At 67.3% G+C, this 55,885-nt stretch carries 54 protein-coding genes and 2 tRNA genes (2 of these 56 only partly in view); 30 read left to right on the forward strand and 26 right to left on the reverse strand.

The window, feature by feature from the left end:
• The 3 genes in view from DWV11_RS17865 to DWV11_RS17875 are tightly spaced (at most 2 nt apart) and all read right to left on the reverse strand, a layout consistent with a single transcriptional unit that may run on beyond the window.
• On the reverse strand, positions 1-308 hold the 5' portion of the coding sequence (locus tag DWV11_RS17865; RefSeq protein ID WP_425452078.1) for an APC family permease. It extends 1,198 nt beyond the left edge of the window; the window shows 308 of its 1,506 coding nt (coding positions 1-308); its start codon is at positions 306-308; its stop codon lies off the left edge, out of view.
• Positions 305-1,510, reverse strand: coding sequence for a glutathionylspermidine synthase family protein (locus tag DWV11_RS17870; RefSeq protein WP_115790268.1), 1,206 nt, complete (start codon positions 1,508-1,510; stop codon positions 305-307). The genes DWV11_RS17865 and DWV11_RS17870 overlap by 4 nt, the downstream gene beginning before the upstream one ends.
• A 2-nt stretch (positions 1,511-1,512) precedes the next feature.
• The gene (locus tag DWV11_RS17875; RefSeq protein ID WP_115790269.1) at positions 1,513-2,163 is read right to left on the reverse strand and encodes a Tat pathway signal protein; all 651 of its coding nucleotides are present in this window, start codon (positions 2,161-2,163) and stop codon (positions 1,513-1,515) included.
• A 91-nt stretch (positions 2,164-2,254) separates the two neighbouring features.
• Between DWV11_RS17875 and DWV11_RS17880 the strand changes: the two genes are divergently transcribed.
• From DWV11_RS17880 to DWV11_RS17915, 8 genes are all read left to right on the forward strand, one after another.
• On the forward strand, positions 2,255-3,775 hold the full coding sequence (locus DWV11_RS17880) for a sensor histidine kinase (RefSeq protein ID WP_115790270.1): 1,521 nt from the start codon (positions 2,255-2,257) through the stop codon (positions 3,773-3,775).
• Positions 3,772-4,446, forward strand: a complete 675-nt coding sequence (locus DWV11_RS17885) for a response regulator (RefSeq protein ID WP_115790271.1) — start codon at positions 3,772-3,774, stop codon at positions 4,444-4,446. Before DWV11_RS17880 ends, DWV11_RS17885 begins: the two co-directional genes overlap by 4 nt.
• Positions 4,447-4,469: 23 nt before the next feature.
• The gene (locus DWV11_RS17890) at positions 4,470-5,132 is read left to right on the forward strand and encodes an MOSC domain-containing protein (RefSeq protein WP_115790272.1); all 663 of its coding nucleotides are present in this window, start codon (positions 4,470-4,472) and stop codon (positions 5,130-5,132) included.
• A 402-nt stretch (positions 5,133-5,534) separates the two neighbouring features.
• The gene (locus tag DWV11_RS17895) at positions 5,535-7,631 is read left to right on the forward strand and encodes a DEAD/DEAH box helicase (RefSeq protein WP_115790273.1); all 2,097 of its coding nucleotides are present in this window, start codon (positions 5,535-5,537) and stop codon (positions 7,629-7,631) included.
• A gap of 255 nt (positions 7,632-7,886) precedes the next feature.
• Positions 7,887-7,958 (forward strand) — tRNA-Thr (locus tag DWV11_RS17900).
• Between the two features lie 60 nt (positions 7,959-8,018).
• Positions 8,019-8,092, forward strand: a tRNA-Met gene (locus tag DWV11_RS17905).
• 65 nt (positions 8,093-8,157) lie between these two features.
• Positions 8,158-8,817: an SDR family oxidoreductase gene (locus tag DWV11_RS17910; RefSeq protein ID WP_115790274.1), complete on the forward strand. Its 660-nt coding sequence runs from the start codon at positions 8,158-8,160 to the stop codon at positions 8,815-8,817.
• 3 nt (positions 8,818-8,820) lie between these two features.
• A complete protein-coding gene (locus DWV11_RS17915) occupies positions 8,821-10,389 on the forward strand; it encodes a Na+/H+ antiporter (protein ID WP_115790275.1) in 1,569 nt (522 codons plus the stop codon).
• 17 nt (positions 10,390-10,406) lie between these two features.
• Here DWV11_RS17915 and DWV11_RS17920 read toward each other — a convergent pair whose 3' ends face one another.
• Positions 10,407-11,627, reverse strand: coding sequence for an ROK family protein (locus DWV11_RS17920; RefSeq protein WP_115790276.1), 1,221 nt, complete (start codon positions 11,625-11,627; stop codon positions 10,407-10,409).
• 217 nt (positions 11,628-11,844) lie between these two features.
• On the opposite strand from DWV11_RS17920, the gene DWV11_RS17925 reads away from it, so the two are divergent.
• From DWV11_RS17925 to DWV11_RS17950, 6 genes are all read left to right on the forward strand, one after another.
• The gene (locus DWV11_RS17925) at positions 11,845-13,161 is read left to right on the forward strand and encodes an ABC transporter substrate-binding protein (RefSeq protein WP_115790277.1); all 1,317 of its coding nucleotides are present in this window, start codon (positions 11,845-11,847) and stop codon (positions 13,159-13,161) included.
• A 4-nt stretch (positions 13,162-13,165) separates the two neighbouring features.
• Positions 13,166-14,110 (forward strand): carbohydrate ABC transporter permease, encoded by a 945-nt coding sequence (locus DWV11_RS17930; protein ID WP_115790278.1) that lies wholly within the window; start codon positions 13,166-13,168, stop codon positions 14,108-14,110.
• Positions 14,107-14,985, forward strand: coding sequence for a carbohydrate ABC transporter permease (locus DWV11_RS17935; RefSeq protein ID WP_115790279.1), 879 nt, complete (start codon positions 14,107-14,109; stop codon positions 14,983-14,985). The genes DWV11_RS17930 and DWV11_RS17935 overlap by 4 nt, the downstream gene beginning before the upstream one ends.
• Before the next feature lie 281 nt (positions 14,986-15,266).
• Positions 15,267-16,997: a glycoside hydrolase family 13 protein gene (locus DWV11_RS17940; RefSeq protein ID WP_115790280.1), complete on the forward strand. Its 1,731-nt coding sequence runs from the start codon at positions 15,267-15,269 to the stop codon at positions 16,995-16,997.
• A 90-nt stretch (positions 16,998-17,087) separates the two neighbouring features.
• Positions 17,088-18,059 (forward strand): aldo/keto reductase, encoded by a 972-nt coding sequence (locus DWV11_RS17945; protein ID WP_115790281.1) that lies wholly within the window; start codon positions 17,088-17,090, stop codon positions 18,057-18,059.
• Between the two features lie 93 nt (positions 18,060-18,152).
• Positions 18,153-18,734 carry a dihydrofolate reductase family protein gene (locus DWV11_RS17950; protein WP_115790282.1) on the forward strand — a complete coding sequence of 194 codons (582 nt, stop codon included), beginning with the start codon at positions 18,153-18,155 and terminating at the stop codon, positions 18,732-18,734.
• Between the two features lie 118 nt (positions 18,735-18,852).
• Here DWV11_RS17950 and DWV11_RS17955 read toward each other — a convergent pair whose 3' ends face one another.
• Genes DWV11_RS17955 through DWV11_RS17970 form a run of 4 tightly spaced genes read right to left on the reverse strand, consistent with a single transcriptional unit; the run spans position 18,853 to position 22,699 of the window.
• The gene (locus DWV11_RS17955) at positions 18,853-19,773 is read right to left on the reverse strand and encodes a TauD/TfdA dioxygenase family protein (RefSeq protein WP_115790283.1); all 921 of its coding nucleotides are present in this window, start codon (positions 19,771-19,773) and stop codon (positions 18,853-18,855) included.
• Positions 19,774-19,824: 51 nt separating this feature from the next.
• Positions 19,825-20,736: an ABC transporter permease gene (locus DWV11_RS17960; protein ID WP_115790284.1), complete on the reverse strand. Its 912-nt coding sequence runs from the start codon at positions 20,734-20,736 to the stop codon at positions 19,825-19,827.
• Positions 20,736-21,668, reverse strand: a complete 933-nt coding sequence (locus DWV11_RS17965) for an ABC transporter ATP-binding protein (RefSeq protein WP_245953773.1) — start codon at positions 21,666-21,668, stop codon at positions 20,736-20,738. The genes DWV11_RS17960 and DWV11_RS17965 overlap by 1 nt, the downstream gene beginning before the upstream one ends.
• Positions 21,668-22,699 (reverse strand): ABC transporter substrate-binding protein, encoded by a 1,032-nt coding sequence (locus DWV11_RS17970; RefSeq protein WP_115790285.1) that lies wholly within the window; start codon positions 22,697-22,699, stop codon positions 21,668-21,670. The genes DWV11_RS17965 and DWV11_RS17970 overlap by 1 nt, the downstream gene beginning before the upstream one ends.
• Before the next feature lie 441 nt (positions 22,700-23,140).
• Between DWV11_RS17970 and DWV11_RS17975 the strand changes: the two genes are divergently transcribed.
• From DWV11_RS17975 to DWV11_RS17990, 4 genes are all read left to right on the forward strand, one after another.
• The gene (locus DWV11_RS17975; protein WP_115790286.1) at positions 23,141-26,032 is read left to right on the forward strand and encodes a hypothetical protein; all 2,892 of its coding nucleotides are present in this window, start codon (positions 23,141-23,143) and stop codon (positions 26,030-26,032) included.
• 101 nt (positions 26,033-26,133) lie between these two features.
• Positions 26,134-26,997: an HpcH/HpaI aldolase/citrate lyase family protein gene (locus tag DWV11_RS17980; RefSeq protein WP_115790287.1), complete on the forward strand. Its 864-nt coding sequence runs from the start codon at positions 26,134-26,136 to the stop codon at positions 26,995-26,997.
• 2 nt (positions 26,998-26,999) lie between these two features.
• Positions 27,000-27,926 carry a DUF2797 domain-containing protein gene (locus tag DWV11_RS17985; protein ID WP_115790288.1) on the forward strand — a complete coding sequence of 309 codons (927 nt, stop codon included), beginning with the start codon at positions 27,000-27,002 and terminating at the stop codon, positions 27,924-27,926.
• A gap of 82 nt (positions 27,927-28,008) precedes the next feature.
• Complete coding sequence (locus DWV11_RS17990) at positions 28,009-28,233, forward strand: DUF3188 domain-containing protein (protein ID WP_074591343.1); 225 nt, start codon at positions 28,009-28,011, stop codon at positions 28,231-28,233.
• Between the two features lie 5 nt (positions 28,234-28,238).
• Here DWV11_RS17990 and DWV11_RS17995 read toward each other — a convergent pair whose 3' ends face one another.
• Together DWV11_RS17995 and DWV11_RS18000 are read right to left on the reverse strand one after the other, a co-directional pair.
• Positions 28,239-29,894 carry a SulP family inorganic anion transporter gene (locus DWV11_RS17995; protein WP_115790289.1) on the reverse strand — a complete coding sequence of 552 codons (1,656 nt, stop codon included), beginning with the start codon at positions 29,892-29,894 and terminating at the stop codon, positions 28,239-28,241.
• Positions 29,891-30,271, reverse strand: coding sequence for an ArsR/SmtB family transcription factor (locus DWV11_RS18000; RefSeq protein ID WP_115790290.1), 381 nt, complete (start codon positions 30,269-30,271; stop codon positions 29,891-29,893). Before DWV11_RS18000 ends, DWV11_RS17995 begins: the two co-directional genes overlap by 4 nt.
• 114 nt (positions 30,272-30,385) lie before the next feature.
• On the opposite strand from DWV11_RS18000, the gene DWV11_RS18005 reads away from it, so the two are divergent.
• The 4 genes from DWV11_RS18005 to DWV11_RS18020 all read left to right on the forward strand — a co-directional run bounded on the left by DWV11_RS18005 (position 30,386) and on the right by DWV11_RS18020 (position 33,686).
• The gene (locus DWV11_RS18005) at positions 30,386-30,847 is read left to right on the forward strand and encodes an FAS1-like dehydratase domain-containing protein (protein ID WP_115790291.1); all 462 of its coding nucleotides are present in this window, start codon (positions 30,386-30,388) and stop codon (positions 30,845-30,847) included.
• Between the two features lie 2 nt (positions 30,848-30,849).
• Entirely contained in the window at positions 30,850-31,287 is a 438-nt protein-coding gene (locus tag DWV11_RS18010) for a MaoC family dehydratase (protein WP_115790292.1), read from the forward strand.
• A gap of 65 nt (positions 31,288-31,352) precedes the next feature.
• On the forward strand, positions 31,353-32,609 hold the full coding sequence (locus DWV11_RS18015; protein ID WP_115790470.1) for an MFS transporter: 1,257 nt from the start codon (positions 31,353-31,355) through the stop codon (positions 32,607-32,609).
• 9 nt (positions 32,610-32,618) lie between these two features.
• Positions 32,619-33,686, forward strand: a complete 1,068-nt coding sequence (locus DWV11_RS18020; RefSeq protein WP_115790471.1) for a UDP-N-acetylmuramate dehydrogenase — start codon at positions 32,619-32,621, stop codon at positions 33,684-33,686.
• Between the two features lie 2 nt (positions 33,687-33,688).
• Here DWV11_RS18020 and DWV11_RS18025 read toward each other — a convergent pair whose 3' ends face one another.
• Positions 33,689-34,147: a hypothetical protein gene (locus DWV11_RS18025; protein ID WP_115790293.1), complete on the reverse strand. Its 459-nt coding sequence runs from the start codon at positions 34,145-34,147 to the stop codon at positions 33,689-33,691.
• A gap of 71 nt (positions 34,148-34,218) precedes the next feature.
• Between DWV11_RS18025 and DWV11_RS18030 the strand changes: the two genes are divergently transcribed.
• Positions 34,219-35,355, forward strand: coding sequence for a winged helix DNA-binding domain-containing protein (locus DWV11_RS18030; RefSeq protein WP_115790294.1), 1,137 nt, complete (start codon positions 34,219-34,221; stop codon positions 35,353-35,355).
• Positions 35,356-35,425: 70 nt separating this feature from the next.
• Here the strand turns inward: DWV11_RS18030 and asd are convergent, their stop codons facing one another.
• The 10 genes from asd to DWV11_RS18075 form a co-directional block, all read right to left on the reverse strand.
• Positions 35,426-36,556 carry an aspartate-semialdehyde dehydrogenase gene (gene asd, locus DWV11_RS18035; protein WP_115790295.1) on the reverse strand — a complete coding sequence of 377 codons (1,131 nt, stop codon included), beginning with the start codon at positions 36,554-36,556 and terminating at the stop codon, positions 35,426-35,428.
• An 89-nt stretch (positions 36,557-36,645) separates the two neighbouring features.
• Positions 36,646-36,867 (reverse strand): NF038396 family protein, encoded by a 222-nt coding sequence (locus tag DWV11_RS18040; RefSeq protein ID WP_115790296.1) that lies wholly within the window; start codon positions 36,865-36,867, stop codon positions 36,646-36,648.
• A gap of 3 nt (positions 36,868-36,870) precedes the next feature.
• Entirely contained in the window at positions 36,871-37,449 is a 579-nt protein-coding gene (locus DWV11_RS18045; RefSeq protein ID WP_115790297.1) for a dihydrofolate reductase, read from the reverse strand.
• Positions 37,446-38,249 (reverse strand): thymidylate synthase, encoded by an 804-nt coding sequence (locus tag DWV11_RS18050; RefSeq protein ID WP_115790298.1) that lies wholly within the window; start codon positions 38,247-38,249, stop codon positions 37,446-37,448. The genes DWV11_RS18045 and DWV11_RS18050 overlap by 4 nt, the downstream gene beginning before the upstream one ends.
• 9 nt (positions 38,250-38,258) lie before the next feature.
• Complete coding sequence (locus tag DWV11_RS20440) at positions 38,259-38,615, reverse strand: GntR family transcriptional regulator (RefSeq protein WP_245953775.1); 357 nt, start codon at positions 38,613-38,615, stop codon at positions 38,259-38,261.
• Complete coding sequence (locus tag DWV11_RS20445) at positions 38,612-40,237, reverse strand: hypothetical protein (protein WP_245953777.1); 1,626 nt, start codon at positions 40,235-40,237, stop codon at positions 38,612-38,614. The genes DWV11_RS20440 and DWV11_RS20445 overlap by 4 nt, the downstream gene beginning before the upstream one ends.
• 93 nt (positions 40,238-40,330) lie before the next feature.
• Positions 40,331-41,314, reverse strand: a complete 984-nt coding sequence (locus DWV11_RS18060) for an NUDIX hydrolase (RefSeq protein WP_115790299.1) — start codon at positions 41,312-41,314, stop codon at positions 40,331-40,333.
• 9 nt (positions 41,315-41,323) lie between these two features.
• Positions 41,324-43,573, reverse strand: a complete 2,250-nt coding sequence (locus tag DWV11_RS18065; RefSeq protein WP_115790300.1) for an RNA degradosome polyphosphate kinase — start codon at positions 43,571-43,573, stop codon at positions 41,324-41,326.
• A 103-nt stretch (positions 43,574-43,676) separates the two neighbouring features.
• The gene (gene mshD, locus DWV11_RS18070) at positions 43,677-44,648 is read right to left on the reverse strand and encodes a mycothiol synthase (protein ID WP_115790301.1); all 972 of its coding nucleotides are present in this window, start codon (positions 44,646-44,648) and stop codon (positions 43,677-43,679) included.
• 255 nt (positions 44,649-44,903) lie between these two features.
• On the reverse strand, positions 44,904-45,602 hold the full coding sequence (locus tag DWV11_RS18075; RefSeq protein ID WP_115790302.1) for a winged helix-turn-helix transcriptional regulator: 699 nt from the start codon (positions 45,600-45,602) through the stop codon (positions 44,904-44,906).
• Between the two features lie 291 nt (positions 45,603-45,893).
• Between DWV11_RS18075 and DWV11_RS18080 the strand changes: the two genes are divergently transcribed.
• The 6 genes from DWV11_RS18080 (at position 45,894) to DWV11_RS18105 (ending at position 51,523) form a co-directional block, all read left to right on the forward strand.
• Positions 45,894-46,628 (forward strand): permease, encoded by a 735-nt coding sequence (locus DWV11_RS18080; RefSeq protein ID WP_115790303.1) that lies wholly within the window; start codon positions 45,894-45,896, stop codon positions 46,626-46,628.
• 165 nt (positions 46,629-46,793) lie between these two features.
• Positions 46,794-47,393 (forward strand): nitrobindin family protein, encoded by a 600-nt coding sequence (locus tag DWV11_RS18085; RefSeq protein WP_115790304.1) that lies wholly within the window; start codon positions 46,794-46,796, stop codon positions 47,391-47,393.
• 120 nt (positions 47,394-47,513) lie between these two features.
• Positions 47,514-48,236: a flavodoxin family protein gene (locus DWV11_RS18090; protein WP_115790305.1), complete on the forward strand. Its 723-nt coding sequence runs from the start codon at positions 47,514-47,516 to the stop codon at positions 48,234-48,236.
• A 22-nt stretch (positions 48,237-48,258) separates the two neighbouring features.
• A complete protein-coding gene (gene ygfZ / locus DWV11_RS18095; RefSeq protein WP_115790306.1) occupies positions 48,259-49,344 on the forward strand; it encodes a CAF17-like 4Fe-4S cluster assembly/insertion protein YgfZ in 1,086 nt (361 codons plus the stop codon).
• A complete protein-coding gene (locus DWV11_RS18100; RefSeq protein WP_115790307.1) occupies positions 49,341-49,742 on the forward strand; it encodes an ankyrin repeat domain-containing protein in 402 nt (133 codons plus the stop codon). Before ygfZ ends, DWV11_RS18100 begins: the two co-directional genes overlap by 4 nt.
• A gap of 233 nt (positions 49,743-49,975) precedes the next feature.
• Positions 49,976-51,523 (forward strand): DHA2 family efflux MFS transporter permease subunit, encoded by a 1,548-nt coding sequence (locus tag DWV11_RS18105; RefSeq protein ID WP_115790308.1) that lies wholly within the window; start codon positions 49,976-49,978, stop codon positions 51,521-51,523.
• Here the strand turns inward: DWV11_RS18105 and DWV11_RS18110 are convergent.
• The 5 genes from DWV11_RS18110 to DWV11_RS18130 all read right to left on the reverse strand — a co-directional run bounded on the left by DWV11_RS18110 (position 51,520) and on the right by DWV11_RS18130 (position 55,540).
• Complete coding sequence (locus DWV11_RS18110) at positions 51,520-52,251, reverse strand: GNAT family N-acetyltransferase (RefSeq protein WP_115790309.1); 732 nt, start codon at positions 52,249-52,251, stop codon at positions 51,520-51,522. The two genes, DWV11_RS18105 and DWV11_RS18110, sit on opposite strands and share 4 nt — an antisense overlap.
• A 95-nt stretch (positions 52,252-52,346) precedes the next feature.
• Positions 52,347-53,372 (reverse strand): 6-phosphofructokinase, encoded by a 1,026-nt coding sequence (locus tag DWV11_RS18115; RefSeq protein WP_115790310.1) that lies wholly within the window; start codon positions 53,370-53,372, stop codon positions 52,347-52,349.
• Between the two features lie 144 nt (positions 53,373-53,516).
• Entirely contained in the window at positions 53,517-53,774 is a 258-nt protein-coding gene (locus tag DWV11_RS18120; RefSeq protein WP_115790311.1) for a PspC domain-containing protein, read from the reverse strand.
• 91 nt (positions 53,775-53,865) lie between these two features.
• Entirely contained in the window at positions 53,866-54,159 is a 294-nt protein-coding gene (locus tag DWV11_RS18125; protein WP_115790312.1) for a hypothetical protein, read from the reverse strand.
• 1 nt (position 54,160) lies between these two features.
• Positions 54,161-55,540, reverse strand: a complete 1,380-nt coding sequence (locus DWV11_RS18130; RefSeq protein WP_115790313.1) for a PspC domain-containing protein — start codon at positions 55,538-55,540, stop codon at positions 54,161-54,163.
• A gap of 126 nt (positions 55,541-55,666) precedes the next feature.
• Here DWV11_RS18130 and DWV11_RS18135 point away from each other — a divergent pair, with 126 nt between their 5' ends.
• Positions 55,667-55,885 carry the 5' end (the start) of an ATP-binding protein gene (locus DWV11_RS18135; protein ID WP_115790314.1) on the forward strand. It continues 1,092 nt past the right edge of the window, so the window shows 219 of its 1,311 coding nt (coding positions 1-219); its start codon is at positions 55,667-55,669; its stop codon lies off the right edge, out of view.

The following is a 55,885-nucleotide window of genomic DNA, read 5'->3' on the forward strand; positions in this document are numbered from 1 at the left end:
GGGCCGAAGGCCCTCCGGGCCCACACGAAGGTGGTGCCGCAGTCCGGCAGGGCGCTGTTCAGTTCCCGGAAGGCGTAGGCGATGAAGAGCACCGGGATGAAGCCCAGCAGCAGGATCAGGGGAGTGTAGTCCCCGTTGACGGCGACGATCAGGCCCAGGGTCGCCGCAAGCGAGTAGACCGGCGCGGTCGACGCCAGGCCCAGCATTACCGAGTCGCCGAGGTCCAGAATCCCGGCGCGCAGTCCCTTGCCCGGGACGGCGCCGCCGGGCTGGGGGCGGCCGGACGACGTCGAGGTTTCCATGCTCACAGGGCGGCTCCGTTGGAAGCGGCGGACGCGATGGTCGGCGCCGGTGCGTCGATGGTATTGGGCACAAAGCGGCAGAAGTAGTCGGTGACCGGGCCGTCCGATTCGCGGATGCCGCAGCCCACCGATTCCCCGTCCACCACCCACAGGCCCAGAACGGGGTGGTTGCCGCCGAAGTCGGGAAGCTGCTGGTACTGCTGGAAACACCAGCCTTCCCGTCCGTACTTCCCGGGCTGGTCGATCTCGACGCCGGGGGCGTGGATCCGGATGTTGTCGCCTTCGCGTCCGTGCAGCGGCTTGGCCACCCATTCCGTCAGCGGCCCGGGGTCGCCAAGGTAGGCGGGCAGCAGATTCCCGTGGCCGGGGTAGAGGTGCCACAGGGCCGCGAGCAGGGCCTTGTTGGAGAGCAGCATCTTCCACGCCGGCTCCACCCAGCGCGGGTTGTGGGCCCGCTGCAGCAGGCGGTGGCCGAAGGGCTCCTTCATCATCAGTTCCCACGGGTACAGCTTGAACATGGTGCTGATCATGAAGTTGTCCAGGTCCACGAAACGGTTCAGGTTCGGGTCCCAGCCGATGTCCGACATGTTGATGCCGATGGTGGTCCAGCCGCCCTGGCCGGCCACGTCCCGCATGTAGGCCGCCGTCATCCAGTCCTCGCCGGACTCTTCGGCTTCCGAATGCGCCACGTGCAGGGTGCTCATCCCCGTGCGGTACCGCAGCTTCTTCCACTGCCGGATGAGGGCTTCATGGATGCCGTTCCACTGGTCCTTGTCCGGGAAGACGTCCTGCAGCCAGAACCATTGCGCCACGGACGCCTCGATCAGGCCGGTGGGGGTGTCGGCGTTGTACTCGAGCATCTTCGCGGGCCCTCCGGCGCCGTCATAGATGAAGTCGAAGCGGCCGTAGACGTCCATGTCCCCGGCCTGCAGCGATTCGGCCGCGAGTTCCAGGGCCTGCTGGCCGATGCCGATCCCGCCCATCGCCCCGGTGGCCAGGAACCTGGCCGCCTCCAGGCACATGAGGTGCATGTCTTCGGCGGTTTTCTCGAGCGTTTCCACCTCGTCCATGGTGAATTCGTAGTACGCCGACTCGTTCCAGTACTCGATCTTCCGGCCGTCAGGCATGGTGGTGGTGGAAAACACCAGGCCCTGTTCCTCGATCTTCTGTTTCCAGTCCGGACGTGGCGCAACCGTCAGTCTCTCCATCCTCAGCCGCCCGTGCTTCCGCCGCCCTTGGAGCTTCCGCCGAAGCCTCCGCGGCTCACTGTTCCGCCCTTGGTGCTGTACCCGGTGGACGCCTTCGCGCCGCTGGGCATGGTCCGGGTGTAGTTCGGGTAGGTACTGCGGTTCTGGCCCACGGCCGGGACACTGGAGCCGCGCGAGTAGAAGTACCAGGCGTAGAAGCCCGAGCCGCGGCCCTCGGAGCTGCCGCAGTTGACGTCGTCCACGCGCTCGCCGGTCTGATCGTTGAAGCACACCTGGGCGTAGTCGGCGTCGTTCTCCTGGCTTGCCACGATCGCGGTGATCGTTCCGGCGAGCAGCGCCGTGACCCCCAGACCGACGGCGACGGTCCGCCGCTGCGAGCGCTTCTTCCGGTGGGCGGCCTCCGCGGCCCGTTTCGCGCGCTCCCGTTCAAAGGGGTCGACGACGGCGGGCGGCTCGTGCGGCGATCCGTCCCGCCCGGCGTCGGGCTGCTGCAGCTCCGGCCGCAGTTCCGGCTGCGGCACCTGCCAGGGCGGCGGTTGGGGCCGCCCACCGTCGCGGCCGCCGACCTGGTCCTTGTCAACGCCCCCGTCCCGGGCCCTGCCGGAACCCTCGTCCGGGCCGCCGGCGTCCGCCGGATTGCTGTTCGGATCCATGCTTCCTTGTCCCCCGGAGTCTGATTGCTGAGGAAAGCCTACCCCTGCGCTCCGGCCGCGGCATGGGCGGGGAAATGCCAGAATTGGGGGCATGGCCGCATCTGACGTGAACGGAGCCGACCCGGGAAAGGGCATAGCGCTCCCGGCGCAGCCCGGCGTCCCGGGCATCGGCCGCGGCCGGATCGCGGCCGGCCTCGCGCTCGCCGTCGTGTTGCCGCCCGCCGTCGAACTGCTCGTGACGGCGGTGGGTTACCGCAACTTCGCCATGATCATGCTCCTGCAACTCGCGGTGGCCGCTGCCGTGGCTGCCGTCGGCGGCCTGTGGCCGGCCGTTGTGGCCGCTGTCCTGGGCAGTTCGCTGCTCAACTATTTCTCGGCCGAACCCGTAGGCTCCTTCTCGATCGCCGATCCCTCCACCCTCTTCATCCTCGTGGTGTTCCTCGCGGTGGCCTGCGGCATCGGCCTGGCGGTGGGCCTGGCCACCCGACGGGCCCAGGAAGCCGCGCACGCCGGGGCCGAGGCACGGGCGCTGAACGAACTTGCCCTCAGGATCCTCCGTTCGGACGGCAGCCTGGAATCGTTCCTCGACAAGATCCGAGCCAAGCTCGGGATGGAGGCCGTCACCCTGCTGGAGGCCGCTCCGCCCGACGGCCCGGCAAGCGCTCCTGCCACGGCCCGGCGGGCGGAACCACGCTGGCACGTGCTGGCCACCTCGGGCCCGCAGCCGCCGGTGGGCCACGCCGCAGCGGACCACGCCGCCGTCATCGACGCCAACTACACCCTCCTGCTGCGCGGCGGACCGCTGTCCGGCCAGCACAAGCGCATGCTCGCGGCGTTCGGCGCCTATGTGGTGGCCGTGCGGGAACGCCAGCAACTGGTGCGGAGCCGGCAGGACAACCTCCGCCTCACGGAGGGCAACACCATGCGCACCTCCATCCTGCGGGCGGTGTCGCACGACCTGCGCACGCCGCTGGCGGGGATCAAGCTGGCCGTCAGCAGCCTCCGCCAAGAGGAGGTCAGCTTCAGCCCGGAGGACGAACGCGAACTGCTGGCTACGATCGAGGACTACACGGACCGGCTGGGCCACCTCGTGGACAACCTGCTGGACATGTCCCGCATCACCGCCGACGCCGTGACGCCACACCTGCGGGGGCTGGCCTGGGAACAGGTCCTGCCGGACGCCCTGCGCGGGGTTCCCGAGGATCGCATCCGTAATGAAATCGCCTCCAACCTGCCCGCCGTCGAGGCCGACGCCGGGATGCTGGAACGCGTGGTGGCCAATCTGGTGGAGAATGCGGTGAAGTACGCGCCCGGGTCCGACGTGGTGCTGCGGGCACGCACCGCGGGGGTCGCCGTCGGCGGCCGGCCGGGCAGCGAACTGCGGGTGACGGACCACGGCGGGGGAGTGCCGCCGTCGGACATTTTGGCCCTGTTCCTGCCGTTCCAGAGGCTCGACGACGCCGGCTCCGCACGCAGCGGGATCGGCCTGGGGCTCGCCGTCGCGAAGGGCTTCACCGAAGCGATGGGCGGCACCCTGACAGCGGAGCCGACGCCGGGCGGCGGGCTGACCATGGTGGTCACCCTGCCGCTGTGGGAAGGGGAGCAACTGTGAACCTGGTGCTGATTGTCGAGGACGAGGCGCAGATCGCGCGGGCCATGCAGATCAACCTGCACGCCCACGGCTACCAGGCGCTGACCGTCGGTAACGGAGCCGATGCCCTCAAGGCCGCAGCCCGCCAGCCGGTGGACATCGTGGTGCTGGACCTTGGGCTGCCGGACATGGACGGCGTGGACGTGATCCGTGGAATCCGCGGCTGGAGCAACATGCCCATCATTGTGCTGTCCGCCCGGCATGGCTCCGAAGACAAAGTCGAAGCGCTCGACGCCGGCGCGGACGACTACGTGACCAAACCGTTCGGCCTCGACGAACTGCTCGCCCGGTTGCGGGCCGCCTCCCGCCGGGCCGGACCGCGGGACGAGGTGGCCACGCTGGAAACCGCCGACTTCGTGGTGGACCTGGCCGGCAAGAAGATCGTCAAGGACGGCGGGGAGGTCCGGCTGACCCCGACGGAATGGAACATCCTCGAACTGCTGGTCCGCAACGCCGGCAGACTGGTCAGCCAGCAGCAGATCCTCACCCAGGTGTGGGGCCAGGCCTACGCCAAGGAAACCCAGTACCTTCGCGTGTACATCGCCCAGCTCCGCCGGAAGCTCGAACGCGACCCCTCAGCGCCAAGGCACCTCCATACCGAGGCGGGCATGGGCTACCGCTTTGACCCCTAGCGGTGGGGACTAGGCTTGTTGCCATGGACACCGCAACGTTGATCGCAGTCTGCCGGGTGCACCAGCTTCTGGCCGACCCGGAAGGCAGTGTTGGCGTCACCGCCATCGACAAACGCCCCGTGGAAGGACCCGTCAAGGTCCACAAGCTCGGCGTGCACGGCGACGTCCAGGCCAGCCGGGTGCACCACGGCGGGGAGGACCAGGCCCTCTACGCCTACTCGCAGGAGGACGCCGATTTCTGGGTTGCCCGGCTCGAACGCGAACTGCCGCCGGGCATCTTCGGCGAGAACCTGCGCGTGCGCGGCATCGACACCACGGGCGCAGTGATCGGCGAACGCTGGAAGATCGGCCTGGACGTGGAGGTCGAAGTGACCTCGCCGCGCGTTCCCTGTGCCACGTTCCAGCGCGTCATGGACGAGCCGCAGTGGGTCAAGCGCTTCACCGAGGCCGGGAAGGTCGGCTGCTACTTGCGTGTGGTGAAGACGGGGAGCATCTCCGCGGGCGACCACATCCACCGCCTCTTCGTGCCGAAGCACGGCATCACGGTGGGGAAGTGGTTCAGCGATCCCACCGTGGAGGACGTCCAGACCCTCCTTGATGCCGAGGCAGACGGGGAGATCCGGCTGCAGCCCGAGTACCACGACGAGTTCGAGAAGGTCCTGCGCCGGGCCGGCGTCACTGGCTGACACGGCCCGCCCGAACCGCCTTGTGGCCGGCTTTGTGGGCAAGGTCACCGCCGCCGTCGACCCCTGTGTCCGCGGCGCATTGCGTTGTGCCCTACAATTGAACTATCCCCCACTCCGGAAATCCCTTTTTCCTGCCCAATTTTTGAGGCAGGACTGGTCAGTGTTGGGGCCCGCGGAATTGATGCGGGCATTTTCATAGGGAGAGCCGGGCGAAGAAAACGCTGTACAGACTGCTGGGATAGCAGCCAAGAGATACAGCGCGAAGTCCTGCCATGGGGTTGCGAAGCGCCGGACTTCTTTGCGTACGGCCGGGCCCAGGTTCAGCCGTGTGCGACGAGTACTGCGGCCAAGCCCAACCGGGCCGCGCCGACTGGCCACCTATGGATGAGGAAATCTTCCCCAATGCCCGAAAACCCGAACGAAACGCTCGACGTCGAAACCGCGGAGACTGCAGCAACCGCGCCTGAGGCTCCCGCCGCGGAAGCAGCCGAAGCTGCCGAGGCACCTGCGGAATCCGCCGCTTCCGCCTCGGCCCCCGCCCCCGCGGAGGACGAAGACGAAGGCGTCCGCTTCACCGACCTTGGCCTTGACGGCCGTGTGCTCGCCGCCCTGCAGGACGTCGGCTACGAGAAGCCGTCCCCCATCCAGGCGGCCACCATTCCGCTGCTGCTCGAGGGCCGCGACGTCGTGGGCCTCGCCCAGACCGGTACCGGCAAGACCGCCGCGTTCGCCGTGCCGGCCCTGTCCCGCCTGGCCGAACTGCACGACCTCAATGGCCCCTCCCGCAAGACCCAGGCGCTGGTCCTCGCTCCGACCCGTGAGCTGGCCCTGCAGGTCGCCGAGGCTTTCACCTCCTACGCCAAGCACATGGAAGACTTCACCGTCCTCCCCGTCTACGGCGGTTCCGCCTACGGCCCGCAGCTTGCCGGTTTGCGCCGCGGTGCCCAGGTCGTCGTCGGTACGCCCGGCCGTGTGATCGACCACATCGCCAAGGGTTCCCTGGACCTCTCCGAACTCCAGTACCTGGTGCTGGACGAAGCCGACGAGATGCTGCGCATGGGCTTCGCGGACGACGTCGAGCAGATCTTCCAGGAGACCCCGGAATCCCGCCAGGTTGCCCTGTTCTCGGCCACCATGCCGAGCCAGATCCGCCGTATGTCCAAGCAGTACCTGAACAACCCGGCCGAGATCTCCGTGAAGTCCAAGACCTCCACGGGCACCAACATCCGCCAGCGCTACGTGCAGGTCATGGGCCCGCACAAGCTCGATGCCATGACCCGCATCCTCGAGGTGGAAGAGTTCGACGGCGTCATCGCCTTCGTACGCACCAAGATGGCCACCGAGGACCTCGCGGACAAGCTGAAGGCCCGCGGCTTCCAGGCCGCCGCCATCAACGGCGACATCCCGCAGCAGCAGCGTGAACGCACTGTTGACGCGCTGAAGGAAGGCCGCATCGACATCCTGGTGGCCACCGACGTCGCCGCCCGCGGCCTCGACGTGGAGCGCATCAGCCACGTGGTCAACTACGACATCCCGCACGACACCGAGTCCTACGTGCACCGTATCGGCCGCACCGGCCGTGCAGGCCGTACCGGTGACGCGATCCTGTTCATGACCCCGCGTGAGAAGTACCTGCTGCGCGCCATCGAGAAGGCCACCCGCCAGAGCGTGGAGCAGATGCACCTGCCCACCGCGGAGACCGTCAACTCGCTGCGCCTGGGCAAGTTCGCCGAACGCATCACCGAAACCCTCGAGTCCGAGGACGTGGCACTGTTCCGCGACCTCATCGCCTCCTACGAGGAAGAGCACAACGTTCCGGCCGCGGAGATCGCCGCAGCACTGGCCGTCATGGCCCAGGGCGGGCAGCCGCTCCTGGTCAAGGAACTGCCGGCCGCACCGGAATTCCAGAAGCGCGAGCGCTCCAAGGACGGCTTCGGCTCCCGTGGCCCGACCCGCCCGCTGACCGAAGGCAACGCCACGTACCGGATCGCCGTCGGACGCCGCCAGCGCGTCATGCCGGGTTCCATCGTGGGTGCCATCGCCAACGAGGGCGGCATCTCCTCCGCACAGATCGGCGGTATCGACATCCGCTCGGACCACTCCCTCGTGGAGCTCCCGGCGAACCTGAGCCCCGAGCAGCTGCGCGCCCTGTCCCGCACCCGGATCGGCGGCGAGCTGATCCACCTTGAGCTGGACAACGGCCGCCGGCCGTCCGGTGACCGCGGCGGTTACCAGGGCAACCGTGGCGGCGGCGACCGTGGAGGCAACTTTAAGGGCAACGGCGGCTTCAAGAAGGAGTTCCGCAAGAACGACGGCGAGCGTTCCTCCGCGGACCGCGGCGGCCGTTCCTACAGCGAGCGTTCCGAGCGCAGCTACGGTGACCGCGACCGCGGCCAGGCCAGCGACTCCCGCTTCGGCGGCCACGGCAACGGCGCCCGCAAGCCCCGCCACGGCGGCGAAGGCGGACACCGTGATTTCAACCGCAAGGGCAAGTGGTAAAGACCACTGCTACCCGCACCCCGAAGGGCCGGCTTTTGCCGGCCCTTCGGCCGTTTAACGGCAGGGACAGAGGCGCCGGACTTTGCGTGTCGAACCGCCCCGCGAAGGCTGCCCGACGGCGGCGCTTCCGCACCGTTTCCGGGGCCTGCGGAACACCGTCCGGAGCGCTTCGCAAATTGTGTCGGGGCCGGTATTTGCCCCCTTCAGCGCCGATTTGGTGTCAGGGGCGAACCTCCGGTAGAGTACTTACTCGTTGCCCCCTTAGCTCAGTGGTAGAGCGCGTTCTTGGTAAGAACGAGGTCGCCGGATCGATTCCGGCAGGGGGCTCTGAATGAGAGCCTGTGTCAAGGCGGTTTTGACCGGCTTGGCACAGGTTTTCTCATTCGTGGCGGTGTAGCTCAGTTGGTTAGAGCGCACGACTCATAATCGTGAGGTCGGGAGATCGAGCCTCCCCACCGCTACAGGGCAAGACCCCGCAGATTACGGTCTGCGGGGTCTTTTGTTTTGCACCTGCTTGAATGGGTAAATGCCACGGATCACGATCATCGGCGGCCACGGCAAAGTGGCCCTTCACCTTGCCCGCATCCTCAGCGACGAAGGCCATGCCGTCACGTCCCTCATCCGAAACCCCGGCCACGCCGCCGACGTCACCGCGAGCGGAGCCTCTCCGGTGATCCTCGACGTCGAGCATTCCACGACGGCGGAGATCGCCGCCGCGCTTGCTGGCAGCGACGCCGTGGTCTGGTCGGCCGGGGCCGGCGGCGGCAATCCGGCACGCACCTACGCCGTGGACCGCGACGCCGCCATCCGCTCGATGGACGCTGCGGCGCGGGCCGGGGTGAAACGCTACGTGATGGTGTCCTACTTCGGCGCAGGGCCGGGCCACGGCATTCCGGAGAACCACAGCTTCTTCCCCTACGCCGAGGCCAAGGCGGCGGCCGACGAGTACCTGCGCGGCAGCAAGCTCGACTGGACCATCCTGGGCCCGGGCACCCTGAACAACGAGCCCGCCACGGGCCTGATCGACGTCAACCCGGCGGATCCCTCCACCGGCACCGGAACGTCACGGTCCAACACCGCCCTGGTGGCTGCTGCCGTGCTGGAACTGCCGGAGACCATCGGACGGACCATCGAGTTCCGTGACGGAGCCAGGGACGTCGTGGAGGCCCTGACGGGGGACAACTGACGCATGGACCAGCTCGCACTCATCATCGGACTGCTGCTCGCCACAGTGGCGGCCGTGGGCCTGGGGGACAGGCTGCGCCTGCCGTACCCAGTCCTGATGCTGCTGATCGCGGTGGCCCTGACCTTCATCCCGGGCTTCCCCGAGCTTGAGATCGATCCCGAACTGATCCTGCCGATCTTCCTGCCGCCCCTGCTGTTCGCGACAGCCCAGAAGAGCTCCTGGGCGGTCTTCAGGGTTCGCTGGCGGACGCTGCTGCTCATGGCAGTGGCCCTGGTAGTGGTCTCGACGGCGGTCGTCGCCGGGGCTGCCTGGCTCATGATCCCGGGCATCGGCATCCCCGCCGCGATCGCCCTGGGCGCCATGGTGGCGCCGCCGGACCCGGTGGCGGTGGAGTCCGTGGCGGGACGGGTGCACATGCCCCGCCGGCTCATCACCGTGCTGCAGAGCGAAGGCCTCTTCAACGATGCCGCTGCCATCGTGATCTTCCAGGCCGCGGTGGCTGCCACCGTCGCCGGGACGCGCCTTGGCCCCAATATCGTGTTCGAGTTCGTCCTCGGCGCTGCCCTGGCAGTTCTTGTGGGCATTGCCATGGGCTGCTTCGGCAAGCTCATCAACAAACTCGTCACTTCGATGGTGGCCCGCAGCGCCATCACCTTGGTGATTCCCTTTGCCGCCTACATCCTCGCCGAAGAGGTGCACGCCTCCGGTGTGATCGCCGTCGTCGTCACCGCCCTGGAAACCCAGCGCCACGCCCGCCCGCAGGATGCCGCCGAACGGGTCACCCGCACGGCCTTCTGGGACGTGGTGGAGCTGCTGGCCACCGGCCTCGCCTTCGGCCTGGTGGGCCTGGAGATCCGGCATGTGATCCGGGACGAAGGGACGGCGGTGTTTGGCATGGTCGGCATGGCCGCCATGGTCTGCGTCCTGGTGTTCGCGGTGCGCTTCGGCTGGCTCGGCCTGCTGGCGCTCTCCGCACGCCGCAAAGGCGCGCTCCAGCCCACCTCATTCAAGGAGGTGTTGATTCTCACCTGGTGCGGCATGCGTGGCCTGGCCACCCTGGCCCTCGCCCTGGCGCTCCCGCTGACGATCTCAGACGGCGCCGACTTCCCGGCCCGCCACGAAATCCTCGTGATCGCCTGCGCGGTGCTGCTGGCCACCCTGGTGCTGCCGGGCCTGACCCTTCCGTGGCTCATGCGCGTGCTCAAGGCGGCCGAGGACGGATCGCACGAGGAGCATGCCGCCAAGCTGCTGGCCAGCCGCGCACAGAAGGCCGCCATCGCCGCGCTCAAGGACCACGAACTCATGAAGGAGCTCCCGGCGGACAAGGTGGCGCTCGTGAAGCAGAAGATGGCCCGGCTGCACGCCGAACTGCTGGACGGCACCCTCAAGAACGAGAGCCTGGCGGAGAAGCGCCGGCGCGGACGGGAGCTGGCCATCACCGTCCAGACGATCGCGCTCGACGCCGCCCGGCAGGAAGTGGTCACCGCGCGCGGCGAGCCGGGCACCGACCCCGAGGTCGCCGACCGTGTGCTGCGGCAGCTGGACCTGCGCACCATGGCGATGCCGGAGTAGGAACTGCAACCGGCCCGTCAGGAGGCGTCGCTGTGCGTCGGCAGCGACGCCGGATAGACGTCCAGGGCGTTTTCCTCGACATAGTCCAGGGCGTGCCGGACGGCGCCGATGGACACGATCCCGTCGCCCAGGGAAGAGGTTTCAAGCCGGGGCGGCGTGTGGGTGAAGTCCGGCAGCTCCTTGTTGATGGCCGGGATGAGCGCGCGGGCGGATTCCGCCACGGCCCCCGCGAGCACCACGAGTTCGGGATTCACCAGGGTGCTCAGGGAGCCGATCACCCGGGCCATCCGGTGCGCAAGGCGTTCGAGAACCTCCTTGGCGGGCTTGTCGCCGTCCGCCGCCGCCGCGAAGACCATCTCTGCCGTGAGCGCAGACGGAACGCCGCCACAGAGCTTGTGCAGCCGGGACCGTGGATGGGCCGCAAGGGCCTCCTGCCCCCACTGCGCAGCGTAATGCGCAATGCCGCGGGTGTCGCCGACGCCGGAAACGTTGTCCAAGTACCCGAGCTCGCCGAAGCCGCCCAGCTGGCCGTGGAGCAGGCGGCCGGATTCGAGGACCCCGGAACCAAGGCGGTCGCCCGCAAGCATGACGACGAGGTTGTCAACGCCGCGGGCTGTGCCCTGCCAGCGCTCGGCGAGGGTGGCGAGGTTGGCATCGTTCTCCAGAAGTACGTGCCAGCCGTGCCGCTCGGAGACCGTCCGGCGGACATCGAAGGATCGCCAGAATTCCTGTGCGGTGAGGACTTCGCCGTCGCGGCTGACCGGCGCGGCGACTCCCACGGAGACTGCGAGGACCGAGTCCGCTGAAATGCCGGCCTGTTCCAAGGCCTCCGCCGCGATCCGGTCCAGGGCATCGGCCCGCTCGGCGGCGGGCACGATATACGCCCGGAACGGCAGGGTGACCTGGGACAAGGCAGTACCGACCATATCGGCCACGATGGCGGTGACTTTGTTGGCGCCGATGTCGATGCCGAGCACGCTGGCCGCGCGGTCGTCGAACATGAACCGCCGCGCCGGCCTGCCCTTGACGTAATCTCCGGCCCCCCGCTGGTTTTCCAGCTCCTGCAGCCAGCCGAGCCGGACGAGCTCATCGCAGATGGAGATGACCGTGGCGCGGGATAGCCCGGTGGCGGCCATGAGGTCGGTGCCGGTCACGATACCTGCCCCGCGCATTGCCTTGAGCATCGCGCTCGCATTCACCCTGCGCACCAGCTGTGTCGACGGTGCAGTTTCAACCATCGCCAAACCTCCCCAATCCTCCAGGACCGTCCTCCGAAACGACAGGCCGCCCTCTCTAAATTTAGTTCATAAATTTAGTTTTGGACATATTTGCCATAGGTCCTTGACTGTGTGGCGCAGCTCACCGCAGACTATCGATGGGTTATAAATTTAACTCCTATCTAAACTTCGGCGGGGACCATCGCCGGTCCCCGCTTTGCTGAAAGGAACGACGTCGATGTCTGACTCCCTCTTCTCCCGTCCGGTTGACCGCCGGGCAGTTTTGCGCACCGGCATCTTCGGTGCCCTGGGCTTGGCTGCCGCGCCGGCCCTCGCGGCGTGCGGCGGTGGATCCGGTTCCGGCGGACCCTCCGGCGGCGGCAGCGTGACATGGGGAGCCTGGGCAAACCCGGGCGAGGGGGAGCGCTACAAGAAGTTCGCCGAGGAACTGTCCAAGAAGATCAGCGCGAAGGTCAATTTCCAGGCGGTCGTCGGCGACTACGAAGCGAAGCTGCTTTCCCAGCTTTCCGGCGGGGCCGCTCCCGACGCGTTCTACGTCGGTGACGGCATGATGGCCAAGTTCATCCAGGCGAAGCAGATCGCGGATCTGAGCGACTACATCGGCAGCGACAAGTCTCCGGTGACGCTCAAGGAGTTCCCTGAGGGCCTCTACCAGTGGTGCAAGGCAGCCGACGGCACAGGCCTCTACGGCCTCCCGGTGGACTGCAACCCCTCAGTCCTGTGGTTCAACAAGGACGTGCTTTCCTCGGCAGGCCTTTCCCAGGATCCGTCCCAGCTCTTCGACGCAGGGTCGTGGGACTTCGACGCGCTCACCGCTGTGCTGGAGAAAGTCAGGGCTTCGGGGAAGAAGGGCCTGATCCTGGCCAACTGGTGGTTCAACTGGGTGTGGTCCATCACCGCGTTCGGCGGCAAGCTCCAGGACGAAGCGGGCAAAATTGTGTTCGCCGACGACCCGAAGGCACAAGAGGGCCTGGGTTGGCTGCTGGAGCAGTTCAAGTCCGGCAACATCACCTATGCGGGTTCGCTGCCGAAGGGCCAGAGCGGGGATGCCCTGTTCCTCGCCGGGCAGCTCGCGTTCAACAATGTTGGCCGCTGGGCGCTGCCGACCCTGAAGTCCGTGAAGTTCGGCTATGACATCGCCCCGCTGCCCTCGCCCACGGGCAAGGACATCATGCCAGTGCCCGTGGCGACGGCTGCGATCGCCCTGAACGCCAAAGCCAAGAACCGCGAGAAGGCGCTGGAACTGATCGGCAACTACGTTTCCAAGGACGGGCAGAAGTTCCGGCTGTCCGGCGGCGGCAACGCCGTCCCGTCGATCACGGGCCTTGACGAGATCGCCACCGAAGGCGGTGTCCCTGCGCACGCCAAGTGGTTCAATGACGCCGTCGCCAAGGGGTACGCCATCCCGAACGCCTTCGTTTCGAACCCTAAGACGGCCACCGACCTCCCGGTCCTCGTGGACAAGCTTTTCAAGGACCCCTCGACGACGGCGGCGTCGTTCAGCCAGGCCGTCACCAAATTGGTGAACGGCTAGCACCATGGCAATCGACACACAGGTCAGGCCCAGTGCCCGCACGGCGCCAAGCCGGCCGTGGCGCAAGGTATCCCGGCGCCGCCGCAAGGACACCATCGCCGCCGTCATCTTCCTTTCGCCCCAGCTTTTCGGGCTGATCGTTTTCATGCTGGGCCCGCTGGGCTTCGCCCTGTACCTCGCGTTCAGCCACTGGGACGGCTTCGGAACCGCGACCTTCGCTGGCCTCTCCAACTTCACCGAGCTTTTCGACAATCCGCGCATCCAGCGCTCGGCCATCAACACCGTGTGGTTCACTGTCCTGCAGGTACCGGGCGTCATGGTCACCGCGTTCCTTTTCGCCCTGTTCATGCAGAAGGCCGGGAAGATGACGTCGGTGTACCGGCTGGGCTTCGTTGCCCCGGTGGTGACCTCCTCGGTGGCGGTCGCCACCATCTGGCTCTACCTGTTCAACCCGGACATTAGCCCTGTGAACACCGCCCTCAAGGCCATCGGACTTCCGGCGCCCAACTGGCTTCAGGATCCTTCCTTCATCATCCCTTCCTTCGCGATTGTGGGGATCTGGCAAGGCCTGGGGTATCAGTTGGTCATGTTCATGGCCGGTCTGCAGAGCATCGGTGCCTCCTACCTGGAGGCTGCGGAGCTGGACGGATGCTCGGCATGGCAGAAACTCCGGCACGTGACCGTGCCGCTGCTCTCGCCCACCATCCTGTTCCTCTCCATCACCTCGATCATCGGTTCCTTCCAGGTGTTCGACTACATCTACGTCTTCATGGACACCAACGCGCCCGACGAAGCCCGCACCATCGTCTACGAGATCGTCCAGATGGCATTCCGCGAATTCAACTTCGGAGCCGCGTCCGCCCTGGCCTTCCTCCTGTTCCTGGTGCTCCTCGGCGTCACCGGACTCCAGATGGCCGCCCAGAAGAGATGGGTTCACTACGCAGAATGAGCGCCTTCACCGATACCGCCACCCGTTCCCCGGAAACTCAGCTGCGTCGCCGCCCGGTTCGTCCCGCGAAGCTCGCATTGCACTTCGCCTTGGTCGTGTGCGCCGTGCTGATGGCGCTGCCGTTCCTGTGGATGATGTTCTCGTCATTCAAACCGCTCGATGAGATTTTCCGTCAGCCTCCTGCTTTGTTGCCGGAGAACTGGACCACCGAGGGCTACCAAAAGGCCTTCGAGGGTGCGGACTTCGTCCGCGGATTCTGGAACAGCACCTACATCGCGGTCACCGTTACCGCCCTGTCCCTGCTGACCAGCGCCATGGCTGCCTACGCTTTTGCCAGGATCGACTTCCGGGGCAGCAGGACCTTGTTCATGGTGTTCCTGGCCACCATGATGGTCCCCGGCCAGCTGACCATCATTCCGCTCTACATCATCATGGGATGGCTTGGCTGGATCGATACGCCGCTTTCCCTGATCATTCCGTCGTCCCTGTTCAGTGCCTTCGGCGTGTTCCTCATGCGCCAATACATCAAGGGCATTCCACGCGAGCTTGAAGAGGCAGCCGAACTGGACGGTGCCAGCAAGTTCCGGATCTTCACCACGATGATCCTGCCGCTGCTGCGTACTCCGCTCACGGCCCTCGGCATCTTCACGTTCCTTGGCCAGTGGAACAACTTCTTCGGCCCGTTGATCTTCCTTAACAGCGATGCAAACTTCACGCTGCCGCTGCTGGTGAACCAGTTCAAAGGACAGTACGGCGCCGACTGGACCGCCCTGATGTCCGCCACCACGCTCGTCGCGGCGCCGTTGCTGATCATCTTTGCCGTGGCCCAACGCCAGATCGTGGACGGAATCGCCCTGTCCGGCTCAAAGTCCTAGACCGGCTCAAAGTCCTAGACCGGTTCGAAGTCCTAGTCCGGCTCCAAGCCCCAACAGTCCCCGCTTCAACAGGAAGGACGACGGCGGGTTCCCGCCGCCGTCGTCCTTCCCGCCGGCCCCAACCGGTGGTGAATTCGGGGGATGTTTCGTGGCGCAAAAGCCTGCCGCCCGGCGGCTTCCTGCCCGCTGCGCTGAAATCCCCGCACCCCTGTTGACCTCCGGACGGATGAGGTCACATACTGGATGGGGAGATAATTTAGATTCTAAATAAAAGGAGTGTTGTGAGCACCATCGCCACCAAGGCAAACCGTACCGACGCCGAACGCATGGCCGACCCCAACTGGTGGCGCCAGGCTTCCGTCTACCAGATCTACCCCCGGAGCTTCTCCGACTCCAACGGTGACGGCCTGGGCGACATCAAGGGCATCACCAGCAAGGTGCCGTACCTGAAGGCCCTGGGCATCGAGGCCGTCTGGCTGAGCCCGTTTTACCCCTCGGCCCTGGCGGACGGCGGCTACGACGTGGACGACTACCGCAACGTGGACCCCCGGCTCGGCACCCTCGAGGACTTCGACGCCATGGCCGCCGCCCTGCACGACGCCGGCATCAAGCTGATCGTGGACATCGTGCCCAACCACTCCTCGGACCGCCACGAATGGTTCAAGGAAGCCCTGGCGTCCCCGAAGGGCTCCGCCGCCCGCGAACGCTACATCTTCCGCGACGGCCTGGGCGAGAACGGCGAGATCCCTCCGTCGGACTGGGACTCCGTGTTCGGCGGCCCGGCCTGGGAACGCATCACCGAACCCGATGGCACCCCCGGCCAGTGGTACATGCACATCTTCGCCAAGGAACAGCCGGACTTTAACTGGGACAACCCGGAAGTCCGCGAGGACTTCCTGAAGACCCTGCGCTTCTGGTCCGACCGCGGCGTAGACGGCTTCCGCATCGACGTGGCCCACGCCCTGACGAAGAACCTTGAGGGAACCCTGCCCACCAAGGCCGACCTCAAGGCCAGGGCCCACGGCAGCGACGGTTTCGTCGACGGCTCCCACCCGTACTGGGACCGCGACGAGGTCCACGAGATCTACGCCGAGTGGCGCAAGGTCTTCAACGAGTACAACCCGCCGCGCACCGCTGTCGCCGAGGCCTGGGTGCACGCGGACCGCCGTGCCCGCTACGCCAGCCCGGAAGGACTGGGCCAGGCCTTCAACTTCGACCTCCTGCAGGCCGATTTCGACGCCGCCCAGTTCCGGAAGATCGTCACCAAGAACCTGGCCGAGGCGGCCGCTTCCGGTGCGTCCTCCACCTGGGTCTTCTCGAACCACGACGTCGTCCGCCACGCCACCCGTTACGGCCTTCCGGCCAGCGCGCCCGCCGAGGGTGACGAGGAAGAGATCATGGCCGGCCAGGCCGGCAAGAAGTGGCTGCTCGAGGGCGGCCGGCAGGAAGACGTGGACGTGGAGCTCGGCCTGCGCCGTGCCCGCGCCGCGTCGCTGCTGATGTTCGCCCTGCCCGGTTCGGCGTACCTGTACCAAGGCGAGGAACTCGGCCTGCAGGAAGTGGGCAACGAGATCCCGGACTCCGAGCGCCAGGACCCCTCCTTCTTCCGGAACAAGGGCGTGGAGATCGGCCGCGACGGCTGCCGCGTGCCGCTGCCTTGGACCGCCGAGGGCCCGTCCTTCGGCTTCGGCGAAGCCGGTTCCCATCTGCCCCAGCCCGAATGGTTCGCCGCGTTCGCCGCGGACGTGCAGGACGGCGTCGAGGGTTCCACCTTGGAGCTGTACCGCAAGGCGCTCGCCCTGCGCTCGGACCTGCAGTCCGAAGAACGCCTCGAGTGGATCCCCAACGCCAATCCCGAGGTGCTGCATTTCCGCCGCCCCAACGGCTGGCAGTCGGTGACCAATTTCGGCACGGAGGCCGTGGAGCTCCCGGAAGGGACCGTGGTCGTCAGCAGCTCGGCACTGGAAGGCGGCAAGCTTCCGGGCGCCACCACCGCGTGGCTGTTCGGCTAGCCTCCTGTCTTGATTACGACGGCGCCCCGCACCTTCCGCGTGCGGGGCGCCGTTTCTTTGTGAATAGATTCAGCGTGAAAGGGTTGCAGAATGACTGCACAGAGTGACGGCCGCACGGGTAACAACCGCCTCATCTACGGCTGCATGGGGCTGGGCGGGGACTGGGACAGCCCGGACTACAGCCCGGCGGACGTGGACAAGGCCGCCGCGGCGATCGAGGCCGCCCGCGGCATCGGCATCACCTTGTTTGACCACGCCGATATCTACACCCGCGGGAAGGCCGAAGCCGTCTTCGGCGAGGTGCTCGCCGCGAGCCCCGGGCTGCGCGAACAGATCCAGCTGCAGGGAAAGTGCGGGATCAGCCTGGCCGAAGGCGGGGTGCCGGGGCACTACGACCTCAGCCGCGAAGCCATCCTGGAACGCGTCACCGCCAGCCTGCGGCGGCTGCGTACCGACTACCTGGACATCCTGCTCCTGCACCGCCCCGATCCGCTGCTGGAACCGTCCGAGGTGGCGGCCGCCGTCGGGCAGCTCATGGCCGAAGGCAAGGTGCGGGCGCTTGGCGTGTCCAACATGGCCGCGGCCCAGATCGACTACCTGCAGGACGCGCTGGAGACGCCGATCATGGCAAACCAGCTGGAAATGAGCCTGCACAAGGCCGCCTGGCTGGAAAGCTCGGTGCTGGTAAACCGGCAGGAAGGCTTCGACGCCGGCTTCCCGCACGGCACCATCGAGCACTGCATCCGCAAGGGGATCGAGCTGCAGGCCTACGGTTCCCTCGCCCAGGGCCGGTACACGGGTGCGCCCTCCGCTGCGGCCTCGCCGGATGAAAGCACGACGGAGGAGCTGCTGGCCCGGCTCGCCGAAGAGAAAGGCACGACGCCCGAAGCGGTGCTCCTCGGCTGGCTCATGAAGCACCCGGCACGGATCTCCCCGGTGGTGGGCAGCTCCCGGCCGGAGCGGATTGCTGCCTGCGCCGGAGCCGCGGACGTGGCGGCCTCGATGACCCGGATCGAGTGGTACACGCTGTGGTCCACCGCCCGCGGTGCCGCGATGCCGTAAACGCGGCGGCAGGCCTGTTGCAAAGCGCCCGGCTGTGCCACCCTCGTGCTGGGGGGCTCCAACAGAGCGGCAATCCGACGGGAGGCGCACATCATGCGCAAGGTGATTGTTTCCGAATTCGTTTCGCTGGACGGCGTGGTCGAAGGGCCGGGCGGAGGGGAGCCCGATTACAGGCACGAGGGCTGGACCTTCGACATCGACCCGGACCCCGCCATGTACGAGTACAAGCTCGAGGAACTCATGGAATCCGGTGCGCTGCTGCTTGGCCGGGTGACCTATGAGGGTTTCGCGGCGGCCTGGCCCGAGCGGGACGATGAGGCCGGCTTTGCGAAGAAGTTCAACAGCATGCCCAAGTACGTCGCTTCCACCACCCTGACGGATCCGGCGTGGAACAACAGCCATGTGCTTGAGGGGGAGGCGGCCGATGCCGTGGCCGCATTGAAGGAGCAGGACGGCGGGCCGCTGCTGGTCAACGGCAGCCCCACCCTGCTCCGCGCCCTGTACGACGCCGACCTCGTGGACGAATACCGGCTCATGGTCTTCCCGGTGATCCTCGGTTCCGGGAAGCGGCTGTTCCCGGATGACGCCGCGGACAAGCAGAAGCTCAGGCTCACGAACAGCAGGGCTTATTCGAACGGCATCGTGCTGAATGTGCTGGAACGGATCAGGGACTGATTGCCTCGTTAACCCAAGCAGCTCGCAGTGGAGGTCGTGACGAGCGCTCAAAACGACGTTAACTGCGAGCTGCTTGGATTGCGGGACCGGTACAGCTACAACAACACATGCGTGCTGCTTAGACCGGTGCGACGACTGAATACGTGCCCGAGTCGCCCTGGATCGACTGGCTGGCCTTGCCGTCGATGCCCACCGGGATCTCGCCGGCAATGGTCACGCGGTTCAGCTTGCGGAGCTGGCCGTCGTAGTTGTCCGGGGCGTAGTGCTGGGTGATGCGGTTGTCGAAGAGCACCAGCTGGTTCGGCTCCCAGTTCACGCGCACGATGTTTTCCGGCCGGGTCACGTAGGCCTGCAGCAGGCGCAGGATGTCACGGGACTCGGTGTTGGACAGGCCCACGATCCGCAGCCGCTGCGCGAAACCGCCGATGAAGAGGCCGCGCTCGCCCGTGAGCGGGTGGACCCGCACTACCGGGTGTGCCGTCTCGAACTTGATCCGGGTGAACTCCTTGCGGCGTTCCTCGGCGTTCTCGTGCTCCAGGTTCTTGGGCACCGAGTAGTCGTAGTCGTTGGTGTGGATGGCCCAGAGGGTATCCGCGAAGTTCCGCAACTCGTCCGGCAGGTCGGCGTAGGCGCCGGCCGAGGAAGCGATCAGCGTCTCGCCGCCATAGGAAGGCAGGTCGATGCTGCGCAGGGTGGAGGCCTGCGGCGGGTTCACCACGAAGGTCACGTCGGTGTGCCAGTTGTTGGCCGAGCCGTTCTCGCTATCAACGGGCAGCACGTTGGCTTCGCCTTCCACCGAGGCCACCGTGGGGTGGGCCGTGGTGAGCGGGCCGAAATGGCTGGCAAACCTCACCTGGGCTTCGTCGCTGAGGATGTTGGCCTCGCGGAACACCAGCGCCTTGTGCTCGTTAAGGGCCGCGCGGATCTGGGCCACAGTCTGGTCGCTGAGGTCCCCGCTGATGTCCAGGCCCCGGATCTCGGCGCCGATGCGGGAGCCCAGTTTGGCGAACTGGAGCTTGGTTTCGGTAATGGCGGTCATTTCTTCTTTCCTATCTGTTGTGTTTTCTGTTGTGTTTGGGAAGGGAAGCAATCAGGCCCCGACGGCGGTGCGCCAGCGGGAGAAGTGCCGCTCCAAGGCGACGAGCAGGAAGTTCACGCCCAGGCCGAGCAGGGCGACGGTGAGGATGCCGGCGTACATGTCCGGGATGAGGAAGCTGCTCTGGGCGTTGACGATCAGGTAGCCCAGGCCGGCCTTGGCGCCCACCATTTCCGCGGCGATGAGCACCAGGATCGAGGCCGTGCCGGCCATCCGGATACCGGTGAAGATGGTCGGCACCGCGGAGGGCAGGATCACCTTCTGGAAGAGCCGGGGGCTGTTCAGACCCAGGGACTTCGCGGCCCGGATGAGCAGCGGGTCCACGGTCTTCACTCCGGCGATCGTGTTCAGCAGCACCGGGAAGAACGCGGCATAGGCCACGATCGTCACCTTGGATTCCTCGCCGATGCCCAGCAGCAGGGTGAACACCGGGAGCAAGGCCAGGGCCGCGGTGTTGCGGAACAGTTCCAGCAGCGGGTTCAAAACCGAGTTCAGCCGGCCGTACCAGGCGATCAGCAGGCCAAGGGACACACCGGCCACCACGGCGATGCCGAAACCCAGCACGGAGCGGCTCAGGCTCGCAGCGAGATGACCTTGGATGGCGCCGCTTTCGAAGAGCCTGCCCCAGGCCAGCAGCACTTCATGCAGCGGCGGCAGGAACACCCGGGTGGACGGGGCCGCGAGGTAAAGCGGCCCGAATTCCCACAGCGCCAGGAATGCCAGGATGCCGGTGGCTTTCCACAGCCAGGAGCCGGCGCGGAACGCCGCGTCCGCTACGGCGCCGGTCACGGAGGCGAGGGCCGCCGTCGCCGGCTTTCCCGGGGGAGTGCCCTGCCCGACGGCGGGGGCTGCCCCGGCGGCGGAGGCACCTGCCGGACGGCGTGGCTTTGTCAGTGTTGCGCTCATCAGGCGGCGCTCCTTTCCTGGGACTCAGGGGAGCCTTGGGGTGTCCGGTTGGCGGGTTCCTCCGGACCTGGTTCGTCCTGAACAGCGCCGTCCGGCAGGATCTTGCGGTGCCCGGCGTCCTGCGCGAGGCGGACTTCGTCGTGCAGCAGGGTCCACACCTTATGCCGCTGCTCCACGAAGGCGGGGGCGGACCGGATGTCCTCGTCGCCGTCGCGGTCCGGGATCTCCACGTCCACGATCGCCTTCAAGCGGCCCGGCCGGGCACTGAGCACGGCAACCCGCTGGCCCAGGTACACGGCCTCGTCGATGCCGTGGGTGATGAACACGATCGTCTTGCCGGTGGCCCGCCAGATCCGCAGGAGCTCCTCCTGGAGCTGTTCGCGGGTCTGGGCGTCCAGGGCGGCGAAGGGTTCGTCCATGAGCAGCACGTCCGGCTCGTAGGCCAGGCTGCGGGCAATGGCGACGCGCTGCTTCATGCCGCCGGAGAGCTCATGCGGGAAACGGTCCTCGAATCCGGCCAGGCCCACCAGCGTGAGGTACTCGCGGGCCTTGGCTGCGCGTTCGCGACGGCTGAGCTTGCGGCCGTCCGGTCCCTTGCCCTCGAGCCCGATCGACACGTTGGCGGAGGCGGTGCGCCAGGGAAAGAGCGCGTACTGCTGGAAGACCACGGCCCGGTCCTTGCCGGGTCCCGTCACCGGCTGGCCGTCCACCAATACCTCGCCGGAGGTGGGCGTGGACAGGCCAGCCAGGAGGTCCAGCAAGGTGGTCTTGCCGGAGCCGCTGGGCCCCACCAAGGTAAGGAACTCGCCGTCGCGCACGTCCAGGCTCAGGGAGTCGACGGCGGTCAGTGTGGTGGCTGTGCCGCCCGGCTTCCTGCCGGGCCGCACGGTGAACTGCTTGCTGACATTGCGCAGGCTGATTTTCGCGGTCATCATTTCCCCTTTGCGAGCTCGTTGAACTCGTTGGTGTAGTAGTTGGCCGGGGTGAGGTCCTTGGTGACGATGCCCGAGCTCTTCAGCCATTCGCCCCAGCGGGTGAAGTCCTCGTCCTTGATGCGTCCGGCGTCCGGGACACCGACGCTCTTCCAGTACTGCAGGGCGTCGGTGCTTTCGTTGCGGCCGCGTTCCTTGATGATCTTGGTGAAGCGGGCAATGACGTCCTTGCGGGGAGTGGTGCGTTCCCACTCGATGGCCTTGGCAACGCCGGTAGCGAAGGTTTTGGTGGTGGTCGGGTTCTTCTCGATGAAGTCGGTGCGCAGCACATAGGGTCCGCCGGCGAAGGAGCCGAAGAACTGGACATCGCTGAAGACGGAGCGGAGCCCGCCGGCCGCAATGGCCTTGTCCTGCAGCACGCCGCCCAGGGCGCCGGCATCAACCTGGCCGCGGCGGATCGCCTCTTCCGTGTCATTCGGCGGCAGCGGGACGAGCTGGACCTGTTTGGCCTCTTCGGCGCTCAGCCCGCTCTTGCGCAGGTAGGTGTTGATCACGGCATCGGCATGGGCGCCCAGGGTGTTCACGGCGATCTTCCTGCCGATGAAGTCCCGGGCCGAGCGGATGGGGCTGTCCTCCTTGACGTAGAAGCCGTTGAAGGTCTTCCCGTCCTCGCCGTAGTAGTTCACCACGGCCTTGACGGGTGAGCCGGCCTCAATGAGTTTCACCACCGCGCCGGCGAAGGCGCCGCCGAAGTCGGTCTGGCCGGTGGCCGCGGACTGGATGTCCTGAGGGCCGCTGGTGGTGTTGCCCACCCACTTGAGCTTGACGTCGCCCAGGTAGCCGAGGTCCGCCGCGAGTTCGGGCAGCGTGACCGAGTTGGCCCAGCCCTGGTAGCGCAGTTCCTTCACCTCGCTGCCCTGGGCCTGTGCTGACCCGCCGGGGCCCGCTTCTGCGTTGCCGCCGCAGCCGGTCACCGTCAGCGCAAGGACGACGGCGGCCGCGACGCTCAACAGGGGCTGGTGCAGTTTCATGGGAGCTACTTTCCGGTGAGGGGTGTGGGAAGCCGGCCCGCGTTGGAGGACCGGTGGGAACGATGTAAGCGCATCCGGGAAGGGGCTGGGAAGCCTGCGGGTAACTCTCGGAAACCCCGGGAAACCGGGGGAAATCCAGCGCAACAGCGGGCAATTGCAAGCAACTCTGCGACGCATTTCGGCTCGCGTCGCAGGGTTAAGGCCGATGACTTCATGCGTTGTTTCCGCCGGTCTTCGTGCGGCGGGCACGCGGGTTCGTACAGTCGATTGACATGGGGCAGGGCCGCGCGCATGATTCAGTCACGCGCCCGCGGTCTCCCCAGGGGCGAAGGACGAGGCACCCGGCTGGGGGTTGTCATGACGGCTCTACCCACACCTCCGCGTTTGACACGGTGGCTGACGGCGACGCTCGTTGTCTCGGCGGTGACCCTGTGGATCGCAATGGCTGAAATAGACCGGCTCGTCGAGGGGATCGTCACCCCGGACGGCCGGAACAGCAGCGTCACTATCCTCAGCGGCTTCGGCGACTGGGGAGCCCGGGACACGTGGCCTACGTGGGCGGGGCTGGATCCGGCGAAGCACGGGCAATTGGCGGCACTCGTCACCTTGCACGCGTCCATCGACTTCGGCTTCGCACTCCTCTACGGAACCCTGCTTTTCCGTTTGGCGAAGGGCACTGTCCTCCCCAGGGCCATTGCGCTTGTGGCTGCCGCCCTGGACGTTACAGAAGGCATCCTCCTGCTGACCGCGATCCACGACGCAGGCTCCGTTCCGGCAACGGCAGCCGTGATGGGCGTCGTGACCAACCTGAAATGGCTGTTCCTGGCGCTGTTGGCCTTCAGCATCGTTGCCATGCCGAAGCTGCGCAAACGCGTATGGGGCCGCCTGATCCGCTTGGCCAGGACGATGCAGTTCCACCGGCTGACGGTCACCGCCGTCGCCCTGGTCGCCGTCCTGGCCTTGCTGCCGATCCCGGGGGTCAACGACCAGATGCCGGACTCCCAACGGCTGTGGGCCGAGGGTACACCGGCGCCCTTCATCGCGAGCTCGCTGGTGGTTCCCCTCATTGCGGCGGGGCTGCAATACATCGGGCGCCTGCGCTCGGTTCTCGCCTGGCAGCTGTGGACGAACCACTACATCCCGGATCAGCCGCCCAGATGGCGGCTGTGGCTGGTCGGGCCTTCCTTGCTGCTCGCCGCGCTGGCCATCTCGGCCGTTTCCGGATTCCCCGTTGCGGTGGGCAACTGGTGGCAGTACTGGGTCTTCCTTGCCGTTCCGCTCCTGCTGCTGGGGATCTCATTCCTCATGAAGGCCATGTCGATCGTGAAGTCACCCTTCGGTTTCCGCAGCAAGTGGGATATGCGCGCCCACCGGCCGGACCGCCGTCGGGCCTTGGACGCATGGTGCGGCGGCGACAACCTGGCGGTGCTGCTGATTGGCGTGGCCGGCATGTCGCTGGTGCGCAGCTTCATCGGACCGGCTGCCATGATCATCGTCGACGGTGACGTGGCTAGGTCCATGCCTTCTGGCTGGCCGCTGGGGGTGGGAGGCCTGCTGCTGTTCGGCGCGGTTCTGGCCGGGGGAGCCTATCCCTTCCGCAGCATCCTGCTCCATGGGGTTCCCCGCCTGTTCGGGCCGGATCCACGCCTGGGTTTCGATCAGTGGCCGTACTTGAAGCACATCGTGCTGGCGTTGGGAACCGTGCCGCTGTTGCTCCTGCTGTTCGCGCCGGCGTTCTTCACAACGATCCTGGGCGTCTCGGCGACGGCGGTGCTCGGCATCGGCTGCTGGGCGCTGTTCTTCGGCGCGGTGGTCGTCTGGGCTCAGCAGCGCCAGCCGCTGGAGATCTTCCATCGGGTGGGACTTAGGGCGAACCCCTTCCTGTCCCTCATGGCCGCGGCGCTCGCCCTCGGCCAGCTGAACGGCGGCGGCGACGCGATGCATGTGCCGCGCACGGACAGCCGGCCGGCGAGTGTGGAACGGCGGACGGCCGACGTCGAATTCAAAGACTGGTTGGCAACATCCACCGCCTGCAACACCACGGCGGGGAAGGGGAAGACCGTGCGCCCCATGCTGCTGGTGGCGGCGGAAGGCGGCGGTATCCGGGCTGCGGGCTGGACCACCCGGGTCTTCAGCGCGCTCGCAGGAACGGCCTGCGGCAAATCCGCAACCCTGTTGTCCAGCGGCGTGAGCGGCGGATCGCTCGGCCTGGCACTGGTGACCCGGTACGCGCCGCGTGACGGCGGCGAAGGGAAGGACCTGGCCGCCGCGGCAGGTGCGGTGGCGAGGCCGGACGCTCTCTCCGTCAGCGTCGGCGGCGCCCTCGTCTCGGACCTCGTCGCCGGAGGCACCGGCCTGCTGATCCCCAACCGGAGCCGCGGCGATTTCGGCTGGCATGACCGTGCCGCTCTGATGGAACGTGAATGGGAGCGGCAGGCACCGCTCCTTGACGCGCCCTTTGACCCGGGCGCCCGCGGGGCCGCCGGCGCCGTCCTGCTCAATTCGACGGTCACCGGCTCCGGATGCAAGTTGGTCATCAGCCAGCTGAAGCTGGCGGCGTCCGGGGGAGCCCAGCCGACGTCGGCGCCGGAGTGCCTCGCGGAGGACGGGCCGCCTGTGTCCATAGACTTCCTTGACCAGCCGAATGGCTTCTGCGACACGGCCCTCCGCTGGTCCACAGCGGCGATGGTCTCGGCCAGGTTCCCCATCATTTCCCCGGCTGGACGGATCCGCTACGGCCCGGAAAGGGGTGCATGTCTGCCCGCTGGTTCCTTCCAGGCCATCGACGGCGGTTATGCCGAAGGCTCCGGCCTTGGAACGGTCGCGGATGTCTGGGGCGGCCTGCGGGAGGTGGTCCAGGGATACAACAACGAATCCGGTGCAGGCACGGCCGGCCATCCCTACGTGGTCCCGGTGTTCGTCTACATCCGCAATTCTCCGGGGGTGGACATCGCAGCCAAGGTGCCGGCGCCCGTTGCGGAACTCGCCGTTCCCCTGGCCGGCCTCAAGGCGAAGGCGAACCAGGTCGAAGCCGGTGCCTGGCTGCAGCGGCTGGACCAGTCGGCCGACGTCTGCCTGAGCACGGAGTGCGATGTGGCGAGCAGGGCGGTCCTGGGCACCTTGGGCGGCGGCCACACGGTGGTGGTGGCCCCGAAAAGCAGGCCGGCCGTCGATCCGCCGCTCGGCTGGACCCTTTCGATGCTCTCGCAGAACCTGCTGGACAAGGCCCTCAAGGACGAGCTGGCCCGGACGGAAACCAGCCCTGGAGAGGAACCCGGCCTCGGAAAGCTCAATGCCGTCCTGTCCGCGGCGCACGGTGAAACACCGGGCTGAGGCGTCTGCTGCCGGGGGTCATATTCATTTTGTTCATAGTGAAGATCACATAGACGGCCGTTTCTTGGCCATTGCCCCCGCCGGGCGGATACGGTAGATGCATGACGTCCAGCATCACCACCGAATCCATGCGCCCTACGCGCAGCATTCCCGCCGATATCGCCCGTTCGTGGCTCCTTGTGAACGCCATGAAAACGGAGCTTTTCGACCAGTCGGCCAACTCGCGCGCAGACGCCATCATCCTGGACATCGAAGACGCCGTTGACCCCTCCCAGAAGGACCACGCACGCGAGAACGTGGTGAACTGGCTGACCGGCGGCGGCCAGGCATGGGTCCGCATCAACGATGCCACCAGCCCCTTCTGGGCGGACGACCTCGCCGGCCTGCGCGGCACACCGGGCCTGCTCGGCGTGATGCTGGCCAAGACCGAGTCCGCCGACCAGGTCACCGAGTCCTTCCACCGCATGGACGGCAAGACCCCCGTGATCGCCCTGGTGGAGTCCGCCGTCGGCATCGAAGAAGCCAACCACATCGCCAAGGGCCAGGGCTGCTTCCGCCTCGCCTTCGGTTCCGGCGACTTCCGCCGCGACACCGGCATGGCCGCCACCCCTGAAGCCATGGCGTACCCGCGGGCCAAGCTCGTCGTCGCCAGCCGCGTGGGCAACCTGCCGGGCCCCATCGACGGCCCCACGGTCGGCACCAACCACCCCATCCTGCGTGAGCAGACGGGCATCACGGTGACCATGGGCATGACAGGCAAGCTCTGCCTGGCCATCGACCAGACCACCGTCATCAACGAAGTCATCAGCCCCACGCCTTCGGACGTCGCCTGGGCCACCGACTTCATGAACGACTTCGAAGCCAACGGCCGCGTCATCCGTGACGGTTCCGACCTGCCGCGCCTTGGCCGTGCGGAGAAGATCATGAAGCTGGCCCTGGCGTTCGGGGTGCAGCCTTCCCTGTAGCCATGCTCGTGCACGGCGTCGCCTGGGACCGGCCGTCGGCAGGAATGCCCGACGGCGGGTCTCCGGCACTGCGCCTGCGCGCACCTTCCGGGGAGCCGGGCGATGTTCCGCTGCCCGCCGGCGGCAGCCTCGGCTTCCGTGTGCTCCCCGGGCTCTGGTGCCTTGGCCACAGCAAGGTCCTCGGACCGCAGGAACGACGCCACGTGCCTTGCCCGGACGGGGCGCGGGCCGAACGGGGCAAGCAGTGCGGACCATGCTTCGCCCGCGACGACTTCCGGCTGATGCATGATTTCCACCGTGGCGGCCCCGTTCCGGCCGGGCTGCGCTCCTACCTGATGCAGCCGCACTGGCTCTACCTGGCCACCTTCGCCGGTGGTGCCACGAAAGTGGGCACGGCCTCCGCCGTCCGCAAATGGCAACGGCTTGCCGAACAGGGCGCGGTGCGGGCCACGTACGTGGCCCATGCAGAGGACGGCGGCGTGGTGCGCATCCTCGAAGACCTCGTCACGCAGGAACTCGGTACGGTCCAGCTCGTCAGGTCCACCGCCAAGGCGGCGTCCCTGCTCGAGCCGTTGGCCGACGTCGAACTTTCAGCCATCAACAAACGGGCGGCCGCCCGCACGCGCGAGCTTCTGGACGGGCTTGCCATGGGCGGCTTCTCCACTGTGGAGGAAGACTGGCAGCGGCCCGCCTTCGCCGATGAAGCCTGCGGAGTTTTCGACTCCCGGAGGCGGCATCCCTACCCCCAGGCCTTCGACGGCGGCGACCACGGCTTCACGGTCCGCTCGCTGAGCGGCGCCACCGCGCTGGTGTCCCTGCCGGGCGAAGAGTCCGGTTTCGTCGCCGGCCTCGGCGCGCTCAAAGGCCGCCGGATCGAGTTCGGGGACTACCGAACGGAGGTCCCGGCGCTCCAGGATTCCTTGTTCTAGGTTTTGGGGCCCCGCTCTGCGTTCAACGGCGTCGCCAAGGCACGTAGAGCAGGCCCCGCGAGTGCGTCGGTAGAATTGGCGGGTGCTGAACGAATTCTGGGCCACCGCCTCCACCACCTACAAAACGCTGGTCTTCAGCGCGATGGGCCTGATCGCCGTCGGGATCATCCTCACCATCATCGGAAACACCACGCAGAACAAGGGCATGGCCTTCGCCTCCCTCGGCGTGATCGGCTTGGGTCTGGTGCTGCATGTCGTGGGCTTGGTGGTGCGCGGGCAGCAGATCCGGAAGACGCTCAGGAAGTAGCCGGCTCAGGACAGAGCGGCCCGCGCTTCGGCGTTCCGCCGGACGTGGCTCCGGGCGTGCTCGATCGCCGGCTCCAGTTCGGTGAACAGATGCTTGTGATGCCGCAGGGAGCGGATGACGCCGACGTTCGTCACCAATGACAGGTGTTCAGGCTGCACCCCTTTGATGAGCACCGTAATGCCACGCAGTTCGAGCGCGGAGACCACATCCACCAGCGCGTGCGCCCCGGTGGCGTCCAGCATCTTCAACTGCGACAGCCTGATGACCGCGACCTCGATGTCCCGCACCTGGCTGATGTCCTGCAGGACGCGTTCGGCCGCTCCGAAGAACATGGCGCCGTCCAGGGTGAACACGGCGATGTGCTCGTCGCCGTCGTGCGCGGCACCTGGAATCGCTTCGCGCCGCACCCCGGTCAGGGACGCAACCTTCCGCAGGGTCAGCACTGCGGTGACGGCCAGGCCGATCTGGATGGCAATGATCAGGTCGAACGCAACGGTGATGACTGCCGTCACTGCGAACGCTGCGGCGTCTGATCGCGTGGACCCCAGGATCGCGGATACCGTCCGGTGCGACACCATGCGCGTGGCGGTGACCATGAGGATCCCGCCGAGCGCCGCCAGCGGGATGCGGCCGACGAAACCGGCGGCGAAGTAGATCGTCGCCAGCAGTACGAATGCATGGACGATGGCGGCCGCCCGGGTGCGGGCCCCTGACCTGACGTTTACGGCCGTCCGGGCGATCGCTCCTGTGGCCGGCATGCCGCCGAAGAATCCGGCGGCGATCGATGCCAGGCCCTGGCCGGCGAGTTCGCGGTCCGGGTTGTAGGGGCCGGTGGGCCTGCCGTCCGGACCCCTCAGCCCGGTTGCCACCCGGGCGGAGAGCAGGGATTCGATCGCGGCCAGCGCGGCGACGGCGACGGCGGGCATGAGCAGGCTGCCCAGCGCCGCGGGATCGAAGGCGGGCACCTTGGGAAGCGGCAGCGAATGCGGGAGTTCCCCGATGCGCGGGATGTCCAGGCGGAGCAGTTCCGCACCGGCGGTGGCCAGGACCACCGCGAGGAGGCTGGCAGGAAGCGCGCGGTGGATGCGGGGCACTACGAGCATGACGGCGGCCACCACTGCCACGACGGTGAGCGTCTGGAGAACGATGGACGGCTTGGCCGAGGCGGCCGCTTCCACTGCTGCCAGGAGGGTGTTGTGGCCCGGGGTGCCGGAGGTGCCCGTGGCCAGGGGAACCTGCTGGAGGAAGATGATCGCGGCAATGCCCAGCGTGAAGCCTTCCACCACCGGCCAGGGGATGAGCGAGACGGCCCGTCCCAGGCGGCTGATGCCCAGCAGGCAGACCAGGATTCCCGCCATGATCGAGACGACTGCGACCACGCCGGCTCCCTGCGTGGCCACTATCGGCGCAAGGACCACCACCATGGCGCCGGTGGGACCGGAAACCTGCACGTTGGATCCACCCATCACTGCGGCCACAAGCCCTGCCACCACGGCCGTAATGAGGCCGGCTTCAGCGCCCACGCCCGAGCTCACGCCGAAAGCCAAGGCAAGGGGGAGCGCGACGATTCCCACCGTGATCCCGGAGAGCAGGTCCATCCGCCAGGAGGAGCGCAGGCCGGCGTAGTCGGATCGTGCGGGGAACAGGCTGCGCAGGCTCATGATGCGGCTTCCGCGGACGCGGGAACCGACGGCAGCTGCCCGGCGAGCTGGAGCTGTTCCTGGGAACCGGCAAGGGTGTCCAGGAGGAAGGTCCGTGCAATGGCCAGCAGTTCGGCGATCTTGGGGTGCGCGAGCGTGTAGTTCACGGCATTGGCGCTCCGGCTGGAGGTTACTACGCCGTGTTTGCGGAGGGTGGCCAGGTGCTGGGAGAGGTGCGAGGCTTCAAGCCCGGTTTCGGCCAGAAGATAGCTCACGGGCGCCGTGGTGCCCGGCGCGGCGGCGAGCAGCTCCAGCACCCTGATCCGTGCGGGGTGTGCCAGGCCCTTGAACAGGTTGGCCTTGATCTCGTACAGGGGCGCCTGCGCGGCTGAATACATGGCTTCCTTGCCATCCTTCGATTGACGGAATGATGGATCCATCATATCGCCTCGACGGGCTGCATCCGTCTTCACAACTGCCGACGCCGCCCGCCTGCCCGCTAGGGTTGGGGCATGACTATTAACCCCGACCTGCAGGGCCGCAGCTACCCTGCCGCTGAGGTGTACGACGTTGGCCGTGAGAAGATCCGGGAATTCGCCCGCGCGGTCAAGGCCACCCACCCGGCACACTTCGACGTCGAGGCCGCCCGGGCGCTCGGCCACGCCGACTTGGTGGCGCCCCCCACCTTCGCGATCATTGTGGCGCAGCGGGCCGACGCCCAGCTCATTGAGGACCCGGAATCGGGAATCGACTTCAGCCGCGTGGTCCACGCCGACCAGCGTTTCACCCACCACCGCGCCATCGTGGCCGGCGACCAGCTGCGCGCCGAACTGCACGTGGACGGCGTCCGCGCCATGGGCGGCGGCGCCATGATCACCACCCGCGCCGAAATCTTTGCGCTTCGCGACGACCTGCAGCGCGACCCCGTGGCCACCACCACTTCGTCCATCCTGGTCCGCGGAGAGGGACAGTAACCATGAGCCTGAAATTCGAAGACCTCGCCGTCGGCCAGGAAATCGGTGCGCGCAGCATCGACGTCACCCGCCAGGACCTGGTGAAGTACGCAGGCGCCTCTGGTGACTTCAACCCGATCCACTGGAACGAAGCTTTCGCCACCGGCGTGGACCTTCCAGGGGTGATCGCCCACGGCATGTTCACCATGGGTGCTGCCGTGCAGTTGGTGAGCGACTGGGTCGATGACCCCGCCGCCGTGATCGACTACCAGACCCGCTTCACCAAGCCCGTCCTCGTCGCCGACACCACGGGAACCTCCGAGCCCGGCGCCGTGATCGAAGTGGTCGGCGTGGTGGGAGCCCTCGACGCCGACGCCCGAACCGCGCGCATCGACCTCACCGTTACCTTCGAGGGACAGAAGGTCCTGATGAAGTCCCAAGCAGTTGTGAAGCTCGCTTGAACATCATCCTTGAACGAGGCGAAGGCGCCACCGCGGCAGACATTGCGCGGTGGCGCTTTGCTGTCATGGCGGCGTACGGGGCCAGCGGCATTGCCGCCGCGTCCTGGGTCTCCCGCCTGCCGGCGGTGCGGAACGGACTGGAACTCACTCCGGCCGCCGTCGGGCTCATCCTGCTCTGCCTGACGGCGGCCTCCTTCACCTCGGTGTCCGTCTCCGGGCTGGTGGTGCTGCGGCTCGGCTCGGCCCGCGCGGCGCGGATCGCTTCCGTGCTGAGCGGCAGTGGCTTGTTCCTGCTCGGCCTCGGCACTTCGGTGCTTTCCAGCCTCGTGGTGGCCGCGTGCGGCCTCGCACTGCTGGGCCTGGCGAATGGCTGCTACAACACCGCCCTGAACGTCGAAGGCGCCGCCGTGGAACGGGCGCTGGGCAAGTTCGTCATGCCTTGGCTCCACGGTTCCTTCAGCCTGGGGACGGTGGCCGGGGCCGCGATGGGGGCCTGGGCTGCGGCCGCGAAGCTCTCCGTGGCATGGCACCTGGGCCTGGTGGGCGCCGTCGCGATCGTCGCGGTACTGACCGCCAGCCTGTCTTTCCGGGCGGACCGCGAAAGCGCCGGCCGGAGCGGCCCCGCCCTGCAACGCAAACCCGTGCGCCCCCGGAAGACGGACACTTTCGAGGATCCGACCACGGGTCCGTTGCCGATCATCAACCCGGCACTGGCCTCGGAAGCCGCGTCCCTCCACGGCAAGCGCCTGGTCGCAATGGCCTGGCGGGAGCGCCGCACTGTGCTGCTCGGGCTGATGGTGCTCGGCCTGGCGCTGTCGGAAGGCGCGGCGGGTGACTGGGCGGCCCTGGCCTTGGCGGACGGCCACGGCCAGAATGAGGCGGCGGGTGCCGCGGGCTACGGCGTGTTCGTGACTTTCATGACCGTGGGCCGTTTCGCCGGTACCTTCCTGTTGGACCGCTTCGGCCGGGTCGCCGTTATGCGGTGCTGCGCGGCCACGGCCTTCCTGGGGGTGGCGACGTTCGTCTTCGCGCCCGTGCCGGGAATCGCCTTCGTGGGCCTTGGACTGTGGGGACTGGGCACGTCCCTGGGCTTCCCGGTGGGCATGTCGGCCGCGGCCGACGACCCCGTCCACGCGGCGGCCCGGGTCTCGGTGGCCTCGACCATCGCGTACGGCGCCTTCCTCTGCGGTCCGCCCGTGCTGGGCTTCCTCGGCCAGCATTTCGGCATCCTGCATTCCCTGCTCGTGGTGCTGCTGTTCCAGGCGTTGAGCTTCCTGCTCGCCCCGGTCCTGCGCAAACGGCAGGCGCCAGCCGCAGGCTAGACTCGATTGGTGACCCAGACGCTGCTTTCCGAATTGACCACCGCCGCCGTGGGCGGACCTGCCGCCCGTTACGTCGAGGCGTTCAGCGAGGCGGAAATCATCGACGCCGTCCGTTCCGCCGATGCTGCGGGGGAGAAGCTCCTCATTGTCGGCGGCGGCTCCAACCTGCTGGTCGCCGACGCCGGGTACCCCGGTACCGTCCTGAAGATCGCCTCAGAAGGCTTCACTGTGAGCTCCGAGGACACGTGCGGCGGCGTGTCGGTGGTGGTCCAGGCCGGCCACAATTGGGATGCCTTCGTGGAGCACGCCGTCCTGCACGCCTGGTCCGGTGTGGAGGCACTCTCCGGGATCCCCGGGGCAACGGGCGCGACGCCGGTGCAGAACGTGGGTGCCTACGGCGCCGACGTCTCCCAGACCATCGCCTCCGTGCGCACCTGGGACCGTGAAAACAACGCCGTGAAGACCTTCAGCAACTCGGAACTGAAGTTCGTTTACCGGGACTCGATCCTCAAGCGGACCACCATTGAAGGCTCGCCGCGTTACGTGGTGCTCACGGTCGAGTTCCAACTGCCCCTGGGCCGCATGAGCGCCCCCGTCCGCTACGCCGAGCTTGCCCGTGCCCTCGGTGTCGAGCCTGGCAAGCGCGCCTACGCCAACGACGTCCGCCGCGAAGTCCTGCGCCTGCGCGCCTCCAAGGGAATGGTCTTCGACCCCGCGGACCGTGACACCTACTCCACCGGCTCCTTCTTCACGAACCCGGTAGTCCCGGCCGCGGAGGCCACGGCGCTTCCGGAGGGAGCCCCGCAGTACCCGGGTGGCGCGGACGGCCTGGTGAAGCTTTCAGCGGCCTGGCTGATCGAGCACGCCGGTTTTGCCAAGGGCTTCGGTCTTGACGCCGGCAGCGTCTCGGGCGGCCGGGCCTCCCTTTCGACCAAGCACACCCTGGCCATCACCAACCGCGGCAACGCCAGCGCTGCCGACATGGCGGCCGTAGCGCGCGAGGTGCGGCGCGGCGTCGTCGAACGCTTCGGTATCGAACTGCACCCCGAACCCCTGCTGATCGGCCTGGAACTCTGACGCTAGGGTTTCTCTACGGCCCGGACCTTGTTCAGCAGCAGGAAGGTCAGGCCGCAATCCACGGCCCCCAGCAGGAAGAGTTGGCTGAAGGCGATGCTTTGCGGCGACGGTCCTGTGGGCGAGGCCCAGCCGGCGGCCGCGAAGCCCGCTACTGCCACGAGCATGACGACGGCGGCCAGCAGGAAGCTGCGCGCCTGTTCATCGGTGCCGCTCCGGCCGGATCCATCCTGCCGCCCCCTGCCGGGCTGGGTGCAGATGGCGAGGACGAGGAACAAGGCGGAGGCCGCGGTGCCGGCGAGCCCGGCGAGCTGCAGGGCCTGCATGGGAGGGCTGAGCCGCACGCCCGAGCCGATGGCGACGGCCAGCCCGCAGGCCAGGCCGAGGCCGGCCAGGGCCCAGGCGAAGGCCGCCAAACGCCGGCTCAAGGGCCGCAGGAGCGTGCCGCTCTCTCCGAAAAACATGCTTTCAGCCTAGGAAACGCTGCTGTGCGAAGGCTGGAAGCCCGGTGGGTAACAGCCCCTAGGATGAGGTCATGGTCTCCGTGAAAAGCCGTGTCACCGCCAAAACGATGGGCCGCCTCAGGCTCGCCGGTCAAGGCCTCCTGGGCCGGGCGCCCGGGGAGCCTGCCGGTTTCGCCTCGGTGGAGGAGTGCGTACGCCACATGACGGCCATGCAGGCCCAGGACCTCGCCTCGGCCCTCTGGGCGGTGGGGCAACGCGTCCCCGGCAGCACGGCATCGGATGTGCGGGCGGCCCTCAATTCGGGGACTATAGTGCGCTCGTGGCCGTTCCGCGGCACGCTGCACCTGGTCCCGGCGCAGGACCTGCGGTGGATGCTGGAGATCACCGGCGGGCGCATGGTCCGGGCCGTGGCCGGCCGGCACCGCGAACTCGGAATCACGGCGGAGGACATCGCCCATTGCCGGGACATCGCGGGGGAGATGCTGGCCGCAGGGGAGGGTGCCACGCGCGAGCAGCTCTTTGAAGCCTTCGAGGAAAACGGCCAGATCACCAAGGCCCAGCGCGGGGTCCACCTGCTGTGGAGCCTGTGCCTGCGAGGCTGGATGGTGCAGGGTCCGATGGCGGGCACTGGCGGCAAAGCAGCAGGCCAGCAACTGTTTATGCCGTTTGGGGTGTGGATTCCGGAATCGCGGGAGCTGGACCGCGAGGAAGGCATCGCCGAGTTGCTGCACCGGTACTTGCGCAGCCACGGACCGGCCACGCTGGACGACTTCTGCTGGTGGACGCAGATCCCCAAGACCGAGGCGAAAGCCGCGCTTGGCCGGATCAGCGGGCACCTGGAGGAACTGGAGTTCGAGGGCATGTCCTACTGGATTCCGCCGGAGACCGCTGCCCTGCTCGACGACGGTGTTCCCGGCGCCCGCACGCTCCTTGCCTTGCCTGGATTCGACCAGTTCCTGCTCGGCTACAAGGACCGCAGCCTGGTGCTCGCCCCGGAGCATGCCCAGAAAGTTGTTCCCGGCGGCAATGGAGTGTTCAAACGCATCATCGTCTCCGGGGGATCGGTGGTGGGCACCTGGGCGAGGAGCGGCAACGGCCGCAGCGCCGCCGTCGTGCCCGAACCGTTCGATCCGGCCGGCCTGCCGCCGGCGGCAGCGCGTTCCTTCGAGGTGCAGGCGGCGAAGTACCTGAAGTTCATGGCGGGCTGAGGCTCTAAACCGCGAAAAGCCAGGTCCCCGGCGGAAATATCCACCGGGGACCTGGCTTGAAAAGTACTGCCTAGAGCGTGCCGGTGGCGATGTTCAGCATGCGGCGCAGCGGCTCGGCAGCGCCCCACAGGAGCTGGTCGCCGACGGTGAACGCGCTGATGTACTCCGGGCCCATTTCGAGCTTGCGGATACGCCCCACCGGGATGTCCAGGGTGCCGGAGGCAGCCACCGGGGTGAGGTCGGCCATGGAGGCTTCCTTGGAGTTCGGAACCACCTTGGCCCACTCGTTGTCCTCGGCCAGGAGCTTCTCGATCTCCGCGACGGACAGGTCCTCGCGCAGCTTGAGGGTCAGCGCCTGGGAGTGGGAACGCATGGCACCGATGCGGACGCACAGGCCGTCCATGATGATGTGGTTCTCGTCTGAGGTGCCCAGGATCTTGTTGGTTTCGACCCCGGCCTTCCATTCTTCCTTGGACTGTCCGTTGCCGAGGTCGGCATCGATCCAGGGGATCAGGGAGCCGGCCAGCGGGACGCCGAACTGGGTGGCGTCGATGTCGGTGCGCTGGTGGGCCAGGACCTTGCGGTCGATGTCCAGGATGGCCGACGCCGGGTCGTCCAGTTCCGTGCTCACTTCGGCATTGAGGGTGCCGAACTGGCTCAGGAGCTCGCGCATGTGGCGTGCGCCGCCGCCCGAGGCTGCCTGGTAGGTCATGGAGGTGCCCCACTCGACGAGGCCGTTCTTGAACAGCCCGCCGAGGCCCATCAGCATGCAGGACACGGTGCAGTTGCCGCCAATGAAGTCCTTGGTGCCGTTGGCGAGGCCCTTGTCGATGACGTCCCTGTTGATCGGGTCCAGCACGATGATCGAGTCGTCGTTCATGCGCAGGGTGGAGGCGGCATCGATCCAGAGGCCGTCCCAGCCGCGGCTGCGCAGCTCGCCGTGGACCTGCTTGGTGTAGTCGCCGCCCTGGGCGGTCACAATAATGGGCAGCTTCGCCAGCGTCTCAATATCGAACGCGTTCTCGAGCTTGCCTGCGCCTTCAGCGAAGGAAGGCGCGGCACCTCCTGCGTTCGAGGTGGAGAAGAACACCGGGTTGATGTTGGCGAAGTCGCCCTCGTCCTGCATGCGCTGCATCAGGACGGAGCCGACCATGCCACGCCAACCGACCAGTCCGACGGACGGATTAGCTGCTGTAGTCATTGGACCAGTTTAGACATTGCGCGCAGCGGGGCGCAGTCGGTTACGTCACGGCCGTGAAGGCCCGACAACGTTACGGCGACCGCAAAGACCTACTGCCGGGCGTCGGGTTCCTCGAGCAGGGCGGCCTTGCGTGCCCGTAGCGCAAAGAAGGCGCCGAAGGTGAACACCTGGGTGACCACCACCAGCACGATGATGCCCAGGATCTTGTTGCCGCCCAGGATCATGGTGAGTCCCACGATGGCGGACACCAGGGCAAGCAAAGGCAGCAGCATGTAGCCGAGCACGAACAGGGTTTCTGGTTTCTTCAGCATTCCTCAGTCTTCCGTCCGGCGCCACGTGGTGATCCGGTATTTGGTGCCGTTCTTCGACTCCAGCCAGCCCTCGGCGGGCTCCGTGGACTCGACCGTCCAGTGTTTGCCGAGCTCGGGGGCATAGGTGTCCCCGGCCGTATCGGAATCGATGATGGTGATCACGGCGTGGTCGGCCAGGTCCATGGACTGGCGGTAGATTTCGCCGCCGCCCACAATCCAGACCTGCGCGTTTCCGGGCGCGAACTGGGACTCCAGCAGGGCTTCATCCAGCGAGGACACGACGACGGCGCCCTCCGCCTCGGGCGTGCCGGCCCAGCCTTCCTGCCGGGTCACCACGATGTTCGTCCGGCCGGGCAGCGGCCGGTATTTCTCGGGGAACGATTCCCAGGTCTTGCGGCCCATGATGACCGGATGTCCCGTGGTCAGTGCGCTGAAATGCTTCAGGTCTTCGGGGACGTGCCAGGGCATGGTGCCTCCGCGGCCGATGACGCCGTTGATGGTCTGCGCCCATACCAGCCCGATCTGCGAGGCCAGCTCCCGGCCGTCCTGGGATTCCGCTTTGTGGGAGGGGTGGTCGCTCATACCGCCACCGGCGCCTTGATGGTGGGGTGGTGCCGGTAGCCGACCACTTCGAAGTCCTCGAGGTTGTAGTCGAAGATGCTGTCCGGCGTGCGGGTGAAGCGCAGTTGCGGGTACTCGTACGGTTCGCGGCTGAGCTGCTCCGTGACCTGGTCCAGGTGGTTGTCGTAGATGTGCACGTCGCCGCCCGTCCACACGAAGTCGCCGGGCTCCAAGCCCAGCTGCTGCGCCACCATCATCGTGAGCAGCGCGTAGGAGGCGATGTTGAACGGCACACCCAGGAACATGTCCGCAGAACGCTGGTAGAGCTGGCAGGACAGTTTCCCGTCCGCCACGTAGAACTGGAAGAAAGCGTGGCACGGGGGCAGGGCCATGTCCTTGATTTCGGCGACGTTCCAGGCCGAGACGAGGTGCCGGCGGGAATCAGGGTTCTCCGCGAGGCCCTTCATGAGCCCGGCGATCTGGTCCACGTGCCCGCCGTCGGGGGTGGGCCAGCTGCGCCACTGCACGCCGTACACGGGTCCGAGCTCGCCCTCGGCGTCCGCCCATTCGTCCCAGATGCTGACGCCCTGTTCCTGGAGCCACTTCACGTTCGACTCCCCGCGGAGGAACCACAGCAACTCGAGGGCGAGGGATTTGAAGTGCACCCGCTTGGTGGTGATGAGCGGGAAACCCTGGCTCAGGTCGAAGCGGAGCTGGCGTCCGAAAACACTGCGGGTGCCGGTACCGGTGCGGTCTGACTTATGGGTTCCGTTATGCAGGACATCGCGAAGAAGGTCTTCGTACGGGGTGGGGATGCTCACGGATCCAGCTTACTTGAGGCGGCCCCGGAGGAGTTGGAGGACGGTCTCGCCATCCACCCCGGCTTTGCGTGCGGTTTCCGCCAGGTGCTCGACGGCGGCCAGCACCTCCGGTGGCGGGGCGTCGCCCGGAGCGAGGACCACCGTGCCGTTCCGCCGTCGCGATTCAATCAGCCCGGCGGTTTCCAACTCCTTGTAGGCGCGCGCCACGGTACCGGCGGCGATGCCGAGATCAGCGGCGAGGCTGCGGACGGTGGGCAGTCGGCTGCCCGGGGCGAGGGATCCGATGGCGATCAGAGAGCTGATCTGCGAGCGGATCTGTTCGTAGGGCGGCACCGCCGAACGCAGCTCGACCGAGATTGCGGTCACGGCGCGGCGCTCCCGACCCGCGGTCCTGCCGGCCGGGGCAGCGCGCCAAGGAGCAGGCGCACGGGGGTCACGGCGATGGCGGCACCCACCGTGGCAACAAGGGAACCCGCGGCAATGGCGGTCGGTTGGTCCTGCGGGACAAAGCTCGTGGGTTCCTGGAAGAGGGGTGTGAAGACGTGGCTGAGGGTCATCAGCAGCAGCCCCGCCTGGACAAAGGAGTAGGCGGCCAGTGTCCGCACGATCCGGTAAGCGGTGATCGCCCGCAGCGCCACGTCCAGTCCAGCGGTTTCCTCCGATACCGGGACGGCGCGCCTGCGGCGCACCGCCCACAGGGCCGCGCCTCCGGCGAGCAGGACGCCTGCCGTGAGCGCGGCGACGACCGGCCATGCGGGTTCCTCGCCCAGCATGACTTGGCCCGCCGTTGCGAAGACAAGGACCATAGCCAAGACCAAGGCTCCGATGACTGTCGTGTCCAGCAGGCCGCGGGAGACCGGCTGGCGGGGCCGGTCGACGGCGGTGCCGGGGTTGCCGTAGTTCGCGCCGGTGAGAAGTTCCCCGGCCGCGATGGCGAGCAGCAGAGAGGCAGCGATCAGCGCGACCCATACGGCGAAGCTCCAACTGCCCGCCGCCGACATGGCCGGAATGAGGAACAGGCCGGCGAACAGGGGGAGCGCGGCGACGATGCCGAGCCAGACACCGATCGACGCCGAGAGCCGGGCGGCGGGATGTGCGCCCTTGTCATGGAACGCTGCTTCGCGTTGTTTGTCGACGGCGATCAGGGACGGGAGATTCCTTGGCCGCCACCACCACATGATGAGGAGCACGATGAGGTTGGCCGCGGCAGGCAGGTTGAACATCGATGACGGAATGACGCCGGGCGGCGGCAGCAAGGCGAAGTTGCCGGCAATCGCTGCCAGGCCCGACGCGACGGTGGCCACGGTCCGCAGCAGCCGGTTCATGGCGAGTGTGCGCAGGGCGCGGTTGTCGTCGGCGTCGAGCGTTTCAAGCTGGCGGCGCCGGGCGATCAGCCACAGGACCAGCAGGGTTCCGAGGGCCAGGAGGCTCAGGGCGCCGCCGAGCCAGGCCGCCAGCTCGGCCCCGGAAATCCTGCCGTCCCGCCCCGTGCGGCTGTAGCTGCCGTCGGGAGCCGTGACCGCCTGCACCGGCTCGAAACCCGGCATTCGCGAAACCCACACGACCGCCACGGACGCTCCTGAGAAGATGGCCGCCGTCGTCCAGGCGAGTCTGCGCGGCAGGAAATCGCGGATCCTTCGGACGGACAGCTCGGCGTGCCGGCGTGACTGCTTCGGCGCCGGGTAGCTCCATTGACCGATGGCATGCACCGCCAGAGCGGCCCCGACGGGCCAGCCGAGAGCCATCAGGAGCTGGTCCGGCGCATGCGGGGCATTGCCGGCGGCCGGGTCGATTTGGCCTGCATGGATGGCCCCCTGCAGCGAACTGGCCATCCAGCCTATGATCCCGACCCACAGCGCATGCTGGGAGACAGTTGTGGCCGTGCTCCCTGTGCGCGGTGCCCACACCACGAAGCGCAGGAACAGATAGACGATGGCCGCTCCGCCGGCCGGTGCCAGGAACGCCAGTGGCGGCAAATTGAACTCCATGATGACAACCCCCAATTTTGTATCAATGTACTAAGTGTTTGATACAAAATGGCGAGGAGTCAAGCACATGCGGCGGGCAGGTGAAAGTCCGGTTCAGTCGTCGAACGGTTTGAACTGCTCGACGGCGACGACGCGCCCGCCGTTGCTCCGCGACACATGGCAGACGATCATTTCGCCCGGGGCGAGGTACGGGTCTTCGCCCGGAAGGAGCGCGGCGAGTTCTGGTCCCATGTGGCGGCCCAGCGTCTTCAGGATGGTCGGCAGCGCCGGCCTGTGGGTGCACACGGCAACCGCCTGCTGCTTGTCGAACAGCGCGGAGACGGTGTCGCCGGTCTTCTTCGGCTTGCGCTCGTGGGCGTGCTCGGTCAGGGCTTCCACCAGCTTCACCTTCGCACCGGCGGCCTTGGCATAGGGAGCGATGGTGGCGACGCAACGGGTCCACGGACTGCTGACCACCCGCATCGGCTTCCACGCCTCAAGCAGACGCTGCACCGCGAGGGCCTGCCGCTGGCCGGTGGCCGCGAGGGGGCGGCTGCCTTCAGCCTTGGTCCACGAGGACCGCGGTTTGGCCTTGGCGTGCCGGACCAGGATCAGGGGCCAGGTTTCCAGTTCGCCATTGGCATGGGCCTTGGCGAGTTCCTTGAGCGGCGCGACGTCGCTCGGATTGCTCAGGTATTGGGCCGCACGCTCGGGCCCTGTCCACATGACGGCGTCCACTTCCTTGCCGTCGGGCCTGATCCCGTTGCCGTTGTGCAGCGTTGAGTTCAGGTGGACGGCCCAGTAGTGGACCACCTTCAGCCCGGCGCTGACATGATAATGGATCGGCGGCAGGGGGATGCCCAAGGTGGCCTGGACGCCGATCTCCTCCGCGACCTCGCGGACCGCGCACTGGGGTAGGGTTTCCCCGGCATCGATCTTGCCCTTCGGCCACGACCAATCGTCGTACTTGGGCCGATGGATCAGCAGCACTTCAAGGCCGCCCTTGTTGAGGCGCCACGGGATGGCCCCTGCCGCGGTGACTGCGATTTCCTCGCCGGGATGGTCGGTCTGGTCCGCGATCGGTGTATCGCTCTTCACTGCCGTTGCCTACCGCCGCGACACTGCCCGCTGGCGGGATCGCGAAGCCAGGAGCCAGGACTGGATGTCCAGCAGTGGCGTTCCGTCGTCGGCACGGTGGTGCCGGGTCCAGTGGCCCTCGTTGTCCAGATGCCAGCTCGCGGTTCCGGGATCGAGGTAGCGCTGCAGCAGGTCCAGTACCTCCAGAGTGTCTTCACGGCTGGACAGCTGGACCAGGGCCTCCACACGGCGGTCCAAGTTGCGGTGCATCATATCCGCCGAGCCGATGTAAACCACCGGATCGTTCCCGTTGGCGAAGGCGAAGATGCGCGAATGCTCCAGGAAACGGCCCAGCACGGAGCGGACCGTGATGTTTTCGCTCAGGCCGGGAACCCCCGGCCGGAGCGAGCAGATACCGCGAACGAGTACGTCAACCTTCACCCCGGCCTGCGACGCCCTGTAGAGGGAGTCGATGATGGCTTCGTCCACCATGGAGTTGACCTTGATCTGGACCCGGGCAGGCCGGCCGGCCCGGGCGTTGCTGATCTCGGTGTCGATCCGGTCGATCAGCCCCGAGCGGACGGACCGTGGGGCCACCAGGAGCCGCTTGAAGGTGGACTTCGGCGCGTAGCCCGAAAGCTGGTTGAAGAGCTTGGAGAGGTCCTCGCCCACCTGGTCGTTGGAGGTGAGCAGGCCGAGATCCTCGTAGTAGCGGGCCGTGCGCGGGTGGTAGTTGCCGGTGCCGATGTGGCAGTAGCGGCGCAGCCCGTCCACTTCCTGCCGGACCACGAGTGACAGCTTGCAGTGCGTCTTGAGGCCCACGATGCCGTACACCACGTGCACGCCGGCCTGTTCAAGCTTGCGGGCCCAGGAGATGTTGGCCTGCTCGTCGAAACGCGCCTTGATCTCGACCAGGGCCAGCACCTGCTTTCCGGCCTCGGCGGCGTCGATCAGGGCATCCACGATCGGGGAATCGCCGGAGGTGCGGTACAGGGTCTGCTTGATGGCCTGGACCTTCGGGTCCGCGGCGGCCTGCTCAAGGAAGGCCTGGACCGAGGTCGAGAAGGAGTCGTAGGGGTGGTGCAGCAGGATGTCCCGTCGGCGCATGGCTGCGAAGACGTTGGCCGCTTTGGACGTTTCGGACTCGTTCAGGTAGCGCGAGGTGTGCGGCACGTGCTTGGGGTAGTGCAGGTCCGCGCGGTCGATTCCCGCGATCACGGACAGACCGCGCAGGTCCAGCGGAGCCGGAACCGAATAGACCTCGGACTCTTCGATGCCGAGTTCACGGATCAGCAGCGCCCGGATGTTGGGGTTGATGTCCGTGGTGACTTCCAGACGGACGGGCGGGCCGAAACGCCGGCGCAGCAGTTCCTTCTCGAGGGCCTGCAGGAGGTTCTCGGCGTCGTCCTCTTCGACCTCGACGTCCTCGTTGCGGGTGACGCGGAAGCTGTGGTGCTCCATCACTTCCATGCCCGGGAACAGCTTGTCCAGGTGGACGGCGATGACCTCTTCGAGTGCGATGAACCGGGCCACGCGGCCCGGGACGGCGCCGGCGCGCGGGCCGTCGATGGAGATGAGCCGGGGGAGCTGGTCCGGCACCTTGACGCGTGCGAACAGTTCCTTGTCGCTCACGGGGTTGCGGACGATCACTGCCAGGTTCAGGGACAGCCCGGAAATGTAGGGGAACGGGTGGGCCGGGTCCACGGCGAGCGGGGTGAGGATCGGGAAGACCTTCTCGCTGAACATGGTGCTCAGGCGGTGCCGGGCCTCGTCATCGAGCTCGTTCCAGTGCATGAGGTGGATGTGCTCATAGGCCAGGGCCGGCCGGATCTGCTCTGCGAACACCCGTGCGTGCCGTTCCTGCAGCTTGTGCGCGGCCTCGCCGATCTGCTCCAGGACCTCGATGGGGCTCAGGCCGGCGGGGGAGGGCACGGCCAGTCCGGTGGCGATGCGGCGCTTCAGACCGGCCACCCGGACCATGAAGAACTCATCCAGATTGGAGGCGAAGATCGAAAGGAAGCTGACGCGTTCCAGGAGGAAGAGGTCAGGGTCCTCGGCGAGCTCCAGGACGCGCGCGTTGAAGGCAAGCCAGCTGAGTTCCCGGTCCAGGAAGCGGTCGGGCGAGATGTCGCCCTCCGGTTCGAGGGACGGGGCGAATTCGGGAATGTCGATGCGGTCCTGGGTGGCCCTGGATGCGGGTACCTCGGAGGAGCCGAAACGGGAAGGCAAAGTGGAGCCCTTGACCTCAGTCCTGGCTGTTCCTGCCGGTTCCGGATTCATCGGATTCTCCTTCGTTCTTCAGCGGGTTTGCTTCAACCCTACAAGTTTCTCCGCGAGGCGGAATTCCGCATGACCGCCGCTTGCAGCGGGTGTCCGCGGCACGTTAATTCTTTGTTAACGGCCCATACATGACATCCGCGTCCCAGCGGACGAACCCCAGTTTCTGGTATAGCGTCACGGCGGCCGTATTGTCTGCATCCACGTACAACATGATCGCGTGCAGCTCGTGCTGTTCAAGGTGCCGGATCCCGGCCACCGTCAGCGATTTGCCCAGTCCCAGGCCCTGCGCCGCGGGGGTCACACCCACGACGTAGACTTCGCCGATCGGCGGGTGCCCGTCGTGCCCGGGGTGCACCTTGGTCCAGTTGAAGCCGAGCAGTTCGCCTTCGCTGTTTTCTGCAAGCAGGAAACCGGCGGGATCGAACCAGTCCTCGGCCATGCGCGCCTCAAGGTCGGCAAGGGTCATGGCGCCTTGTTCGGGGTGGTGCGCGAAGGCCGCCTTGTTGGCCGCCAGCCAGGCCGACTCGTCGCGGCCGGGCACAAAGGCGCGGATCGTCACACCGTCCGGAAGGCCGGCGTCGGGCATTTCCGCGGACGAGGCCATAAGGCGCATCCGCCAGAGTTCCCGGACGGGATGGTACGAGAAACGTTCGGCGAGCCGCGCGGCCGCGGCATGGTCTCCATGCGACCAGGCACTCAGGCCGTCCAGCCCGCGGGTGTCCTGGAGGGAGGCGAGCAGGCGTCCCGCGACGCCCTGGCAGCGGTAGCTGGGGTGCACCGCCATCTCAAGGACCCCGGTGCCATCCTTGTCCCCGACGACGACGGCGACACCCGCGAGGTCTTCGCCGCTGGAGGGATCGCTGTCCTCGTCCGGGGCATAAAGGGCGAAGGTACTGAGCGGATGGTCCGAAGAACCGGCGCCCCGCAACAGCACGAGGGTCTGCTCGGACAGCGGCGGGTTGCCGTCCGCCTCTTCGGCGGCTGCGGCCAGGGCCCTGATGTCCCTGAGCAGTTCCGGGTCCACGGCGCCGTCGACGGCGAGGACCGGCCATTTTTCCGGATGCGCAAGACTCATGCAGCAAGGCTATACGTCCCGCCGCGGAATTCATCCGTGTAGTTCGTTTTGCCGGAACTGCGACGTCCCTGTAAGGTCTATATCTCGTCCGGCTCTTCGGAGCGGGATAGCGAGGGGGATCCGCCAGTGGGGCGGCCTCGATACGTTCGACCCGTATGTCCTCCACCACAACAGGAAAGGCCCGGACTCAGTCCGGGCCTTTCCTGTTGTTGCCAATGGCCCCCCGCTTTGCGGTCAGGGCCGGCCGTTGCGGGTTCAGGCGTCCGAAAGCTCGTCGTCAGGCAGCCTGACCAGGGTCAGGCGATAGCCGACGTTGCGCACCGTGCTGATGAGGTTTTCATGGTCGGCGCCGAGCTTGGCCCGCAGCCGCCGGATGTGGACGTCCACTGTGCGGGTACCGCCGTAGTAGTCGTAGCCCCAGACCTCGGTCAGCAATTGCTGCCGGGTGAAGACCCGCCCCGGGTGCTGGGCCAGGTACTTGAGGAGTTCGAATTCCTTGAAGGTCAGGTTCAGCGGCTGCCCGCCCACGCGCGCCGTGTAGCTCGCCTCATCGATCACGACGCCGGCGGCCCGGATTTCGCTCTGCGTTTCCTCTTGTTCGGGCACCGCGCGCGCCATGGCCAGGCGGATCCGGGCTTCGACTTCCGCGGGTCCGGCGGAGTCGAGCACGATGTCATCCACGGACCAGGCCGAGGACACGGCGGCCATGCCGCCCTCTGTGAGGATCAGCATCAGGGGGGCGCTGAGGCCGGTGGCTTTCAGGAGCTGGGTCAGCGAACGGGCGCCGACGAGATCCTTGCGGGCGTCGAGGAAAACGACGTCGGTGGGGTCGGTATCGAGCAGCGCCGTGGGCTCTGCCGGCAGGATGTGCACACGGTGGTTCAACAGTTCCAGTGCCGGCAGGATGTCCACGGACGAGCCGGGGCTGTTCGTCAGGAGCAGGATGTGCGACATAGTTCCTCCAAGGGGCGGGCCGCGCATCATCGGGCGTCTGGACCGGGCTTCCACCGGCGTCTGACTGCGTCGTGGAAGCCGGCTACCCCTGAGGGGGACCTTGGGCAAGGACCCGGCAATGCGATCGCTGTTTGACAATTGAGTATACCTGCAGGGCGAATCCAGGACATGGATCCGGGCCCTCTGAGGCAACTTCGGCGACATATTTCTGCCGCATAGGGCAGGATGGGCGAAGGATATTCAACGCCGGGTCCGCCGCCGAACGCAGGCCGCAATGAAGTCAGGAACGCAGTGAAGTCTTGGAACATCGGGGTGGTCGGCCTCATCACGCTCGCGGTCATCGTCGCCGGATCGTACGGCCCCGCCGGGGTGATGGTCGGCGTCGGGATCGTGGCGGCCGCCGTCACCGGCATCGGCTGGCCGCACTTCCTGGCCGTCCCCGCGAAGAAGACCCTCGCAGCGGTCATCGCGCTCAGCGGCATGGGTTCCGCCGTCGCCGCCGCGTACGCCCCGGCGCCCGGATTCCTCGACTATGTCCCCGCGTTCATCGCCGCCGGCGTCATGGCGGTCTTCATCGTGCAACTGGTCCGCGGAACAGGCCAGGCCCAGCGCCTCGAATCGACCCTGGGAAGCTGCGCCGGCGTCGTTCTCAGCTGCCTGGGGGCAGGGTGGATCGCCGGCGTCCGCTTCAACGGCGTGCAGGAGATGGTGCTGGTGGCCGGACTCAGCGCAGCCGTGGCGCTGCTGACCGGGCTGCTGCGCTGGCCGGACCGGATCGTTGCCCCGCTGGGCATCGCCGCCGCCGGCCTGGTTGCCCCGCTCGCCGGGCTGGTCTTTTCCAACATCTCCGTCACGGCCGCAGCAGTGGTGGGCGTGGTGATGGGTTCGGTGCTCCTGAGCTTCCGCCGCATGGTCACCCTGCGGCCCGGCCGCCTGAACCTGGCCGCCGTCCTGGGCATGGGGGTAGCGCCCGTGTGGGCCGTGGGTTCACTTTGCTACTTCATCGACAAACTACTCATCTACTAACCGCTAGGATGGCAGCATGTCTGTTCTTGCCTTTGAAATCTTCTTCCTCGTCCTGCTCGGTCTGGCCAGCATCTCCATGGCATGGTTTGCGGGCTTCGTCGTGTACCGCCTGTTCAAGGGCCAGAAGTAGGAACCGTTTCCCTGTCGCGCTGAGGTAGAACTGCCGTGCCTATCGAAATTCCCACGGATCTGACACCCGAACTCGTCCCCCTGTCCTGGCTCATCGGTGAGTGGGAAGGCCGCGGACGGCTGGGTAGCGGTGAAGAGGATTCCGAACACTTCATCCAGCACGTTTCCTTTACGCACAACGGCCTGCCCTACCTGCAGTACCGCGCCGAAAGCTGGCTCAGCGACGAGGAAGGCACCAAGCTGCGGCCGTTGACCGTGGAAACCGGGTTCTGGGCGCTTGAGCGCGAACTGGTCGAGGCCGACGGCGGCCCCGGGCTGATTCCCGCGGACATGGTTCCCGTGCTGAAGAACGCCGACGACGTCGAAGCCCGTCGCAATGCCGACGGCGGCTTCGACCTGTCGGTCACCATCACTCACCCGGGCGGTATCACCGAGCTCTACTACGGTCAGATCAAGGGACCGCAGATCCAGCTCAGCACCGACATGGTGATGCGCGGCAGCCACTCGAAGGAATACACGGCAGCCACGCGGATTTTCGGCCTGGTGGACGGCAACCTGCTCTGGCGCTGGGACGTCTCCACCCCGGGCAAGTCCCTCGAAGCCCACGCCTCGGCGTTCCTGAACAAGGTTTCCTGAAAAAGGTTTCCTGAAGAGGGTTCCCCAGGCAGCCGTTCCCTTGGCTGGCCCTTCCCGGGCACGATGGTTCCATGTGCAAGCTGGCCCAGGTCCAGTTCACACGGGCAAGGGAGCGATCCGATGGATGAACACACGAAACCGGGCGGCTACGCGGGCCTCAAGGCCGTCTTCTTCAACGGCACCCTGAAACCGTCACCTCAGCTCAGCCATACCGCGGGACTGATCGAGGTCAGCCGCCGCATCATGGAAAAACAAGGCGTCAGCACCCGCGTGATCCGCACGGTGGACCACGACATCGCGCCCGGCGTCTACCCGGACATGCGCGAGCACGGCTGGGCCACCGACGAATGGCCGGAACTCTACCCGGCCGTCCAGGAAGCGGACATTGTGGTGCTCGCCGGTCCCATCTGGTTGGGCGACAACTCCTCCCAGACCAAGAAGGTCATCGAGCGCCTCTACGCGCATTCCGGGGAACTCAACGCCAAAGGCCAATGGGCGTACTACCCCAAGGTCGGCGGGTGCCTGATCACGGGCAACGAAGACGGCATCAAGCACTGCGCCATGAACGTGTTGTACAGCCTCCAGCACGTGGGCTTCACCATTCCGCCGCAGGCCGACGCCGGCTGGATCGGGCCGGTGGGTCCGGGGCCGAGCTACCTGGACGCAGGCTCCGGCGGCCCGGAAAGCGACTTCACCAACAGGAACACGACGTTCATGACCTGGAACCTCCTCCACCTGGCCCGCCTGCTCAAGGACGCCGGCGGCATTCCGGCCTACGGCAACCTCCCGGCAGAATGGAAGGCCGGAACGCGCTTTGACTTTGAAAACCCGGAATACCGCTAGGCCCAAAGGACTTCTACTGGATATGACTTATAAAAGCCCCCTGTTGTCGCGCCCTGGCGCCGTCGAAGGCGGGGGCGCCGATGCCGGCGTGGCCGCCCACTACGGTGAGCCGTTGCGCGAGCAGCGCGCCCTGGCCGCCGGGACCGCCGTCGTCGATCTTTCCCACCGAGGCGTCGTCACGGTCACCGGACCGGACCGGCTCAGCTGGCTGAACACGCTGTCCTCCCAGCAGGTGACGAACCTGCCGCCGCGCGTCTCGAGCGAACTGCTGCTGCTGACCGTGCAGGGCCGGATCGAGTTCGACGCGAGGATCGTGGACGACGGCGAAACCGCCTGGCTGCTGGTCGAAGCCGCGGAGGCCGGACCGCTCGCTGAGTGGCTGACCAAGATGAAGTTCATGCTGCGCGTCGAGGTGGCGGATGTCTCGGAGGAATGGGCCACGGTGGGTTCCACCCGGCGGATCGAGGCCTGGGGGGACCGGATCGTCTGGGAAGACCCCTGGCCGCATGTCGGCGCGGGCGGCTACTCCTACAGCGTGGTCGCAGAAGACGGGCATCCCGGACTGGAACGGCCGTGGTTCGAGTACCTGATCCCGGCCGCCGAACTCAAAAGCGCCGTGGACGGCCTGGCCCTGGCCGGCACCCTGGCCTCGGAGGCCTTGCGGATCGCGGCCTGGCGTCCGCGGCTCGGCGCGGAGACCGACGACCGCGTCATCCCGCACGAACTGGACCTGCTGCGCACCTCGGTGCACCTGGCCAAGGGCTGCTACAAGGGCCAGGAAACCATCGCCCGGGTGCACAACCTGGGCCACCCGCCGCGCCGGCTGGTCTTCCTGCAGTTGGACGGTTCCCTGCACACCCTGCCGGTGGCCGGAAGCGACGTGCTCGCCGGCGACCGCAAGGTGGGCACCCTCACTTCCGTGGCCCAGCATTATGAGATGGGCGCGGTGGGGCTGGCACTCATTAAACGGTCGGTGGACCCGGCCGAGGTGTTGGCCGTGCAGGACGGCGACGAGCGCTACGCCGCCGCCCAAGAGGTGATTGTCGCGCCCGATGCCGGCCAGGTGGTGGGGCGCCAGAGCGGATTCCTGAAGGGACCACACCGATGAGCGAAACCCCCGAATACCAAAGCGCGGAGGACGAGGACGCTGCCATGGCGCAGGCTTTGTTCGATGCCGCCCGCGAAGGCGACAACCCCGTGTTGCGCAGCTACCTCGACGCCGGAGCGCCGGCCGGTCTCTGCAACCCCGCCGGTGATTCGCTGCTGATGCTCGCCGCGTACCACGGCCATCCGGAGACCGTCCAGCTCCTGCTGCACCACGGGGCGGACGCCTCCGCTCCCAACAGCCGCGGCCAGACGCCGCTCGCCGGTGCGGTGTTCAAGGGCTACACGGAGGTCGCCCGGGTACTGCTCGATGCCGGGGCGGATCCCGACGCCGGGTCCCCGACCGCCCGGGAAGCCGCCCGGATGTTCGCGCGTGCGGACATCCTGCAGCTCTTGGGCTGACGCCCCTACGGCGCGGCCGGCGCCCCGAACGCACCACCTGCCGGATCACCGACGACGGAAAGACCGCCCTGGCGCAGCGGCTGGCGGCCATGCTCTCCGACGCCGTCAACGAATACCCGGTTTCCCGCACACCATGCTGCGGTGCGAAGTCGACTGGATCCGCAGCTTCCAGGCCGGACTCCGCAGCGGGGAACTGCCCTGGCAACCCCCGCACGCACAATCTAAGGAACCCCATGGAACAAGTAGCCAAACCCTGGCCCGCTCTATGGTCCCTCGTCATCGGTTTCTTCATGATCCTGATCGACTCAACCATCGTTTCCGTGGCGAACCCGCGGATCATGGAGGGACTCAACGCAGACATCAACGCCGTCATCTGGGTGACGAGCGCCTACCTCCTGGCCTACGCCGTGCCCCTGCTCATCACCGGGCGGCTCGGTGACCGTTTCGGCCCCAAGAACCTGTACCTGTCGGGCCTGGTGGTCTTCACGCTCGCCTCGCTCTGGTGCGGACTGGCCGGCGACGTCGGCATGCTGATTGCCGCCCGCGCCGTCCAAGGGTTCGGCGCGGCCATGATGACCCCGCAGACCATGGCCGTCATCACCCGGATCTTCCCGCCGGACCGCCGCGGCGCGGCAATGGGCCTCTGGGGTGCCACCGCCGGCATGGCCATCCTGGTCGGCCCGATCCTGGGCGGCGTGCTCGTGGACGGCCTGGGCTGGGAGTGGATTTTCTTCGTCAACGTGCCGATCGGCCTGATCGGATTCCTTGCAGTCACCCGCTTCGTGCCGGTGCTCGGCACGCACAGCCACCGCTTCGACATCCCGGGCGTCCTGCTCTCCGCCGTCGGGATGTTCCTGCTCGTCTTCGGCATCCAGGAGGGCCAGACGTACCACTGGGGAACAGTCCTCGGGCCGGTCACCGTCTGGGGCTTGATCATCGCCGGCATCACGGTCCTGGCGATCTTCGTGGCGTGGCAATGGATCCTGGAGCAGCGCGGCGGGGAGCCGCTGCTGCCGCTGGGACTGTTCAAGGAGCGCAACTTCTCGTTGGGCAACACCACCATCATGGCCGTGGGCTTCACCATCACCGCGTTCCCGCTGCCCACCATCTTCTACTACCAGGTGGTCCGCGGCCTGACACCCACCCAATCGGCACTGCTGATGATTCCCATGGCGGTGCTCTCCGGCGCCTTGGCGCCCTTCGTGGGCAAACTCATCGACCGGATCAACCCCCGCTGGTTCGCCGCGTTCGGCCTGGCCTGCCTCTCCGGGGCGCTCTTCTGGACCGGTGCGCTGCTTAAGCCCGAAACGCCCATCTGGATGTTCCTCCTTCCCAGTGCCCTGCAAGGCGTGGCCAACGGCTTCATCTGGGGTCCCGTTTCCAACGCCACCACGCGCAACCTGCCGCCGCGCCAGGCCGGTGCCGGATCGGGCGTCTTCAATACCACCCGCCAGATCGGCGCCGTGCTGGGCTCGGCCGCGATCGCCTCGCTGATCCAGGCCCGGCTTGCGGCCGAGCTGCCAGCCGTTCCCGGCGGCGCGCCGGCAGGGGAGGGCCCGGTGGGTGGGCAGCTGCCGGAATTCCTGCACGCGGGATTCTCGACGGCGATGTCCCAGTCTGTGCTGCTTCCGGCCATCGCGATCCTGCTGGGCGCTGTGGCGGCCCTGCTGTTTGGCAAGCCGAAGGCGGTCCAGGACTGGGGAGCCCCGGCTGCCCGGGCCGGCGCCTCGGTGGGCCCACGAGGCGAGGCTTCGCTGTCCGAGCGGAGCGTCGGGGACTAGCGCAACAGCACGGAAGTGACCGTGCCGCCGTCGGCGAATCCAAGACTCCTGGCCAGGCCCAGCGCGCCGCGGTTGTCCAAGGCCGCGCGCCACTGCAGGGTCAAGCCGGAGGCCAGGGCTTCATGGGACGCGATCGAGGCGGCGAGCGTGCCCAGGCCCTGGCGGCGCAGTTCCGGCCGGACCAGGACGCCCATGTCCGCGAGGATGCCCTCCCACTCGGCGTAGGCGCCACAAGCCACGGGGCTGCCCTCCTTCCCCGGGCCGTCCATCACCGTAAAGCAATGGCCCATGGAGCCGAGGCGGGCCTCGTTGGCGTCGTCCGGCGGACACATGCCCTCCAGCTCAATGGCCTCCGGGTGCCCGCGGGAGACAGTGACTTCGCCGCGGGGCTGGGCGAGGGGCAGGTCGTCGGCGAAAAGCAGGGCCGAGGTGCCCAGACCGTGGCCGCCGTGTCCGCGGCTCATGCGCATCAGGGTGGCGTGTTCGCTGAGTTCCTCGTCACTGTATTCACCGGCCGCCGCGGTGGCCCAGGCTGGGCCTACGAAGGCCGAGTGCCCGAAAAGGCGGACGAAGGTGATGGAATCCGAGCCGTTGTCTTCCCGGACCAGCCGTTCCCGGCCGGCACTCGTGCTGGAGAAGCGCACGTGGGCGAAAGCGGCGTCGTCGAATCCAAGATGCCGCGCCCAGGCCAGCAGGACGATGTCGGCAGATCCTTCAGCAAATCCCATGCATCGAGTGTAGGCAAAGAGGGAACCGTCCCGGAGGCGGTCCGGAAACACGACGGGCCCGCACCGGAAGGTGCGGGCCCGGGGGCGTTCTTCGCCTAGCCGAACAGCACGGCTGCTTCGTCGTAGCGGTGCTGGGGGACGGTCTTGAGCCTGCCCAGGGCGGCCTCGAAGCCGACGTGCACGATGTCGGTGCCGTTGAGGGAGACCATGGTGCCCCAGCGGCCTTCCACCACCGAGTCGATCGCCGCCATACCCAAACGGGTAGCTAGCACCCTGTCGAACGCCGAAGGCACGCCGCCGCGCTGGATGTGGCCCAGGATGGTCGCACGGGTTTCGATGCCCGTGCGGGCCTCGATCTCCGGGGCCAGCTGGTCCGCGATGCCGCCCAGCCGCGGCCGGCCGAAGGTGTCCAGGCCGCGTTCGGAGTGCGGGGCTTCCATATGGTCGGGCACGAAGCCTTCGGCCACCACTACGAGCGGGGCGCGGCCGCGGTCGTGGGCTTCCTTGACCCATTCGGTGATCTGGTCGATGGAGATTTTCTGCTCGGGGATCAAGATGGCGTGGGCGCCGGAGGCCATGCCTGCGTGCAGCGCGATCCAGCCGACGTGCCGGCCCATGACCTCGGCAATCATGCAGCGGTGGTGGGATTCGCCGGTGGTGCGCAGCCGGTCGATCGCTTCGGTGGCGATCTGCACGGCGGTGTCGAAACCGAAGGTGTAATCCGTGGCGTCGAGGTCGTTGTCCACCGTCTTGGGCACGCCCACGATCTTCAGCCCGGCGTCGGTGAGCCGTTTGGCTGCGGCCAGGGTTCCTTCGCCGCCGATCGCGATCATGGCGTCGATGCCGAGCCGGTCCATGTGGCCCTTGATGACTTCGGGGCCGCCGCCGTTCTCGAAGGGGTTGGTGCGGGAGGTGCCCAGGATGGTGCCGCCCTGCTTCGCGATGCCGCGGACCATGGTGCGGGGGATGTCGATGATGTCGCCCTCGACCACGCCACGCCAGCCGTCGCGGAAACCGACGAACTCGTGGCCGTGGATGGCGATGCCCTTCAGGACTGCACCGCGGATGACGGCGTTGAGTCCGGGGCAATCGCCGCCGCTGGTGAGGATTCCAATTTTCATGAGCGCTCAAATCCTGGCTAGGAGGTACACGTGCCGAGCGCCACGCTGAGCTCCCCTAGATTGTAGGCGGCAATGTGGGGTAGGACACAAACCGCGACCGCTGGCCGGGATGAGCCTTCGGAAACAATCCCGCAATATTTGACGTCAGGAACGGTTGCGGCCGCGTTCCTGGAGGAACGATTCCAGCGCGATGCTTCCGTCCTGTGCCGGGAGCAGCAGCCACGCCACCACATACACCACGAATGCGGGTCCGGGCAGGAGGCAGAAGAGCAGGAATGCCACCCGGACGTACGCGACGTCGACGTTCAGCTTTGCCGCGATGCCGCCGCAGACGCCGCCGAGCCAGCGCTGTGGACCGCGCTTCAGTCCGAGGCTGCGGATGATGCTGAAGAATTTGGTCATGGTTCGAGCCTTCCTTGTCGGAGGTGTTTTGTCACGCCCCAACGGGCGCCGGGGTGGGCGCCCGCTGGGCCGGGTTGGGTCCGGGAGGTGGTCAGCCGTGGATGGTTCCGTTCCCGGAGTCCCCTTCGCCTTCCTTTGATCTGGAGCTCCGCGAACGTGCCGAGACGAGACCGCCGATGATCAGCGCCGCTCCGGCCCCGATCATGAGCCCGATCAGGACGTAGTCCCCGTTGAGGGCGATGAGGCCCAGCTTGGAGACGATGATCAGCGCCGCGAGGGCCACGATGACCAGGCCCCACACCACCGTGCCGACCCGTGGTCCGGGTTCTAGTCCGGCGCCGTTCCCGTTGCTTCCGTAGAGCGGCCCAGGTTCTTGCGTTGCCATGTCAGTTTCCTTCCTGGATGGTGACGTTGCTGAAGGTGCCGTCCAGCTGGATGACCATGCTCGCCCCCGGCTTGCCGGTGTTGAAGAAATGCTGCGCTTCGGACTGACCCGTGTTGCCGCCGGCTCCCGTGAGGTTTCCGAAGGTCATGTTTGCCTTGATCTCCACGGGTACCGTGTCGGGAATGAGTACCTTGACGTTGCTCGCGGTGATCTTGAGCGGCACCACCAGGCCGGATTCCAAAGGCTCATCCAGTTTCACCTGAGTGAGGTCCACCGTCCCGTTCGCACCGGTGATGTCGTAGCCGTTGTGGGCGTCCGATATGGTCAGCGGAGCCCATTGGGCATTCTGCAGGGCGAAGTGGTCGCCGCGGGGAATCACGTTGAAGATCCCGCCGATCACCAGTGCCACCACTGCCAGGAAGCCCAGGAAGCCGGAGGTCCGGCCTCGGAGTCCGGCAACCAGGATGCCCAGCCCGAGCACGGCGGCGCCGCTCGCCCAGACCACCGCGTTGGCGGCGTCACCCAACTGGATGGTGCCGCCGGCGTCGAGCAGTTTGAGGGTGCCGCCCACCAGGAGCGCAGCTCCTGCGGAGACCGCCACAATTGCGGCGCCGGGTCCTTGCCGGCGCGGTCCGCGCGGCTGCCCGCCGGTCCACTGCGGCGCGGCCGGGGCGCCCGGGTATCCGGGCCCGGACGGAATGCCCGACGGCGGTGCCTCACCGGGGAGCGGGAGGTTTGCGGCCGGGGGAACCGGGCTTCCGCCGGGTGCGGGGGCGGCGAATGCCTGCGGGCCGCCGTGCATGCCTGGTGCGCCCGTGGAGGTTCCGCCCTGTGGTGCGGCCGGCCCCGGCCCTGTGTAGTACTGGTTTGCCACGGTGTATCCCCCGTTCCGGTTCTTGTTCCGCCGGACCAGGAAGTAGGCCAGGAAGGCCACCACGCCCACCCAGAAGAGGGTCCAGAAGAGGCCGGGGAGGCCGTTCCAGCCCCAGCCCCAGACGCCCCGGCCGAGGCCGGGAAGGCCGATGATCGTGGTGATCAAGGCGCCTGTCATGCCCGCCGTCCAGCGCCCGGCACCCGCCTCCTGTGCATGGATGCGCCCGTCCGGTTCCGGCAGCAGGGCCCAGGCCACGCCATAGAGCAGGACGCCGATGCCGGCGAAGATGGCGAGGACCACGAAGATGCCGCGGACAATCAGCGGGTCGATACCGAAGCGGTGGGCGATGCCGCTGGCAACGCCGCCGATCCACCTGTCCCGCCCCCGGGAGATTCCCTGGCTGCGGATCCAGTCGAAGAAGTTTTGTGTGGGCCGGGGGCCGGGTTCACCGCTGTGGCCGGCCTCTTCGCCCTGCCCGGAGGTTCCGGGTGTGCTGTTCTGGTTCATACCTTGATCCTGCCGCCAGGGCGGGAGTGTCCTCTACTGGGGGATACCCTGAACCGTCCCTGAGGGCGCCCTGGGATACCCCGGTTCCGGGGTTCCCGGACCCCTGATCCGTGCTTGGATGGAGGCATGACAAGCCCTGCCCAACGCCCGCCGCTGTTCCGAAGCGGTGACCGCATGATTGCCGGCGTGTGCAGTGGCCTTGCCGCGCACCTCGGGTGGCCGGTGAAGTACCTGCGGATCGGCATGGTCCTGGCAAGCTTCGCCGGCGGCGCAGGCCTCATGTTCTATGCATGGCTCTGGGTCCTGGTCCCGACCGCGGACGAAGGGGCCCGCCGGCTGGCGTCG

Origin of the sequence: Arthrobacter silvisoli (assembly GCF_003369445.1) — a bacterium.
GTDB classification, from domain to species: domain Bacteria; phylum Actinomycetota; class Actinomycetes; order Actinomycetales; family Micrococcaceae; genus Arthrobacter; species Arthrobacter silvisoli.

Excerpts from the sequence above, each read along its gene's own strand:
- DWV11_RS17870 (WP_115790268.1), bottom strand. The coding sequence starts at position 1,510 with ATGGAGAGACTGACGGTTGCGCCACGTCCGGACTGGAAACAGAAGATC.
- DWV11_RS17875 (WP_115790269.1), bottom strand. The coding sequence starts at position 2,163 with ATGGATCCGAACAGCAATCCGGCGGACGCCGGCGGCCCGGACGAGGGT.
- DWV11_RS17880 (WP_115790270.1), top strand. The coding sequence starts at position 2,255 with ATGGCCGCATCTGACGTGAACGGAGCCGACCCGGGAAAGGGCATAGCG.
- DWV11_RS17890 (WP_115790272.1), top strand. The coding sequence starts at position 4,470 with ATGGACACCGCAACGTTGATCGCAGTCTGCCGGGTGCACCAGCTTCTG.
- DWV11_RS17895 (WP_115790273.1), top strand. The coding sequence starts at position 5,535 with ATGCCCGAAAACCCGAACGAAACGCTCGACGTCGAAACCGCGGAGACT.
- DWV11_RS17910 (WP_115790274.1), top strand. The coding sequence starts at position 8,158 with ATGCCACGGATCACGATCATCGGCGGCCACGGCAAAGTGGCCCTTCAC.
- DWV11_RS17915 (WP_115790275.1), top strand. The coding sequence starts at position 8,821 with ATGGACCAGCTCGCACTCATCATCGGACTGCTGCTCGCCACAGTGGCG.
- DWV11_RS17920 (WP_115790276.1), bottom strand. The coding sequence starts at position 11,627 with ATGGTTGAAACTGCACCGTCGACACAGCTGGTGCGCAGGGTGAATGCG.
- DWV11_RS17925 (WP_115790277.1), top strand. The coding sequence starts at position 11,845 with ATGTCTGACTCCCTCTTCTCCCGTCCGGTTGACCGCCGGGCAGTTTTG.
- DWV11_RS17930 (WP_115790278.1), top strand. The coding sequence starts at position 13,166 with ATGGCAATCGACACACAGGTCAGGCCCAGTGCCCGCACGGCGCCAAGC.
- DWV11_RS17935 (WP_115790279.1), top strand. The coding sequence starts at position 14,107 with ATGAGCGCCTTCACCGATACCGCCACCCGTTCCCCGGAAACTCAGCTG.
- DWV11_RS17945 (WP_115790281.1), top strand. The coding sequence starts at position 17,088 with ATGACTGCACAGAGTGACGGCCGCACGGGTAACAACCGCCTCATCTAC.
- DWV11_RS17950 (WP_115790282.1), top strand. The coding sequence starts at position 18,153 with ATGCGCAAGGTGATTGTTTCCGAATTCGTTTCGCTGGACGGCGTGGTC.
- DWV11_RS17955 (WP_115790283.1), bottom strand. The coding sequence starts at position 19,773 with ATGACCGCCATTACCGAAACCAAGCTCCAGTTCGCCAAACTGGGCTCC.
- DWV11_RS17960 (WP_115790284.1), bottom strand. The coding sequence starts at position 20,736 with ATGAGCGCAACACTGACAAAGCCACGCCGTCCGGCAGGTGCCTCCGCC.
- DWV11_RS17965 (WP_245953773.1), bottom strand. The coding sequence starts at position 21,668 with ATGACCGCGAAAATCAGCCTGCGCAATGTCAGCAAGCAGTTCACCGTG.
- DWV11_RS17970 (WP_115790285.1), bottom strand. The coding sequence starts at position 22,699 with ATGAAACTGCACCAGCCCCTGTTGAGCGTCGCGGCCGCCGTCGTCCTT.
- DWV11_RS17975 (WP_115790286.1), top strand. The coding sequence starts at position 23,141 with ATGGCTGAAATAGACCGGCTCGTCGAGGGGATCGTCACCCCGGACGGC.
- DWV11_RS17980 (WP_115790287.1), top strand. The coding sequence starts at position 26,134 with ATGACGTCCAGCATCACCACCGAATCCATGCGCCCTACGCGCAGCATT.
- DWV11_RS17985 (WP_115790288.1), top strand. The coding sequence starts at position 27,000 with ATGCTCGTGCACGGCGTCGCCTGGGACCGGCCGTCGGCAGGAATGCCC.
- DWV11_RS17995 (WP_115790289.1), bottom strand. The coding sequence starts at position 29,894 with ATGAGCCTGCGCAGCCTGTTCCCCGCACGATCCGACTACGCCGGCCTG.
- DWV11_RS18000 (WP_115790290.1), bottom strand. The coding sequence starts at position 30,271 with ATGTATTCAGCCGCGCAGGCGCCCCTGTACGAGATCAAGGCCAACCTG.
- DWV11_RS18005 (WP_115790291.1), top strand. The coding sequence starts at position 30,386 with ATGACTATTAACCCCGACCTGCAGGGCCGCAGCTACCCTGCCGCTGAG.
- DWV11_RS18010 (WP_115790292.1), top strand. The coding sequence starts at position 30,850 with ATGAGCCTGAAATTCGAAGACCTCGCCGTCGGCCAGGAAATCGGTGCG.
- DWV11_RS18015 (WP_115790470.1), top strand. The coding sequence starts at position 31,353 with ATGGCGGCGTACGGGGCCAGCGGCATTGCCGCCGCGTCCTGGGTCTCC.
- DWV11_RS18025 (WP_115790293.1), bottom strand. The coding sequence starts at position 34,147 with ATGTTTTTCGGAGAGAGCGGCACGCTCCTGCGGCCCTTGAGCCGGCGT.
- DWV11_RS18030 (WP_115790294.1), top strand. The coding sequence starts at position 34,219 with ATGGTCTCCGTGAAAAGCCGTGTCACCGCCAAAACGATGGGCCGCCTC.
- asd (WP_115790295.1), bottom strand. The coding sequence starts at position 36,556 with ATGACTACAGCAGCTAATCCGTCCGTCGGACTGGTCGGTTGGCGTGGC.
- DWV11_RS18040 (WP_115790296.1), bottom strand. The coding sequence starts at position 36,867 with ATGCTGAAGAAACCAGAAACCCTGTTCGTGCTCGGCTACATGCTGCTG.
- DWV11_RS18045 (WP_115790297.1), bottom strand. The coding sequence starts at position 37,449 with ATGAGCGACCACCCCTCCCACAAAGCGGAATCCCAGGACGGCCGGGAG.
- DWV11_RS20445 (WP_245953777.1), bottom strand. The coding sequence starts at position 40,237 with ATGGAGTTCAATTTGCCGCCACTGGCGTTCCTGGCACCGGCCGGCGGA.
- DWV11_RS18065 (WP_115790300.1), bottom strand. The coding sequence starts at position 43,573 with ATGAATCCGGAACCGGCAGGAACAGCCAGGACTGAGGTCAAGGGCTCC.
- mshD (WP_115790301.1), bottom strand. The coding sequence starts at position 44,648 with ATGAGTCTTGCGCATCCGGAAAAATGGCCGGTCCTCGCCGTCGACGGC.
- DWV11_RS18075 (WP_115790302.1), bottom strand. The coding sequence starts at position 45,602 with ATGTCGCACATCCTGCTCCTGACGAACAGCCCCGGCTCGTCCGTGGAC.
- DWV11_RS18090 (WP_115790305.1), top strand. The coding sequence starts at position 47,514 with ATGGATGAACACACGAAACCGGGCGGCTACGCGGGCCTCAAGGCCGTC.
- ygfZ (WP_115790306.1), top strand. The coding sequence starts at position 48,259 with ATGACTTATAAAAGCCCCCTGTTGTCGCGCCCTGGCGCCGTCGAAGGC.
- DWV11_RS18100 (WP_115790307.1), top strand. The coding sequence starts at position 49,341 with ATGAGCGAAACCCCCGAATACCAAAGCGCGGAGGACGAGGACGCTGCC.
- DWV11_RS18105 (WP_115790308.1), top strand. The coding sequence starts at position 49,976 with ATGGAACAAGTAGCCAAACCCTGGCCCGCTCTATGGTCCCTCGTCATC.
- DWV11_RS18110 (WP_115790309.1), bottom strand. The coding sequence starts at position 52,251 with ATGGGATTTGCTGAAGGATCTGCCGACATCGTCCTGCTGGCCTGGGCG.
- DWV11_RS18115 (WP_115790310.1), bottom strand. The coding sequence starts at position 53,372 with ATGAAAATTGGAATCCTCACCAGCGGCGGCGATTGCCCCGGACTCAAC.
- DWV11_RS18120 (WP_115790311.1), bottom strand. The coding sequence starts at position 53,774 with ATGACCAAATTCTTCAGCATCATCCGCAGCCTCGGACTGAAGCGCGGT.
- DWV11_RS18125 (WP_115790312.1), bottom strand. The coding sequence starts at position 54,159 with ATGGCAACGCAAGAACCTGGGCCGCTCTACGGAAGCAACGGGAACGGC.
- DWV11_RS18130 (WP_115790313.1), bottom strand. The coding sequence starts at position 55,540 with ATGAACCAGAACAGCACACCCGGAACCTCCGGGCAGGGCGAAGAGGCC.